57 protein-coding genes and 1 pseudogene (1 of these 58 running past the window's edge) are annotated in these 57671 nt (G+C 40.1%); 44 read left to right on the plus strand and 14 right to left on the minus strand.

Annotated features, from left to right (window positions below):
* Positions 1-235: 235 nt before the first annotated feature.
* From R8O70_RS21590 to R8O70_RS21660, 14 genes are all read left to right on the plus strand, one after another.
* Complete coding sequence (locus R8O70_RS21590; RefSeq protein WP_318184354.1) at positions 236-1888, plus strand: TIGR04141 family sporadically distributed protein; 1653 nt, start codon at positions 236-238, stop codon at positions 1886-1888.
* Positions 1889-2033: 145 nt separating this feature from the next.
* Positions 2034-2540: a hypothetical protein gene (locus R8O70_RS21595; protein WP_258623989.1), complete on the plus strand. Its 507-nt coding sequence runs from the start codon at positions 2034-2036 to the stop codon at positions 2538-2540.
* 298 nt (positions 2541-2838) lie between these two features.
* Entirely contained in the window at positions 2839-3165 is a 327-nt protein-coding gene (locus tag R8O70_RS21600; RefSeq protein WP_258645355.1) for a hypothetical protein, read from the plus strand.
* Positions 3166-3334: 169 nt separating this feature from the next.
* On the plus strand, positions 3335-3925 hold the full coding sequence (locus tag R8O70_RS21605) for a cold shock and DUF1294 domain-containing protein (protein WP_258623983.1): 591 nt from the start codon (positions 3335-3337) through the stop codon (positions 3923-3925).
* A gap of 160 nt (positions 3926-4085) precedes the next feature.
* Positions 4086-4598: a hypothetical protein gene (locus R8O70_RS21610; RefSeq protein ID WP_258623980.1), complete on the plus strand. Its 513-nt coding sequence runs from the start codon at positions 4086-4088 to the stop codon at positions 4596-4598.
* Between the two features lie 143 nt (positions 4599-4741).
* Positions 4742-5395: a hypothetical protein gene (locus R8O70_RS21615; protein ID WP_050939727.1), complete on the plus strand. Its 654-nt coding sequence runs from the start codon at positions 4742-4744 to the stop codon at positions 5393-5395.
* A 153-nt stretch (positions 5396-5548) separates the two neighbouring features.
* Positions 5549-6565, plus strand: a complete 1017-nt coding sequence (locus R8O70_RS21625) for a DUF4238 domain-containing protein (RefSeq protein ID WP_234499569.1) — start codon at positions 5549-5551, stop codon at positions 6563-6565.
* 155 nt (positions 6566-6720) lie between these two features.
* Positions 6721-7167: a DUF3291 domain-containing protein gene (locus R8O70_RS21630; RefSeq protein ID WP_053350281.1), complete on the plus strand. Its 447-nt coding sequence runs from the start codon at positions 6721-6723 to the stop codon at positions 7165-7167.
* Positions 7168-7317: 150 nt separating this feature from the next.
* Complete coding sequence (locus R8O70_RS21635; RefSeq protein WP_053350285.1) at positions 7318-7743, plus strand: hypothetical protein; 426 nt, start codon at positions 7318-7320, stop codon at positions 7741-7743.
* Between the two features lie 136 nt (positions 7744-7879).
* Positions 7880-8278 (plus strand): DUF6232 family protein, encoded by a 399-nt coding sequence (locus tag R8O70_RS21640; RefSeq protein WP_025539256.1) that lies wholly within the window; start codon positions 7880-7882, stop codon positions 8276-8278.
* Between the two features lie 393 nt (positions 8279-8671).
* Positions 8672-9892 (plus strand): site-specific integrase, encoded by a 1221-nt coding sequence (locus R8O70_RS21645; RefSeq protein WP_318184356.1) that lies wholly within the window; start codon positions 8672-8674, stop codon positions 9890-9892.
* Entirely contained in the window at positions 9885-12131 is a 2247-nt protein-coding gene (locus R8O70_RS21650) for a hypothetical protein (RefSeq protein WP_318184357.1), read from the plus strand. The genes R8O70_RS21645 and R8O70_RS21650 overlap by 8 nt, the downstream gene beginning before the upstream one ends.
* A gap of 11 nt (positions 12132-12142) precedes the next feature.
* A complete protein-coding gene (locus tag R8O70_RS21655; RefSeq protein ID WP_318184358.1) occupies positions 12143-14950 on the plus strand; it encodes a hypothetical protein in 2808 nt (935 codons plus the stop codon).
* The gene (locus R8O70_RS21660; protein ID WP_171345840.1) at positions 14937-15479 is read left to right on the plus strand and encodes a hypothetical protein; all 543 of its coding nucleotides are present in this window, start codon (positions 14937-14939) and stop codon (positions 15477-15479) included. Before R8O70_RS21655 ends, R8O70_RS21660 begins: the two co-directional genes overlap by 14 nt.
* Before the next feature lie 315 nt (positions 15480-15794).
* Here the strand turns inward: R8O70_RS21660 and hxpB are convergent, their stop codons facing one another.
* The 4 genes from hxpB to dalD all read right to left on the minus strand — a co-directional run bounded on the left by hxpB (position 15795) and on the right by dalD (position 20748).
* Positions 15795-16466, minus strand: coding sequence for a hexitol phosphatase HxpB (gene hxpB, locus R8O70_RS21665; protein WP_176319261.1), 672 nt, complete (start codon positions 16464-16466; stop codon positions 15795-15797).
* A gap of 61 nt (positions 16467-16527) precedes the next feature.
* Positions 16528-17802: an MFS transporter gene (locus tag R8O70_RS21670; protein WP_318184359.1), complete on the minus strand. Its 1275-nt coding sequence runs from the start codon at positions 17800-17802 to the stop codon at positions 16528-16530.
* 108 nt (positions 17803-17910) lie between these two features.
* Positions 17911-19371, minus strand: a complete 1461-nt coding sequence (gene xylB / locus R8O70_RS21675) for a xylulokinase (protein ID WP_318184360.1) — start codon at positions 19369-19371, stop codon at positions 17911-17913.
* Positions 19372-19380: 9 nt separating this feature from the next.
* A complete protein-coding gene (gene dalD / locus R8O70_RS21680) occupies positions 19381-20748 on the minus strand; it encodes a D-arabinitol 4-dehydrogenase (RefSeq protein WP_176319258.1) in 1368 nt (455 codons plus the stop codon).
* 233 nt (positions 20749-20981) lie between these two features.
* Between dalD and R8O70_RS21685 the strand changes: the two genes are divergently transcribed.
* On the plus strand, positions 20982-21923 hold the full coding sequence (locus R8O70_RS21685; protein WP_318184361.1) for a sugar-binding transcriptional regulator: 942 nt from the start codon (positions 20982-20984) through the stop codon (positions 21921-21923).
* Between the two features lie 344 nt (positions 21924-22267).
* Here the strand turns inward: R8O70_RS21685 and R8O70_RS21690 are convergent.
* Positions 22268-22864: pseudogene (locus R8O70_RS21690) on the minus strand (tyrosine-type recombinase/integrase).
* Between the two features lie 154 nt (positions 22865-23018).
* Positions 23019-25379, minus strand: a complete 2361-nt coding sequence (locus tag R8O70_RS21695) for a hypothetical protein (RefSeq protein WP_318184362.1) — start codon at positions 25377-25379, stop codon at positions 23019-23021.
* Between the two features lie 325 nt (positions 25380-25704).
* On the opposite strand from R8O70_RS21695, the gene R8O70_RS21700 reads away from it, so the two are divergent.
* A complete protein-coding gene (locus R8O70_RS21700; protein ID WP_054577219.1) occupies positions 25705-26616 on the plus strand; it encodes an alpha/beta hydrolase in 912 nt (303 codons plus the stop codon).
* Between the two features lie 320 nt (positions 26617-26936).
* On the opposite strand, the gene R8O70_RS21705 is transcribed toward R8O70_RS21700, so the two are convergent.
* The 5 genes from R8O70_RS21705 to R8O70_RS21725 form a co-directional block, all read right to left on the minus strand.
* Positions 26937-27569 (minus strand): hypothetical protein, encoded by a 633-nt coding sequence (locus R8O70_RS21705; RefSeq protein WP_258496232.1) that lies wholly within the window; start codon positions 27567-27569, stop codon positions 26937-26939.
* Positions 27569-28468 carry a nucleotidyltransferase gene (locus R8O70_RS21710; protein ID WP_318184363.1) on the minus strand — a complete coding sequence of 300 codons (900 nt, stop codon included), beginning with the start codon at positions 28466-28468 and terminating at the stop codon, positions 27569-27571. The genes R8O70_RS21705 and R8O70_RS21710 overlap by 1 nt, the downstream gene beginning before the upstream one ends.
* Before the next feature lie 60 nt (positions 28469-28528).
* Entirely contained in the window at positions 28529-29365 is an 837-nt protein-coding gene (locus tag R8O70_RS21715) for a hypothetical protein (RefSeq protein WP_139126532.1), read from the minus strand.
* Between the two features lie 327 nt (positions 29366-29692).
* On the minus strand, positions 29693-29944 hold the full coding sequence (locus R8O70_RS21720) for a hypothetical protein (RefSeq protein WP_053349801.1): 252 nt from the start codon (positions 29942-29944) through the stop codon (positions 29693-29695).
* A gap of 131 nt (positions 29945-30075) precedes the next feature.
* Positions 30076-30672, minus strand: a complete 597-nt coding sequence (locus R8O70_RS21725; protein WP_318184364.1) for a tyrosine-type recombinase/integrase — start codon at positions 30670-30672, stop codon at positions 30076-30078.
* 406 nt (positions 30673-31078) lie between these two features.
* Between R8O70_RS21725 and R8O70_RS21730 the strand changes: the two genes are divergently transcribed.
* The 5 genes from R8O70_RS21730 (at position 31079) to R8O70_RS21750 (ending at position 36104) form a co-directional block, all read left to right on the plus strand.
* Positions 31079-32077, plus strand: a complete 999-nt coding sequence (locus R8O70_RS21730; RefSeq protein WP_318184365.1) for a nucleotidyltransferase — start codon at positions 31079-31081, stop codon at positions 32075-32077.
* Positions 32074-33780, plus strand: a complete 1707-nt coding sequence (locus R8O70_RS21735; RefSeq protein WP_318184366.1) for a ThiF family adenylyltransferase — start codon at positions 32074-32076, stop codon at positions 33778-33780. The genes R8O70_RS21730 and R8O70_RS21735 overlap by 4 nt, the downstream gene beginning before the upstream one ends.
* Positions 33770-34270 (plus strand): Mov34/MPN/PAD-1 family protein, encoded by a 501-nt coding sequence (locus R8O70_RS21740; RefSeq protein ID WP_318184367.1) that lies wholly within the window; start codon positions 33770-33772, stop codon positions 34268-34270. Before R8O70_RS21735 ends, R8O70_RS21740 begins: the two co-directional genes overlap by 11 nt.
* A gap of 9 nt (positions 34271-34279) precedes the next feature.
* Entirely contained in the window at positions 34280-35362 is a 1083-nt protein-coding gene (locus tag R8O70_RS21745; RefSeq protein WP_318184368.1) for an SAVED domain-containing protein, read from the plus strand.
* 565 nt (positions 35363-35927) lie between these two features.
* Entirely contained in the window at positions 35928-36104 is a 177-nt protein-coding gene (locus R8O70_RS21750; protein WP_318184370.1) for a hypothetical protein, read from the plus strand.
* A 62-nt stretch (positions 36105-36166) separates the two neighbouring features.
* Here R8O70_RS21750 and R8O70_RS21755 read toward each other — a convergent pair whose 3' ends face one another.
* Entirely contained in the window at positions 36167-36412 is a 246-nt protein-coding gene (locus tag R8O70_RS21755) for a DUF1040 family protein (protein WP_025767079.1), read from the minus strand.
* Between the two features lie 701 nt (positions 36413-37113).
* A complete protein-coding gene (locus R8O70_RS21760; RefSeq protein WP_318184371.1) occupies positions 37114-39027 on the minus strand; it encodes a tetratricopeptide repeat protein in 1914 nt (637 codons plus the stop codon).
* Positions 39028-39615: 588 nt separating this feature from the next.
* Between R8O70_RS21760 and dinB the strand changes: the two genes are divergently transcribed.
* The 16 genes from dinB (at position 39616) to R8O70_RS21845 (ending at position 51568) form a co-directional block, all read left to right on the plus strand.
* The gene (dinB, locus tag R8O70_RS21765) at positions 39616-40677 is read left to right on the plus strand and encodes a DNA polymerase IV (RefSeq protein WP_285357421.1); all 1062 of its coding nucleotides are present in this window, start codon (positions 39616-39618) and stop codon (positions 40675-40677) included.
* 288 nt (positions 40678-40965) lie between these two features.
* Positions 40966-41391, plus strand: a complete 426-nt coding sequence (locus R8O70_RS21770) for a CatB-related O-acetyltransferase (protein WP_318184372.1) — start codon at positions 40966-40968, stop codon at positions 41389-41391.
* Between the two features lie 171 nt (positions 41392-41562).
* Entirely contained in the window at positions 41563-42327 is a 765-nt protein-coding gene (locus R8O70_RS21775) for a hypothetical protein (RefSeq protein WP_258623675.1), read from the plus strand.
* Positions 42328-42487: 160 nt separating this feature from the next.
* Positions 42488-42982: a GNAT family N-acetyltransferase gene (locus R8O70_RS21780; RefSeq protein ID WP_258623676.1), complete on the plus strand. Its 495-nt coding sequence runs from the start codon at positions 42488-42490 to the stop codon at positions 42980-42982.
* Positions 42983-43682: 700 nt separating this feature from the next.
* Complete coding sequence (locus R8O70_RS21785) at positions 43683-44126, plus strand: hypothetical protein (protein ID WP_318184373.1); 444 nt, start codon at positions 43683-43685, stop codon at positions 44124-44126.
* A gap of 244 nt (positions 44127-44370) precedes the next feature.
* The gene (locus tag R8O70_RS21790; protein ID WP_031781252.1) at positions 44371-44706 is read left to right on the plus strand and encodes an energy transducer TonB; all 336 of its coding nucleotides are present in this window, start codon (positions 44371-44373) and stop codon (positions 44704-44706) included.
* Between the two features lie 740 nt (positions 44707-45446).
* Positions 45447-45998: a class IV adenylate cyclase gene (cyaB, locus tag R8O70_RS21795; RefSeq protein ID WP_047124098.1), complete on the plus strand. Its 552-nt coding sequence runs from the start codon at positions 45447-45449 to the stop codon at positions 45996-45998.
* 168 nt (positions 45999-46166) lie between these two features.
* Positions 46167-46445, plus strand: a complete 279-nt coding sequence (locus tag R8O70_RS21800) for a hypothetical protein (RefSeq protein ID WP_031780882.1) — start codon at positions 46167-46169, stop codon at positions 46443-46445.
* Positions 46446-46584: 139 nt separating this feature from the next.
* Entirely contained in the window at positions 46585-46986 is a 402-nt protein-coding gene (locus R8O70_RS21805) for an HIT family protein (RefSeq protein WP_318184374.1), read from the plus strand.
* 159 nt (positions 46987-47145) lie between these two features.
* Complete coding sequence (locus R8O70_RS21810) at positions 47146-47865, plus strand: hypothetical protein (protein WP_258645322.1); 720 nt, start codon at positions 47146-47148, stop codon at positions 47863-47865.
* A gap of 135 nt (positions 47866-48000) precedes the next feature.
* Positions 48001-48408, plus strand: a complete 408-nt coding sequence (locus R8O70_RS21815) for a hypothetical protein (protein WP_318184375.1) — start codon at positions 48001-48003, stop codon at positions 48406-48408.
* A 195-nt stretch (positions 48409-48603) separates the two neighbouring features.
* Positions 48604-48942 carry a hypothetical protein gene (locus tag R8O70_RS21820; RefSeq protein ID WP_258644861.1) on the plus strand — a complete coding sequence of 113 codons (339 nt, stop codon included), beginning with the start codon at positions 48604-48606 and terminating at the stop codon, positions 48940-48942.
* A 209-nt stretch (positions 48943-49151) separates the two neighbouring features.
* Positions 49152-49433 (plus strand): hypothetical protein, encoded by a 282-nt coding sequence (locus R8O70_RS21825; protein WP_258644862.1) that lies wholly within the window; start codon positions 49152-49154, stop codon positions 49431-49433.
* A 224-nt stretch (positions 49434-49657) separates the two neighbouring features.
* A complete protein-coding gene (locus tag R8O70_RS21835; RefSeq protein ID WP_050937238.1) occupies positions 49658-50062 on the plus strand; it encodes a hypothetical protein in 405 nt (134 codons plus the stop codon).
* Between the two features lie 135 nt (positions 50063-50197).
* On the plus strand, positions 50198-50560 hold the full coding sequence (locus R8O70_RS21840) for a hypothetical protein (protein ID WP_050937243.1): 363 nt from the start codon (positions 50198-50200) through the stop codon (positions 50558-50560).
* A gap of 147 nt (positions 50561-50707) precedes the next feature.
* Complete coding sequence (locus R8O70_RS21845; protein WP_258644580.1) at positions 50708-51568, plus strand: DUF5677 domain-containing protein; 861 nt, start codon at positions 50708-50710, stop codon at positions 51566-51568.
* Positions 51569-51746: 178 nt separating this feature from the next.
* On the opposite strand, the gene R8O70_RS21850 is transcribed toward R8O70_RS21845, so the two are convergent.
* Entirely contained in the window at positions 51747-51929 is a 183-nt protein-coding gene (locus tag R8O70_RS21850) for a hypothetical protein (protein WP_069486267.1), read from the minus strand.
* Positions 51930-52233: 304 nt separating this feature from the next.
* On the opposite strand from R8O70_RS21850, the gene R8O70_RS21855 reads away from it, so the two are divergent.
* From R8O70_RS21855 to R8O70_RS21900, 7 genes are all read left to right on the plus strand, one after another.
* Positions 52234-52491, plus strand: a complete 258-nt coding sequence (locus R8O70_RS21855; RefSeq protein ID WP_005377012.1) for a type II toxin-antitoxin system Phd/YefM family antitoxin — start codon at positions 52234-52236, stop codon at positions 52489-52491.
* Positions 52479-52781 carry a type II toxin-antitoxin system RelE/ParE family toxin gene (locus tag R8O70_RS21860; RefSeq protein WP_005377013.1) on the plus strand — a complete coding sequence of 101 codons (303 nt, stop codon included), beginning with the start codon at positions 52479-52481 and terminating at the stop codon, positions 52779-52781. The genes R8O70_RS21855 and R8O70_RS21860 overlap by 13 nt, the downstream gene beginning before the upstream one ends.
* Positions 52782-52948: 167 nt before the next feature.
* Positions 52949-53410 (plus strand): GIY-YIG nuclease family protein, encoded by a 462-nt coding sequence (locus tag R8O70_RS21865; protein ID WP_025796455.1) that lies wholly within the window; start codon positions 52949-52951, stop codon positions 53408-53410.
* A 105-nt stretch (positions 53411-53515) separates the two neighbouring features.
* Entirely contained in the window at positions 53516-54415 is a 900-nt protein-coding gene (locus R8O70_RS21870; RefSeq protein WP_258644579.1) for a hypothetical protein, read from the plus strand.
* A gap of 541 nt (positions 54416-54956) precedes the next feature.
* Entirely contained in the window at positions 54957-55475 is a 519-nt protein-coding gene (locus R8O70_RS21880; RefSeq protein WP_258644577.1) for a GNAT family N-acetyltransferase, read from the plus strand.
* A gap of 116 nt (positions 55476-55591) precedes the next feature.
* A complete protein-coding gene (locus tag R8O70_RS21885) occupies positions 55592-56101 on the plus strand; it encodes a hypothetical protein (protein ID WP_017822011.1) in 510 nt (169 codons plus the stop codon).
* 1241 nt (positions 56102-57342) lie between these two features.
* On the plus strand, positions 57343-57671 hold the 5' portion of the coding sequence (locus R8O70_RS21900) for a hypothetical protein (protein WP_193240148.1). The gene runs 181 nt beyond the window's last position; 329 of the gene's 510 nt are visible here — the first part of the coding sequence; it begins with the start codon at positions 57343-57345; its stop codon lies off the right edge, out of view.

A 57671-nucleotide genomic window follows, 5' to 3' on the forward strand; every position in this document is an offset into this window, starting at 1 on the left:
CTATGCGTTGGTTTCGGGGTTTACGGTGGTATGCAGAGGTTTCAATGTTGCGTTACTCACACCTTAACGCGGCGTTATGCAGCCTCTCCAAATCAGATTATTATCAATAATAGATAATAAAATTAAGCAGTTATTCACAATCTTATCAACTCTATGGTCATTTACACTGAAAGCGAGTGTCATTTATAGTCGCTTTGAAATAATCTGTTTCAAGTTCAACTTTCTAAGGTTTCCCATGCCTGATACTGCTAAATACCAACACTTGAACGTGTTCTTAGTTCATGAAGATCATAAAGCTTCACCATTTCATAAGCTATTAAAAGCTAATGCCGACTACGAAACTTATGAGCTAAAACCCTCTTTAGATATATCCGGCGTTTTGTACGTTAAGACTCCGAAGGTTAGCCCTCCTAGTTGGGCTAAGTTTGCTGAATCTTTAACCACAACGTCTATTGATGAACTACAAAATAGGTCTAGCTCTGCGGTTCTTATGATCAAAGCAAGTGAAGCAACGATGGCGATCACTTTTGGTTATGGTAGACACTTACTAGACATGGAGTGTTTTGTTACAGACTTTGGTATTAAAACCGCTCTTAATACGTTAAATCACGATACGCTTCGCAGTATTGATGTTGTTACGCTTGATGAGCAAGGCGTTCAGAAAAAGTCTCAAGCTTCACGTTCGACTAGTGTCGATGTGTTTGGTATCGATATCTCTAAGGACTTACTAAGAGGTGTTACAGGCTCGCCTAAAGAAAATATTGGGCTATTTAATATATCCGGGAGTGGAACCACATTTTCTTTTGGCAAAGAAATTGAGATCAAAGACATGCCGTCTTTGGTAAATAAAATTTTTAATCATTATAAAAGCTCAGACTATAAAGACTCCTTTGCTTGGGTAGACAATATTAGGTGCTTGGAAGAGAAAAAAGATATTGATCCTTTGAACCAAAAGTTGCTCGATGAGTTAAAGAAACCTAGTCCAAACGTTGTAATTTCGATACCAGAAATGTTGGACTGGGACCTGATTAGTGGCTTTAGCTTTACTCGAAGTAAAGGTAATGTTAAGCCAACTATTGAAAGTAGTGACTATTTCACAAATTTAGACGCTGGAAACCTTTCTATCGACTCTCTAAAAAGAGACCGTTTGTTTGTCTTTGATTCGAAAGAAGAGGATACAGAATATAAGGTCTATGATTGTGTTTATTTTGAAATAAAAGATTCGAAGAAAACATATATATTGTTTTCTGGTGTATGGTACGAAATCGCAGATAGCTTTGTAGATAGTATTGATAAGAGTCTTTCAAAGATTAAAGTGACATCTCTTGATTTTCCCAAAGTTTATACTTGGGAAGAGACCCCTACAAAAGGAAAAAATAAAGGTAAAGTTGTTGAAAAAATTGAGACGGAGGGCGACTACAATGAGCGTGCTGCAAGTGAAAAAGGTTACTTTGTCTTAGATAAGAAATTGGTGAAAAGCGGCAGAACCACTACCTCGATTGAACTATGTGACTTACTAACGAAAGACAGTCAATTTATTCACGTAAAACACCGGAAAGGAGGTTCCGCAGGTTTAAGTCATTTATTTGCTCAAGGGAATGTAGCTGCAGAAATAATGTTAGGGGATCGAGAGTTCAGAAAGGCTGCCCGTTCAGTTATCCGTTATAAAGTTTCTCCAGAGATTGTTGAAACAGTGCCTTTGGAAAAGTTAGAAAGTACAGCTGTTGAGGTTGTTTTTTTAATCCTAGGAGAAGACTCAATAGGCTTGAAAGAAAATTTACCATTCTTTAGTAAGGTAAATCTCACTAAAACTTTCGAGAATCTAACTCAGAAAGGCTTTAAGGTCACCGTGGCTGGAGTAGATAAAGAGGCTAAGCCAACCTCGTAGCTGCATAACAATCTGTTTAAGAGTGATTCGCAACGCGTGGCATTTTTGCTATGCGCTGTGTTTGGTGTTTAAGGTGGTATGCAGTGGTTTCGGTATTGCGTTGCTCACACCTTAACAGGGCGTTATGTTTAATCAGGAATTCCGAGTGATATTTGAAGAAAGTAATTCTAACTACTTGGCTGAAAAGCTATGTATCAACGTTAGCGAATTTGAAGAAGACTTAAAAAGGCGGTTTGGTTCACAAGCTACTTGTTTTAATGTTTTAGTTAGTTTTTTGCTTCAAGATCAAGCGAGAAGCAGACTCCCCAACCTTGATGTGATGAATCAAAGCTTCGAAGGTTCCGATATGAAAGAAAGAGCGTTCAATCATATTAAAGCTTCATTTACTGTTGATGAAGCACTCGAAGATTATCTTTATAAAATCATGTGTTATTTCTTTTGGTATTTTTGTGGCGGTTTAGTTGAACTCTTCAAACATCGTCAAGCTGAAAATCGAGGACCACGGATTTACTTAACACAAAGAATAGTGAGTGATGAAGTGATAGATTCAAATTTACCCGCTGTAGTTACTGCATATCGAGGTATGAGTACAAGTGAATCTCAATCAGGGTCATTTGGTATGTCTTGGACTTTGAGCAAAAAGAAAGCATAAGAGTTTGCCTTTACTACGTACAATGACGAGCCTAGAGGTGTTGTTGTAAGCACTACTATTGAGCGAGACAATATCTTATATTTTGACCCATCTGATAACGAAGACGAGGTTGTAGTGGCAAATAATTCTTTGGTGCAAGGTATTGTCGTAGCAACTTAAACATAACAAACTGTTCAAGAGTGATTCGCAACGCGTGGCATTTTCACTATGCGTTGCGTTTAGCATTTAAGGTGGTATGCGGCGGCTTAGGTATTGCGTTGCTCACACCTTAACGGGGCGTTATGTTTTTTGGGAGAAAATGATGGAATTCAAGCTAGAAATCTATGCACCTGAAACAGAAGTTGTAGCTATCCGTGATGCACTTAAATCAGTTGGCGCAGGTGTTGTGGGTGACTATGACAGCGTTATTTCTATCGTAAACATTTCCGGGTTTTGGAGACCAAAGGAAGCCTCGGAACCTGTTACTGGCGAAAAGGGTGAAATTAATTTTGGTGAAGAAGTCAGAATTGACGTTAGATGCCAAGAGTCTTTAGTTCAAGCAGCACTTGATGCTATTCGAAGCATTCACCCTTACGAAGAACCAGTGATCAATATTTTACCTCTATACAACCATAAGTTTGCCTAGCTATGTCAGCACAAACATAGCAAACTGTTCAAGAGGGATTCGCAACGCGTGGCATTTTAACTGTGCGTTGGTTTAAGTGATTAAGGTGGTATGCGTCGGCCTCGGTATTGCGTTGCTCACCCCTTAGCAGGGCGTTAGCCCACAAGAGAGAAATAAAAAGTAGAGTTCGATGATCAAAGGTAAAGTTGTAGAGTGGAATGACTCAAAAGGTTATGGATTCATTTCGGCATTAAATGGTGAATTAAGAGTTTTTCTCCATATATCAACGGTTCAGAGTAAAGGTCGACGTCCTAAGGTCGATGATGAAGTTAAATTTGAAGTTAACGAAGACAAAAAAGGGCGTTACAACGCCACAAATGTAAAAATTCTAGGTTCCGGCTCGGTACCTTCAACAATCATGTTTAGCATCGTTTACTTAGTTTTAGCGAGTACAGCTGTGTTCATATTAGGTGGTGAGAAGCTGTTCATTGCAGCTTATATCCTGATGTCCATTGTAACCTACGTAATGTACGCAATAGATAAAAATGCCGCTCAAACCGGCAAATGGCGGACACCAGAAAATACGCTTCATCTTTTATCGTTACTCGGTGGTTGGATGGGGGCATTATGTGCTCAAAGTCAACTTCGTCATAAGTCGAAAAAACAGCCATTTAAATCGATTTTGTGGCTGACGATATTCGTAAATATTGGAGCATTTGTTTGGACATTCACTCCATCAGGTTCGGTGTTCGTTCAGAACTTTATTAGCAATTGGTTCTAGCACTAGCTGTGAGATGTGGGCTAACAAACTGTTCAAGAGTGATTCGCAACGCGTGGCATTTTTACTATACGTTGCGTTTAGTGTTTAAGGTGGTATGCGGTGACTTCGGCATTGCGTTGCTCACACCTTAACAGGGCGTTATAGCGCAGGAGTGTATGCAGTGAAAAAACTTTATGAAGCAATAGATGGATATGCTGATGCTTATTTAAAGCTTTGGAAAACTGTTCAACTGGAGTCCAATCATTTTCCATGTGGCGCGATAAGTAGTGGGTTAATCGCCGAATTTTATGCAAAGAAGTATTTAGAGCAGAAATATCCGAATGCTCAAATTGCATTTGGTGGTGCAAACGAAAAATCTTGGGACATTAAAGTTACTGAACAGGGGAAAGACATTCTTGTACAAGTAAAGTCGACATCGGATTACAGCAAGTCACGTAAACTCTCACCACTAAAAAAAGGTTTTGACCAGTTAATTGTCATAACATTAGCGTGTGATTTTTTCCCTTCTCAGGCTTTTCTGTTCGAAGACCCAAAAGTACTACTTAAAAACGGATATTTCCCATCGTTGACCGTACCAAATCCGAGCATTCCGAAACAAAAAGGGTCTGACGTTTTTGCAGATGCAGTTAATATTCACGAAGAGTTTTTTGAGCACTTATCAAATGCGCTATAACAAAGCGTTTAAGAGTGATTCACAACGCTTGGCATTTTTAGTTTGAATCAGCTTTAGTGTTTACGGCACAATGATTTAGGTTAGGTGGCGGCATTGTTCACACCTTAACGCGGCGTTAGCTGTCTTAACTAGGAGTATATATAATGATTGATGGTGTGCAGGAGACTCCTTTGTGGGTAGTTAGCATGTCTACAATTCTGGCTTTCTTACCGCTTATAAAACTTTTGCATCACATATTGCACTCTAATCGGTCTTACAAAGTCCAAAGTTTAGAAGCTCTTTCTAAAGTGTTAAGTGGCACTGAGAACATTAGCAACAGACTCGTTGCTGAGCAGTTGTTTATTAATCAATTCAAGGTACGTGTTGACTATGAAACCATAGTAGCTTTGCTTGCTTTCGAAGCACCAACAAAAGCAATAAACCTCTACCGAAACTCAAACAAGTATTTGAAAACAACTAAAGGTCGATTGGTCTACGAAGATAAATATCAATGCTCAAAGAAAAGGCGTTTAGAAAAGTATATAAGACCAATTCGAAATCATATTTTATATTGGTTCTTCGCAATGATAGCTGGTTTTATTGGTTTGTACGTATATCGCTCGTTTAACATAGATACAATATTTCACACCAATTATGTACTTTTTAATGGGGCAGTTTGGGCGCTCTGTTCGTTAGGTAGCCTTATTTGCGTAATAATAGCGGTAAGATGTCTTACTGATACTACAAGCATTAAAGATGCAGAGGCTTTGATGAGTCTAAGCAATCGATATAAAAGCACACCCAAATGGCTTTACTAAAATACAGCTAACAAACTGTTTAAGAGTGATTCGCAACGCGTAGCATTTTTACTATGCGTTGGTTTTGGTGTTTAAGGTAGTATGCAGAGACTTCGGTATAGCGTTGCTCACACCTTAACAGGGCGTTATAAGTTATAGGAAGTAGTAAAGCAGATGTCAAAAGAACCAGTATCTCATCATTATTTGCCACAGTTTTATCTTAAGTCGTTTGCTTTTGAGTTCTCAAAAAAGAAAAAGTTGTATCGTGTGTACTCCTACGATAAGGAGTTTCAGCGTGTTGTAATACCCAAAACAACTAAGGAGATATGTTGCGAAAAGCACAGAAATACTTTGGATATGCTTGGTGAAAAAGACTTTTTTATTGAAAAGTCTTTTTCAGAGCTAGAATCAATAATGTCGGAGTTCTTTAAAGTTACTACGGGTTATTGTAAAGAATTAGAGAAAATAAATAAAAGAAAGCTAGAGGTTTGGGATAGCGATAAATTTAGAGAGACAAGGTACTTACGTAGTTTAAATAAGTTAATGGATGAGCCTTATTATTTTAGGCTGTTTAACTACTTTATTACAGTTTTCTATTGGCGATTGACTATACATGACGAATATTTTGAACTAAACACTACAGAAAACTACTTGTCTGAATCTATTAATTCTTTATTGCAAAAGTCTAACCAGATTGAAATTATAGACTTTAATTCTTTCCCTGAGCTTTTGAATGAAATAAAGTATGACCTTTATCTTCCATTTGCATTTGGCGAACAAAAAAATGTCATGAAAGTCTATAAGAATCTCATTTTTCCAATGTCCGGTGTTTACATTAATCAAAAAGAACACTTCAAGTTATGCCAAGTTTACCTTCCAGAACAAAGAATTGTCAGTTCTGATGCTCCATTTATTACGAATGACCGTGGGGTAAGCTTAGAACAAGAATTTATTTTTACTTGGTCACCTAACTTAGCTTATATTAATGTAAATAACCAAGCAAAGTTGAAGATTACCAATGTAATCGATTGGGCATTTAAGTTATCAGTACTTAATTACTTACAAGCAAAAAGGTTTGTATTTAGCAACGATAAACTAACATTAGAAAATGTGATCAACTATGCGAATATGAGATATGGAAACCAAGGGGTTAGTGACTTAAAGAAAGAGTTATTGGCTTTGGTGCAGTAACTTATAACAAAGCATTTAAGAGTGATTCCCAACGCATGGCATTTTTCATTCTATCGTTGGGTTTAGTGTTTACGGTGTTATGGTTGGGTTTCGTGGTAGCGTTGCTCACACCTTAATGCGGCGTTATACGCTTATTGACCAAGGAGGGTCATGAAATGAAATTAGCACAGTTAAATATTGCGCTTGCCAAATATTCTTTGGATGCGCCTGAAATTAAAGAATTTGTAGACAATTTAGACCTGGTTAATGGCATAGCTGAAGAAAGTGAAGGTTTTATCTGGCGTTTAAAAGACGACTCTGGTGATGCTACAAGCATTAAGTTGTTTGATGATCCAAACATGATTGTAAATATGTCAGTTTGGGAAAATATTGACTCACTTAAAAATTTTATGTTTCGCACTGGCCATAGAGATTTCATGCGCCGCAAAAGCGAATGGTTTCATCGATTGGCAGAAGATACTTATGTTTTATGGTGGGTTGAAGACGGCCATATACCAACGCCACAAGAAGCGTTGTCCCGCCTTCAACATTTGCGAGACCATGGAGATACGCCATTTGCTTTCACATTTAAAACGAACTTTACTGAAACAGATCTTGTGTGAACTACGCGTATAACAAACTGTTTAAGAGTGATTCGCAACGCGTGGCATTTTTACGATGCGTTGTGTTTAGTGATTAAGGTGGTATGCGGTAGCTTCAGTATTACGTTGCTCACACCTTAACAGGGCGTTAGCTTTCTTTGGGAGAATGAAATGAGCCAATATTTGATCGAACCAGAAGTTCCAGGAAGCTTGGGTGAAAATACGCTGGTAAATTTCGATTTGCATCCACCGATAATAGAAAAGCTACATTTTCAGTTTGATGGTTGGTTAGGTGATGATTTATTGACTTCATTTCCATGCTTTTTAGTCTCTGAGCGTTTAGTAATGGCCTTACGCTCATCGCAGTTGTCAGGATACAATCTGGAAGTGGCTGAAATATCTACTTCTGACGTATTTGAAGAACTATATCCAGAGTGTACGTTACCTCGTTTTTCGTGGTTCCAAGTCTCTGGAACTATAGATCAAGACGATTTTAGCGTGACAGATACAGGGCTACTCTTAGTTTCTGAAAGGGCAATGGTTTTGTTACAAAGGTATCAACTAAAAAATGCTGAAGTCGTAGAGTACGAAAGCTAACAAAGCATTTAAGAGTGATTCCCAACGCTTGGCATTTTTCATTCCTTCGTGGGTTTTGTGTTTACGGTGGTATGGTTAGGTTTGGTGGTAGCGTTGCTCACACCTTAACAGGGCGTTATACGAATAGAGGGAAATTATGTACAAAAGTAATGATTTTAACTTGGATTCAAAAGAGTTCAGGTTTAAGAAAGACTCATATCCTTTGTCTAAGATAAACAATGTTAGGGTTAAAAAGTTAAGTTTTCTTGATAATTTAGGTCAAGTTTTATTCTGGGTATGTGTTTTTTCAGGGGCAGTTTGGTTAGTTATTCCAAGGTTGGAAGAGGTGCCACAATGGCTACTAGTTTTAGTTCTTAGTCTGACGGTTGTAGGTTTGGTTTTTGCTCTTTTTCGTTGTTCTAAATATGCACTTCAAGTCGAGTTTCGTCACATAGATGAAACGGGCGTTCAATGGGTTAATGTCGCCAAGTCATACTCAAAGTCAGATTGTGAGTTATTTGAACAGCAAGTGTTGGCACTGAAGAAATTCGTATAACAAATTGTTCAAGAGTGATTCGGCACGCGTGGCATTTTTACTATGCGTTAGCTTTAGTGGTTAAGGTGTTATACGGAACCTTCGGTATTGCGTGCCTCACACCTTAACAAGGCGTTAGCTGAATACATTGACCTACAGCGTGTGGAATAATAGAGGCAAATTAGAACGAGAATAACTCTATGAAATCAGACAATCTTTTTCCTATCAAAGACTTCAAAAATACAGTCTTTTTGAAACCTCTAATCGCCGAAAGCGAAGTGACTAATGTTCATGCTGGTGATTTTAGCTATTAAACTAGCAGGTGTTAATTGTTGGGGAAAGTTGTAATTGAATTAATGCCTACTACACTTCAACCAAAAGGTTGCAATGTTGCAATTTTGGGGTTGAAAGTGTATGCAGCGTATTCATGATAAATCACATAATGGTCATTGGATTTATCTTTACGATAATGATGTTCCTATTCTTCTACCTTGTTTATATTGTCGATACACTTATGTGACTGGTCTTTCGGTTGTTCATGAAAAAAAACGTATTGAAGGCAAAGGCGATTTCGAGTTCTTACTCAAAGAGGATGAGATTGGAGGTGATGCTCAATATGTACGTGGGCATCAACTTGGCCTGTTCTTAGAATGGATAGAAGATTATAACCACCCTTCAGTTACCCTTGCGTGGCATACCGCACTTCCTGCCGAGTTCATTAATGAATATATAAATGAATACCTCATTGTAGAAATGCAAAAAAGCGAAGTCGTTGTGAACAAAGCCATCACTTCCCTTTGTAGCTATTACCACTGGTTGACTTACTTTTTCGATACAAACTTTAAAAAGATATTTATTTTCTCAGAATACAGAGCATTAGCTAGAGGAAATAATAAGTCTAATCTCATTGTCAAATACCTTCTTCCTGCGACAAGGGAGCTCCTTTATCGACATACAGACAGTTTGCTAGAGGAAATTGTTCTTCGAAATGGTGGGGAGTTAGGATGCAGGACTTCTGAGAACCGAGGGTTTTATTTGGCTGATTTTAAAGCTGACGGCAAAATCCGTCTGGGTTTAAAGAGCTTATTTAAGCAATTGAAAGAATCACCTGAAAAGGAAGAGTTTGAGTACCACCTCTCTTCTTTGGATGCGAAATACGGCTCTGCCCGAACACTCTATATTCCTCGTACTCACCTAGAATTGATGGAGCGTTACTGCAATACGGAGCGCCCAGAGTCAGCGTCGAATCATTTGCTTGTTTCTAACTCTAGCAATTACACGAAAGGAGAAGAGGTTAGCAGAAGGTACGGAAGTGCTACTTTTTCTAAGACACTGAAGAAGCTGTTAAAGGTAATGAGTGAAAACCCAGAGGCTTATTCAGGTTATCAAACGTTAGATGAGGGCAATGTTTACCATCATTTAAGGCATTCGTTTGGAACAGATATTTTCCACGATTTATGTGTTACTGCTAAAAAAAATTACGAGTCAATCACAACGGAATCAAGAGTTTATATTGAAACCGCTCGGTGTCTTGGCCATAAGGTAGATGGTAAGCACGCTAACCAAACAACAAAAATCTACATTCATGCTTGTGGAGAGCGAGAAGCTCTATTAATGGAGGTGGTTAATGGATAAAGCACTTTCAAGTTCTGAGATAGAAGAGCGACTAAAGCATGACTTTAAAAAAGAACAACCAGTTACTGCATTTGAATTACCTTTTACAGCTACTTCAATAATAGTGCCTAAAACGGAACAATATGCTTCGCACATACTATTATTCGATGATATTAACACGTCTGATAAGGTAATTATATATAAAGCAATGATTGCTGTTTATAATTATGTGTTCTTTGATAAAAGTGCAGCTGTAACAGCTAAAGATGTTTTCTCATCAGCAGTAAAACCCTTCATTTCATGGTTAAACTCTTACAAAATTAATAATCGTTACGAAATTTTAAAGCGTTATGAATCTGATCGTATGGATGAGCTTGATAATCATGGTGGTTATAGCCCACTAAGAGCCCTCAATTGTATTATTGGATATGCAATTGAATCGGAAGCCCTTAGTAAAGAGTTGAGTAGCGAAGATTATACATTTCTTATTGAACTAAGAAAGACGAAACCTGCACCTAACTTAAACAAATCACAAAAATCCATAGCGAGTTATTTCGGTTCGTTAGACTGGTTGAGAAGAGAAGATATTGGCATTGGGGGTGAGTTATATTCGGCTTTAGCTTCACCGAAGTTAGCCATCAATTCATTAAGTTTGACAGCTGCAACTTTGATTATTGAACTTAAAGAGTATAAAAATGAACTTCAAACATTGATCAAGAGTATCGAACCTCAGTTAGCACCTTTGTTAGATTTGAATTTGAAAACTCTTTCACGGAGTAAAAAACAATGTCTAATTGGGGAGGTGGTTTATTTAATTGTGTGTGCTTATCATCGACTAGATAAACCATCATATACTCTTCAATCCGCTCTAGGAGTTTTACTATTGTCGAATGCATCTAGTCAAAGTAGCTACTTCAATCTATTAAATGTATTAAAGAGTCAGACTGAATGCGATAGTTTATTTTTAAATAAAAAATTTAACACGAACAAAGTTAATTCTGAATCTTGTAGAGATAATTTCACCGCTATGAGAGGTGGAACTCTTTTCTCAATTGATGTAGTTAAAAACTTATTGCGTAATGAAGTATCAAAAGCTGTCACAAAAATAGAAGAAGTTATGTTTGCGTGGTTAATGGCAGGGTTAACGGTACAGCCGACAGATATACCTAAACTTACTCATTCTGACTTCAGGTTAGTGAAAGTTGGTGGTCGAGTGACGCATATCGAATGTGAATACTTTAAAGGGAGGTCAAAGCTTTTTCACGCTACACGCTCCCTTTCAACTCGAACGCGAGAAGGAAAGGCATTATTGGTTGTAATGGGGCAACGAGAAGAAAGCCTACCTTTTTATACTAAGGTGGAGCTTTTTATAAGTAATGGTATTAACTCACTTTTAGGGAATTTAAATTTACTGCTTCAATCAAGTAGTATTTCTATGGTGTTAAAAACTGTACACTCAAAGCAAAATATACCTTGTCTAATGCCCCTAACACTTTGCTCTCTGATATCGAATGGGATTCATACTAATAATTGTGTTGAAAACGCTAATAAAGTGGCATTAGAAGACAGACAAAAATTGGTAAGGCAATCACAATCTCCTTGTCAGTCAAATTTGTTTGGTTTTCAATTAATAAAAAATAGCGCAGTTCATGCCTTTAGCGATCCTTATACTCTAGAGTACCTCATTAACCGTAACTCTCATTCAAACCAGACAGAGAAAGTTAACTACCTGACTGAAGATAATGAAGCGTGGATTAATAACTCAGGAAGAATTACTCGTGAGGTAATGTTTGATTTAATTCAGAATGTCTTTAATTTGGGTTTTGAGCGTGATGATGCAGAACAATTAAAACGGTTTAACAGCGAATTTATGGCGGTGACAGAAAGTATCTCTTATAGGCATGAAGAAATGAACTCAAGACTTCGTATGATAACTGGACAGGAAAAAGGAAAAGTGAATGAAGTAGGAGTTCTCTCATTGAATGATAAAAATGAAAGCGAACCTTTATCTCCTATTTATGTAGTTGATAGCTCAATCACAGTTCTAAAGATGTATAACTACCTCCATGAATTTAAAAAAAATTACAAAAAGATACTTGCGAATAATCCAGATTTTTTGTTTAAGACTGTTATACCAACCGTTGAATGGATCGAGGGTACGCTCAAAAAGATGAGTAAACCATCACTACGAAAGGGTAGAGACCAATTTGATTTAATGATTAAGAATGGTGTAGTGATTAGCGTCTTTAATTCTATGTAGTTGGAGGTTATATGACATTAAGTGTACTAAATTATCCAATTGATAATTTTTGGCATGAGAAAAATCTAAAATTAAAGGCGAATCCGTTCTTTATAAATGAAAGAGGTGATTTTTACTCTGATGTTTGGAGTTTTAGAATAAAACAATATGGCAATATAACAACGATTGATTTTTCATGGTTTGATTCACCTGTATATAGCTTAAGTTCAATTGCAACTTATATCAAAGATAATTGTGAGTATTTGTTAAGCAGTAAAGCATATGCGAAGTTGGCCTGTCTGGAAATGTTGACGCCATCTAATATTGCGTATGTCCAACCGACCTACCAAATGATGCTTCATTTATTTGCCTTTTTTAAAGAGAATAATGTTTCTATCCTAAATATATCACTAATGGAACCTTTCTGGACATCATTCATGGGACGAACGATAAGCCAACATGGTTTAGTGAATCGTGTATCAACACCTTCATATCGTGCCTCTATCAGACGAGTGTCTTTTCATAAAATAAGAAATTCACTAAAAGCATTAGGTGTGGTGGGGGTGATTGAACCTAAACTCACGCCTAAAATAGTTGAAAAAAGTTTAGATGATGTATGCCAAACGCAGTATAGCATTACGCTAGCTGAGTATAAAAAAGGAGGTAGCTTTAACTTTCTTGGCTTAGAGCTTGGACAATATTATGTCGATTACTTAAATTGTGTTTATCAGCAGAATTTTCTTTATGTCTTAGTGTGTAAAAAAACCTTTGAACATTGCATTAATAAGTACTCTATCGGAAGTTTTGAATCAAAAACGAATAATCGTCTATTTAATGTAATGCTTTCTTCTGTGTTTGGCGGCGAGGATTATGCGCCTAATTCTCATACTAGAGGTATCAATCATATAGCACTTAAAGTTAATGCTGAAAATATCCTGTTTAATGAATATCTGAAGCATTTTGAAGCAGTGATGTCGTTAAAAGATAGTAATATTGAAGCTTTGGTCTACGAACTAGGTTTATCTACTCGAAGCGATGCAATGGAATTAATTCGAGTCCTGATGTTACAAAAGCATTTAGGGTTGGATGGGCATAAGACACCAGATGAGGTATGGCAAGGCTATTTATTGTCACTGGATAAGACTTTCTTAGGAAGTGAGTCCCTGAATGAAACTTTGGTGGAAGATCTGTATAAAAAAATGCAATTAATCATCGACAAGAAGAAATTAGAAAAAACTCAGTTTTTAGTAGATATTCAAAAGTGGGCAATAGAGCAAATCCCCTATTCGGAGAATAAAACGTATGACAAATTTAAAACGGCACTCGACATTAAACTATATGCAATGACAAGTTTAGTGGTTGCGTGGACTGGTTATCGAAGATCAGAATTTGGATTTCCATTGAGTGCTATACGCACAGAACCTAATCTAGATATTTTAGATAATGCTCATGTACCATTTCGTTTTAAATTAAAATGGCTTGTTCCTAAAACGAGTGGGTCAACTAAAATTAATCGAGAAATCACATCGCAGTGCTATCAAATTGCGGCACAGTTGAATGATGTGTTTGGGAGTTCAAGTAATGAACCTTGCTTGTTTAGGTTTGCAAATAATAATTTTAAAAAAGAAAAGTTAAACAATTATGATGTTTGTATTAGTAATAGAGTTATCGCTAATTGGGAAGGGTTTGTAGATTCTTATTCACCCTTTAATGACGTAGTTTTGTTAGACAGATTAATTCAAAAAGAGATTTGTCAGTTAACGAACACAGAACAAGAAAAGCTTAAGAAATTATCTTTGATGTATGAGGTCGGTAGCGCGCGTTATGAGAACTTATTAACTTGTGCCAAAGAGGTGAAAAAAGATTGGCTTCGTCTATCAAATTCCTCATTCAATGGAGCTAGAGCGCAAGAGCGTTTTAAATCTTCTTTAATTCAATATACGAAAGATAATGAAGTCGATAACATTGAACATCAGCAAATAATAGATAATTATCTTTCTGATGAAACTAAAAAGCTATTGACGAGTAATTCGATAGACTTAAATGATAGAAAAACAGTTATGGATATAACCTCTGAAATATTAAAGGAGGTTCGCTATCCATCTGCTCATGCTTTTCGTCACATTTGGGCTGAAGCGGTATTAACGCGCTATCAGGGTGATGTAGGGGCAGTAATTCGCCACCAATTTGCTCATTTAGACAATTCATTCTTCATGGCGTACTTGAGAGACAAAGACGCACGGGGGCTGATGGCATCGGCAAAACAACGCTATTTAAATACCATTGTTGAAACGCTGATTATCGAATCAAACCACATTGGTGAGCGGTATATCGGCGGGATAGCCCAGTTTGTCAAAAAGGCTGTCCACTTAACACAGGTTAGAGATGAGAACGAGCTCACTGAGAGTGAACGGCGTGCATTAAGCGAGGCGATTGCTGGGAGGATCATTGATATTCAACCGAGTCGATTTGCTACGTGTATTCCTCGTGATGGTGGCGAGAGCCGTGCCAAGTGCGCCCAAATGGGAAGCTTAAATCCACAGGATGCAAAACTCGAATTTTGTCTAAATTGTATGAATGCTTATATTTCGGAGGGGAATATCCGGGGAATTTGGCAAACAGTTCAACCAATGGTTAAAGAGGCAATGCAACCAAATGGGATCGGCTTTTTACTGGAATCTCATCTTCCTGCTTTAACATCGAGTTGGAAACGGATCAAAGATCTTCGTAATAGTAAGAATGGGGAAAGCGTAGACAAAATATTGTCAGCGATAGAGGACGCGGTTGATTCCATTAAGCGAAAAATGGCAGCGGAGGCAAAACAGTATGGCTACGAATGATCTGGATGATTTGATTTCCGATGACTTCCTTGATGCGTTGGGTGATGATACAACGGTTGAGCAGAGCGCCCCTGCATCATGGGTGGTTCATAATAAAGACCATACCACTTATAAAACTTACCATGCGATTCTTGAACTGAAGGTACAGGCAGAGAAGGCAATTGATAATTTTGGTGAAGTCGAAACAAATAAAACACCGAAATTCTACCAGTTGAAGAAATCACAGGTGGCTAGAAAAGTGGGCATATCAGCACAAAGTATTTTTAATACATCCTCTTTCAGCCCTCATATTCGAGTGTTCTTCGATGATATTAATGATGAGCTTCTAAAGCGGCATCAAACCCAACAGAAGAAGCAATTAAAACGAAAAAACACGGGGATTAGGAGAAAGAAAAAGGAAGAGTTGGTGGTCAGGCACCAAAGCATTGAGAAGAGATACAACGACCTCAAGGCACTCAAAACAGCAGAGGTGCTTAACCTTTCAATTGAGATGATGCCTATAGATCTAAAGGCGAAACTGGGTTTGTGAATCAAATCAGGAACTACAGGGGCTAATATGGCAAGAACGCCTACAGCAACAAAAAGATAGCGATATTCCTATTACAAAATGAAGCCACGTAGTCGTACAGACTGTCCCTTGTGCATGCAGCCTGTCATCACAGGCGACCAGTGGTTACAGTAACTCGCTATTGGACAATTTCGAGTTACTCATTTATTAATTTAACAATGAACGAATTAATTGAAGTATGGCAAGTCTCGCTTAGATAACTGTCCAGTCATACTGGTACAAATCATTCAGAACTAGGGAGTTAGTCTGACTTTGTCTGATTAATATTCAAGCTTATCAACTGGGCAGTACCAAACAAGTATGGGAGTTTCGGTAGCTTTGCAATAAACAATCTAGATTGACATAACGTTTATCTGCTTTAGTAAATTTGCTATGCTGACAATATGGAGAAACTAAGCAAGTCATCATATTTGCGCTTTTAGCAGCAGTCAGACCGACAAAACTGTCTTCTATCACCAAGCAATCAGCAACATCAACCTTAAGTCTGTGAGCCGCAGTCAGATAAACATCAGGGCTCGGTTTACCATGCTCTTCATCTTCTGCGCTGCAAATCACACTAAATTTATCCCACAGTTTAAGACGATCAAAGACAGCTTTGATCACCACGTGGTTCGATGAGGTTGCGAGTGCCAGCTTTAAGCCCTGCTGTGAGAAAAAACTTAACGCGTCATAGACACCCTTCATTGCTTCACCAGTGGTGGAAATTCGGTTACACAGCTTAGTCAGAATAAGACTTTCCAACTCTTTTTCTGGCATGGACAGTGAGTACATCTCACACCAAGTACGCGCAATTTCATCAACACGCTTCCCCATTGTCAATTGCTCACAGTCCTGACGGGTGACGGTCACGCCAACACTAGCCAACGATTCAATCTGTGCTTCCTGCCACAAAGGTTCAGAGTCAATAATTACACCGTCCATGTCAAAAATAACTGCTTTTTTATTCATACTTACCTCAAAAAATAGAAAAAGTAAGGCAACCAAAAGCGTTGCCATACTCTAAACCGTCTTACGCAACAGTAACTTTACTCGATTCAACGCCTCTCGCTTCGAAACCAGGTTGCTCCACTTTAATTAAATAGGTGAAGAAAAACGCCAACACATACAAGGCAGTATAGGCAATCACCACGCCTATCGTACTGAAATACGGCAGCAAGACTACTGCAATTGCTGGCGCAAGAAAGTTGGATAGCCCCGCGGACAAGTTATAGACAGAAATCGCTGCACCTTTGTGATTTGGCTCTAGTGCAGGAAACACTGCAGCCATTGGTACAAACGCGGCCACGAAAATGCCCAGAGAAATGGCAGGGATCAGTGCCATATAGAAGTTGTTTCCAAAGTGCTGAGGGATGTAATAAAACGCTAGGCTAGAAAGCGCCATTCCAATGCAGCCGAACCAGCGCACAACCTTCATCCACCCAAGTTTCTCACCCATGATGCCCCAGAAGACGTTAGAGAAAATGGTGGTAAAGAAGAACACCGCCCATACCTGAAGCCAGTCGGATGTTGTAAATCCTAAATCATCAACAAACATCATCGGCATAATGACGGCAAAACCAAATAGCGACAGGGTGTTGATAATGCGTACGAAGCTGGAGTAAAGCACATTTTTATTGGTATAGAGTAGCGTGACGGCGCGGCTCAGCTCGGTCAGTTTCTGTTTATTAGTCAAGTTATGCATGTGGGTTGGTGTTTTAACATGACGCAGGGTAATCATGGCGATCAGTCCGCCTGCTGCACAAAAAGCTAACGATAACCACAAGGTGCCATATTCGCCGATCCAAGGGATAGTGAAGCTTGGGATGTAACTACCCGCTACGCCGATACCAATGGAGTATACCGTCCAAAACCAGCCAAGCGCTGAACTTACACCATCACTACGAACGTTGTGCACGATTACCACGATAAAGGAATAAAGAAATAGTGGATAAGCCACCCCGCGGATTCCATAAAATAAAAGAATTAACGCGTAGTTTGACTGGCTTAACCCTAACGTTAAGAACAATACATGGAAGACACACCATAGCAGCAAGCCAATTTTCATGGTTTTCTGCGGAGTAATGATTTCCGCTACCACGCCAGACACCCAAGCGGCCAGAGCTGCGGCCAAACCATAAAGTGTAAACGCAAAGGATGATTGAGCAGGGGTAAAACCTAACTCGGTGATGTAGTGCGACAGGAATGCCAGTTCAAAGCCATCTCCCGTCATAAAGATAGCAATGGCGATATATCCCCATATCAGATTTAGTGGCAATCCAAGCCACTGTTTGCTTACATTTTCCATATATTCCTCGTTTTGTAGGGTAAAGGAATTCCACGCCCCTTTTTCAGGGGCGCAGTCCTTGTTTTTATTTGTGGTTCTCTTTCTAAGATCTGGCTGTTAGAGCCAATGCTATGACCGCAAAGCTAAGTCGTTTTGGTAAAGCGCACGGAAATGCTCATAACGCTTACTCAACACAGGCTCACGCTCTGCACATGGTTGATAGACCCGGAAGATTTCCGGCTTTTTACACACATCTTCGATGGCTTTGCCAGAGGCGAGGCAAGCCAGTCGAGCCGCACCAAGTGCCCCACCTGTTTCCCCACCTTTGTGAGTGACAATAGGTAGACAGAGCGTATCGGCCAACAGTTGCGCCCAAAACACACTACGTGCACCACCACCGACGAGAGAACATTGCTCGATTTGTGTGCCACTTTCCTGCAATACACGTAGTCCGTCGGCAATCCCAAAGCTCACGCCTTCAATAACCGCATAGCCCAGTAGAGCGCGATTGGTGGAATGAGTCATTCCGTGGAACATCCCCACCGCCTGAGGGTCATTGTGTGGTGTACGCTCACCGGACAGGTAAGGTAAGAAAAGTGGCGCTTTGGCTTTCTCCTCCTCACTCAACTGCGCGATGCCTTCCAGTAATTCAACCTCTGTCACACCAACAATGCGACAGAACCATTGCAGGCAACTAGCCGCACTGAGCATGACACTCATTTGGTGCCAACGCTGAGGCAATACGTGACAAAAAGCATGCACCGCAGACTCAGGGGCTGGGCGGTACTGCTCATTAACAACAAACAGCACACCAGAAGTGCCAAGAGAAATAAACGCATCTCCCGGATTCACGGCGCCAACACCAATTGCGCTGACGGCGTTATCACCACCGCCGCCGGCAACAATCACAGAAGAGCTCAGTCCCCACTTATGTGCCACCTCCGCTGACAAAGCAGCCGAAACTTCACAACCTTCTACCAGCGCTGGCATCTGCGCTCGGCTGAGTTGGCATTTATCTAGCAAAGAATCCGACCAGTCGCGCTTCGCCACATCCAACCATAACGTGCCCGCAGAATCTGACATGTCCGAGATTTTGCACCCGGTCATTTTCATACGTAGAAAGTCTTTGGGTAACAGAATTGTGTTGATACAAGCAAAATGGCTCGGCTCGTGCTTACGAACCCAAAGCAACTTAGGCGCGGTGAAACCCGGCATCGCTAGGTTGCCAGCGATATCATGCAAATCTGGTGCAATAGCTTCCAGCTCAACGCACTCTTGATGACTTCGGGTGTCATTCCACAAAATAGCCGGACGGATCACCTCATCTTGCTCATCTAATAGCACCGCTCCATGCATTTGACCGGAAAGGCCTATCGCTTTGATCGCCCCCCAATGTTCAGCGCACTTTTCTCGCAGCGCACCAATCAGATAGTTGGTCGCTTCCCACCACTCCTGTGGTGCCTGCTCCGACCAATGTGGATGAGGGCGCTGAATTGTCAGCGGTGCACTGTGCGTTGCAACTGTTTCGCCCTGTTCATCAATCACCAGGGCTTTAACTTCCGAGGTGCCAAGATCAATACCTAAATACATGACAGCCCCTTATTGAATCATTGAGTAAGTAGCAGCAATTTTCTCGCGCAGCAGAACTTCAAACTCCGCATGCTCAGCAAGTTCACCAAACAAAGCTCTATTTTGCGCGTACACCGCAATTGGATCAGCAGATTCAAACATCTCATGAACTGCACTCGCATCTAGAATGCCGTCTTGATATTCATATGGCAGTAGGCCTTTATGCCATTGCAACATAAATACAAAGAACAGCGCTGGCAGCATCGCGGTCGCCTGAGGAGCCACACCGCGCTGATAACATTCAATCATGGTTGGTGTGATCATCGCGGGAATTTTGGAGAATCCGTCGGCCGCAACACGTTGGTTGGTGTCTTTAATATAAGGGTTGGTGAATCGCTCAAGCACCACATCACGGTATGTCGGCAGGTCGATACCGTTTTCGCCCAAACTAGGAATCACATCCTGACTCACGTAGTCGTGTGCAATTTGATAAATGTAATCGGTAAGGGTACTTTCGTGAATAAATGACTGACTAACCAAAGTACCAGCCCATGCGATACAGCTGTGCGATGCATTGAGGATACGGATTTTCGCCTCTTCGTAAGGAATGACAGAATCCACCATTTCCACACCAACATTTTCTAACGCTGGGCGTGCATCTTTAAAGTTATCTTCAATCACCCACTGGATAAAGGTTTCACCCATCACTGGCGCTTTATCATCAATACCAGTTTTAGCTTTGATTCGTGCGGGAAGATCAGCTGCAGGACGAGGAACAATGCGATCCACCATAGTATTTGGACATGTGGTGTTTGCTTTTACCCACTGCAGCACCTCTTGTTTTCCGGCCAGAGTGAGGAACTCCATCAAACCATCACGGAAGCGCTCACCGTTGTGGCGTACGTTGTCGCAGTTTAGCAATGTCACCGGACCTGTGTTGTCGGCAATACGGCGCTCCAAAATTTTCGTCACCGTCCCGTAAATGGTTTGATGAGCACCATTTAGATCGGCATTTAATACCGCATTATCTACGTCTAATGTGTGGTCGGTTTTCAGATAATAACCACCTTCTGTGACGGTAAACGCGATAACCTTCGTCTTCGCTTTTGCCCCTTCGTTAACCAAAGGCGCCAAGTCTTCTTGCCAGGGTAGCAGTGTCTGAATTGACTTGATCACTTCGTAGTCACGTTCGCCTGCTGGGCTGACCGTTTCCAGTACATACTCGCCATTTTGAGATCTTAGCGCTTCAACGGTCGCTTCCACATCATTGCGAATGTTGCCTGCTGCGATGTGCCAGCTGTTATCGTCCGATTCGAGCAATTTATGTAGATACCAAGCTTGATGCGCACGATGAAATGAGCCTAGACCGATGTGAAGCCACGTGTATTGGTTTTTCATAATAGTTCCTTGTTTTTGTTTAATGATGCCACTCTAGTCGATCAAAAGGGAAAATAAAGAGCCAAAGATCACAAATGAACAAAAGACCAGTAAATGGCTTTTTGTTCATTTGTGGGAAATTGATTGCTATTGCATTCATTAAATATTCGCGAGAAGATACAAGCTCTTGACGCGCCAAAGAAAGAAACAATGACTTCACTCGTGTCATAAGGTATCGAAAATAAGGAATTAACGTGGCTAGAGATGACACTTACAAAACTGACCAGATGGTTCGTGCTGCTTGGATGTACTACATCTCTGGCCGTAACCAACGCGATATTGCTGCTGAGCTAGGATTGTCACGCCCAGTGGTTCAACGTTTGATCGCCGCAGCGAAAGAAGAAGGGATTGTATCGGTCGGTCTACACCATCCGATTTCAACCTGTTTAGATTACGCAGAACTGCTCAAAGAAAAGTATCAGTTAGTGGAATGCAACATCGTACCCACCACCAATAGTGATGAAACGCTGGATAACGTCTCGTTTGGTTGTTTTCAATTGATGTCCAAATACACCAAAGACCAGCAGGAGCAAGTAATTGGTATCGGCTCTGGCTTGACGTTAAAAAAGGCGATCAACCGTATTGATTTCGAATCACCAAACAGCAAATGTGTAGCGCTGATCAGTGCTATGGGTGTAGATGGGCAATGTAATTACTATGACGATGTGCCGCTGATTTTAGCGCGTAAAATTAGGGCTAACTATTACCAATTGCCCGTTCCGCGTTACGCCACTTCGAGCGAGGAACTCAAGCTCTGGAAGAGCATGCGCGTATTTCAAGAAGTTGCGTGTGTTGCTGACAGCGCGAGTGTGGTGTTTACTGGCATTGGTTCACTGAGTAAAGCTAGCCCTATCATCAAAGATGGTTTCATTTCATCCGACAAGGCTGATGAGCTCAATCAGCAAGGTGCGGTTGGTGAAATTTTGGGCCGCTTTATCAACGCCGAAGGCGAAGTGGTTGATTGCACGATCAACACCTTCATCACCAGCTACGACATGCGCAACAACGATTGCCCTCGCATTGGTGCCGCGTTTGGCGAAGACAAACGTTCTGCGATTCTAGCGGCGTTAAAAGGGCACTGGATAAATGGATTGGTCACCGATGAGACAACTGCTAGATGGTTATTAACCCAATGACAATATTACCAATAAGCAACTAAAACCCTTTAAATCTGCGCTATTAGCTCTATTGAGAGTTCATCAACTAGTAATAGGAGCTACCCTTAATCTTTAACCTGCGTGCTTACCTTGATTACTAATACTAGTCTTCATGTATCGTGAGTGAATCAAATGGTGTTCATAGTAAGGTAAACAAAGATTTGTGCTTCATCAATTTAGCATTGAGCAGCAATTTCTTATACAGCCCCTTATAACACCTTTGTAGTGGCAATTACTTACCGACTAGATCTGCTGTGCATTTACTCTAACACGTTTCGGGGCACAGGCTTTTCAGAAGAAAAGCCTGTAACAGCTCCTGCCTGTCAGCAGTCTGTTTTCTCAGATAGCCTCAGAGCGTCTTCTAGCTCAACGCCAAGGTATCGAATTGTGTTATCTAGCTTCGAATGTCCAAGTAAGATCTGTACGGCCCTGATGTTTTTCGTTCTGGCACAGATTAAAGTGGCTTTAGTACGGCGCATGGAATGAGTGCCGTAATAATCAGCATTCAATCCCTGTTTTTCAGCCCAGTTTTTGATAATAGAACGGTAGAATGAGTAGCTGATAGGTTGCCCAGATCGTCGGCTGCTCGGGAATAGAAAACTGCTTGCCTCTAGGGATGCTGCAAAAGCCCACCTGCTAATACTTTGCTGCGTTCTTGGAGTAATCTCATAGTGGACATCGGTGCCCGTTTTTTGCTGGATGCACTGAACCCTCTCATAGATAACTCCTTGCGAAGAAATATCGTAAACATGTAGCTTTAGCAAATCACTCGCTCGTAACTTGCTATCTATCGCTAGGTTCAGTAGTGCAAGCTGCATTAGATCGTTTTCAATCTACAGCCTAGTTCTAATCCGCCAGATCTCTTCAAGCTTAAATGGCCTTTTGATGCCGCTGCATTTACCAGAAGATAACTTTCTCATGATGACCTCCTCCTAGTGTTTTTGGTCAACATAAAGTTTGGCAACCACTTTAAGTAAGGTCAGGAAAAGCAGCAACGTCCCTGGACAGAAATCGTTTGGTGATATTCATCTACATGATTCAAGTCAGATTAGAAAAAGTATCCAGATAGGTAGGCTAGTAATAAATATGGACCTGAGCTTGAATCTCCACGCTGCCATTCTCATCTTTAAAGTCGAACTCGAAGGCGTCTCGCAGGTGTTCATGTAAGGATCCAGTCCCTTCTATTGTTGGTGAGTAAATAGTGGCTATGGGTTGTGTAGCTTCCATGTCGAAGGGGAAGTAGGAGTTTAATCCAGTGTCAGTGTCAGTGTAAACAAGGTGCTTATTTACTTTATTTAAATCTGTCCTTGGTTTGTCTTTTGCCCATGCCTCCCAATCGTGTTTCGTTATGATGATTAATTTGTCATCGTTACAATCTGACAGGCTTAATGTCTCAAGAGCTAGCCCATTGTCCTCTATTTGTTTGAAAGCAAGGTGGTTATGGATTCTCTCTATGACTCCTCTGGAGTTAAACGAGTAATGCACATCGTTATTGTCTAGAAACTTCGCTCTGCTCTCTGTTGGCATGTCGAATACGATGGGGTCTTGCTTGGATTGGGTAAGGGATACGTGTTCTAGTAGAGGTATTCGTCTTGAACGATTTTCTGGATAAGCAGCTACAGCATCCATGTATCTGTTCTTTAATTCTTTGCTAAGAGGTTGAGTGGCGATGATGTTTTCTAGTTGAGCGGACAAGTATTTTTCGATTTCATCGATGATAATTAGAGACGATTTATGAAACTCGCTTTCCTCATGCATGATGCTGAAGTGCTTACAAAAGGCTTGAGAATACTCTTTGGATTTAACGTAGTATTGTATGTATGGGATAGCTGACTGAATTTTTCTGACATTTCTTATTGTGCGCTCTGTTAGTGTTATGGTGGCGGTTATTTCATCCACCCCTTTACGCAATGATTTGCTTAAGTTTTGAACTCTCCAGCGGTAGAGAATGTACATGATTAAGATAGGGACGGCTCTTTGGTAAGAGTTTGAGAGTTCTTCCGAGTTTAAAGAGCTAAATCCGTGGCTTTTTCCAAGCTGTTCCAGAATGTGACTCAATGAACAGGGCAGAACATCAAAACCAAGTCTAACCGCTTTCGAGTGTGCAGGGCTAAAACTTTCAAAGCAACTAATGATGTGCCCCCACAAGTTATCTTTAGCGAGGGTTGTTATTGCGTATTGAGCGGTGCTTCTGGAAGCTATTCCCCCTTTTGATTTAATTATTTCGAAAATCATTTCTTGTTTGAACTCAATAGCTGTTGATTTAATTTGTTCGTACTGAGCTATCGATGTCGAAGTTTTTATGGCTGCAATTTTGGCTTTGTCTACAAGTGAAATTAGTTGTTTTACATAAGCCTCTGGATCTTTGGTTATTTGTTCCTCATGCGATGCAATTAGTTGACTAATTTCACTATACAAGTCAGCGCAGTATGAGCCAAACAGGGTTAACAGGTTGTGTAAGTCACTAGTGAAGTAGCTTTCATAGCCAACAAAATTACGATAGTGCTCGAGGATGTCAGGCACTAAGTTTGGTTTTTCCCTTGCGGCGAAGTCTATAAAATTTCGAATGATTTTATCGATAAAGTTAACTGTTTGCGGACTCTTCAAATCCCACATGTTTACGCTGATTAGAAAGTCTGCTTTCATTAGCCAATAGTTGCCCGAACTGAGTTCCTTGATGCTTTCTTCGTAAAATTCATCGCTGTACTGTTCAAAGACATCGTGATTTTTTACTTTCCTATCGAAAAACAAAATCAAGTGTTGTGCGTAATTTCGTTGTAGGGAAACGTAAGTCTTTCTGTTGTTGGTACTTCTTGCTGATGTTAATACTACTGCGAGGCCATCAATTAACTTCTTAATTGTTTCGTCGTGAATGGAACTAGTGTGACTGAGGTACGCTTTCTCGATAACTCCAAACAACCTGTTTTCGATGGATTCTTCAGTGAATGAAGTAGTGTTCTCGATGTTGTAACAAGCAATCTGAATCAAAAGCTCAATTTCTCTTGCGTGATTAGCGTGATTAGCGTGATTTGATTCTGGTTCTGAGAGTTTATCAATCAGGTAGTCTGTTACTAAGTCATCTGACCGAGTGGCTTGGAGAATCGTTTTTATGAACCGGAACTCTTTAATCAGCAACGCCGCAGTGACAAGTGCAAAAACTAATTCAAAGAATAAAACCAATCTCTTAGCAAAAACTAGTTCGCTTGAGAATGCGACACAAACGGAAAAAAACATTAGCGCGACTAAAGTCAGGATAAGTTCTCGGAATAAATAGTGAACTTTAAAGCCCATTATTCCTTCGATTGAATCCATGTAATACGCAGAGCCGTAGCGACTTTTGACTCGGTTTAAGACCTCAAGCGCAATTGGCATTGTAAACGCTGAAAAAGCAGTGAGAATTGCCATTAAATGGGTTGTAATGCTTAGCTTGTCCATTGATTGCTCCGCGTGAGTCGTTCTTGTTTAAACCATTATCATTATGAGACGGCAAAGAGTAGCTGGGTCAGGTTATCCCTTCTCATTAATTAGTTATTCTATATCAAGCCTAACCAATGAGTTTTGCTCAAACCTCGATACGTAGCTCAAAAAGGGGCAGAGTCGTGTTTGCCGAGATTGGCTTCAGAACGTCCTTGGACAACAACGCTGGTTAAGCTTTAGGTCACCACTCCATTCAGAATCTTAAAGGCAAAATGAACTTTACCGATTCGCGGTGCTCAAAAGGTGAAAATTTTAACTTTTATATTAATTTTAAGGGATTGAAATGGGCCTGATTCGGATAATTCTAGTAATACCGCTACTTATTGTTGGCGTCGCCAAAGCGTCTTCTACTATCCATAGTATCGAGCGGCAAGATGGCTCATCGTTAATTTATTACCTCACCAAAACGGCGGAAAATCCGAGTAATACCTTGTTGGTTATCATGCAAGGCTCTGATTGCAATAGCGTCTCCCACAGCACGACGATTAATGACCTATTTTCTCAAACGGCGCCAGAGGCTGATTTACTCACGGTAGAGAAATACGGGCTAAACCAAGCGATCAGGTGGAATCCCGATGGCGATAGCCCTGATTGCCCGACAGCGTACATTCAAAAGGATTCACCGACACAGCGCACGGCAGACTACCGACAAGTGATCGAAAGACTCGAGAGTAATTATGAGCACATTATTGTGCTTGGCGGGAGTGAAGGGGCCGTAGTTGCCGCCATGGTCGCGTCACAAGTTCCATCGGTTGATAGCTTAGTGTCTTTGAACGCTGGTGGGCGCTTCTTCGTTGATGATGTTCTCTATAATATGGAGCAAACTATGCCATCGGAAGCCTTGATAGAAGCAAAAAATGGTTTCTTGGGTTTTCAGCAAGCCGTGGTAAGCGCTGAAACAATGGACATCAATATGAGCTCCCATGGTTTTGCTTGGTGGAAAGAGATGCTGACGTTAGACCAAAGGACGATACTTGAACGGGTCAGTGCCGACATTCTCATTTTGCAGTCGGAGCGAGACATTAACGTTTCACCTGATCAGGCGAAACGACAAGCAGAGCAACTGATGCAGTCGCGTTCGAACGTGTCGTTTGTGTTACTCGCTGGTTTGGATCACGCTTTTCAAAACCAGCGAGGAGAAAGTGAGATACCAGCCGTTATCAAACAGATTCGAGCATGGTTAGAACGAACTTAGTTAGCACAGGAAGAAAAAGAAATGGAAAAGCAATGGGGTAAGGTCTTGCGTTTTGCCACACATTACTTTTGCATATCAAAACTAGCTGACTATCGGAAACGTAACCGAAGTGCAACAAGCTTTGGTGCGAGTTGAACTAGCCAGAGGTAGCTAGCTCGAAGCTGGACAGGAATCAGTTAGACCTTATGCTCTAAAGCGTCAACTTCGGATAACTTCAGATTAGGAAAATGAAGCAGACGACTTTGTTGTCCGAGAGCCTTGGAAGCAGACACAGCCAAAAGAACGCTATTGCCAGTTGACCGGATAATAGCCCATATCTGTTAGTTGCCGATTTCACGCTCTGCTTGCTCGTATGTGCTATATAATTTTTCCACACGACTAACTAATTTCATTCCACCTTTGGTTGCTCTATCTGTCCAATAATGCCCTTCTAGTTCTTCGACTGGAGAACCATGAATTTCTAGGGCGAAAGAGCCATGATGCATTTCACTTCTTACACCTTGTAACTCAATTTTGGGTTCATTTCGATAAACGCCAACTAGCTTGAACAGATCTTCATCTTCTTGCTGTTCTATACTGTGAGCCACCAACACGGATCTAGATTCCTTTGTCATCAACCTCAAACTAAGAGATGTTAACGATTGCCTGATGACTGCATATCCATAGATTGGCGCAACGCTTTCACCAGTATTAGGGTCTATCCAGCTACTTTTCAGCTCAACTTTCCACGTCCCCCTCAAATCCGGTCTTTTAACATACCAACCTTTAAATATTTTCCATGACCACATGTATTTGTTAAACAAGGTTACAAACAGAGTTATTACACCAACTACTGTACCAAATGGCTTTACAAAGTCCGCACTGAGTACAGGCATACCTTGAACCCAGAGAGCAAGTAACCAAACCGCGATCGTGAGACAAATAAATGATGAAATATGAAGTCTAGTTGGCATTACTCGAAACCTATGTAGTCCCATGCATCGCTTAAGAACTGATGCGCTCCCTGCCTCGTCCAAGGCTGTGCGCCTCGAAATAAGTACTTAAGCTCACTAACTTCACCCCATTCAGAACATTTTTCATCATTAATTGTATTGTTAAAAGTTTCAGCAAGAACTGCACGAACCATTTGGTTATATGTTGAATAGTTGAAGCAGGAGTTTGAAGCATTAAAAACTAAGCATTCGATCAAAAAGCTGGGAGCGTCTTTGGCTGACTTGATACCATTCTCGGCCATTTCATTGGATAGCGTTTTAAGAATCCGAACAACGCGCTTGTATCTTCTGGATGTAGCGTCGTTCTTTGATACGCCATTAGCATAATGTTGCTCCGGCCAATTTCGTACGATAAATGGTTTGCCATAATCAGGCCGCATTTCTACTCCTGATAAGTACCTAGTGGTAGACATATACCTTCTATGTTCAAAGAACGCTGCTACGTCTGACTCTACCCGATAAGTGTTTTCCTTAATGTCGAAAGACTTACTACCTCTAGATACGGAAGCTCTACCAAATCGAGCAACTAGAGCTTCTTCAAGCTCATTTTTAAAAGTCAAATAAGTGTAAGTGCCATCGCTAAAGCTTTTATTCAACTCTGCTTTGACGTTATCGTCAGGATATTCTGGGAAAAAGGCATCATAACAAATGACACCGATATCAACGTCACTATCTTTTCTTACATTTACCCGATTTCTGTAAGAACCTTGAGTAATTACTTTTATATTTCGACTTTGAAGCTTAGAGCTATTTTGAATTGCCTGCCTGATTTGGCGTTCTGCGTTTTCAGCTCGATCCTGCTCAGTTTTACTTGGCCCTTGCGCCCATCTTGAAAAAATTGACTCCCAATCTCTACTCATTCTTGTTCCTTTAGTGAAGCATTTTAGCAACTAATGCTTGGTTCAGGTGCGCCGTAGGCGTCACCTGGAACCACTTGTTAAATTCCAGCCATCTGGACCAGGCATTGACATACCTACATTTATGCCCGGAAGAAAACCGCCAATCAATCCAACTTCTGTAAATAGGTCAAACCCAACGATACTTGCTCCAACTCCCTCTGAGGGCGATATAAAATACATCCTTGTATCAATGGAAGAAGAAATACAAAATTGTAGATAGCCACCAATAGTAGCTGCATGCTCATCGCGAAGGATATTTGTAAGCGTGATAAAAGGTGCTCTCCACCAGTTTAAGCTGTTTACTTCAAACTGGGATTTCTTCTCTTCGATTAGATCAGATATTTCTTGTTTTCTATCACCAATGATCAAGAACGAACCATTTGATATATTTGCTTCTTCTATATTTAGCTCGGTCGGGTTTGTTGGTGAGTTTGATAGTTTGTATGCCTTAAGTGATGATGATTGTTTGCAATATCCAAATATTGAAAATTCACACCTAGCATTTGCTGGGTATGATTGCCCCAAGCTCATGATGTAACGCTCCCCAATCCTTTTTGCTAGTTCAGAAATTTGCAACAAGGTTGGTATGCGCTGTTCAAAGGGGTAGTCAGGTGCATCTGTGAAAGAAACTTCATTGAGATTACCAAGAAAGGCACTCAACATCTCTTTGACATTAGTACCGATCAGTGTGCTACCAGAAAATCCAAAACCTAAGCTTAACAACCTGATTGGTCTAACTTTAAAATAATCATCCTTTCTAAATGCATTTACATCGATTTTAAATAACTTAGGGCAGTTGTCCGTCATGACGCTGCCATTACTGCCAGTAACTCGAGAATCACTTACAGCCCAAATCACATCGGACTCTTCTTGATTTCTCCAACAAATTATTGAAGTGATGATGAACTCCTTTGGAATTTAACAATTGACTCGCTCCCAAACAGGGGCTTCAAACACTCCATTTGGTTTTTCATATATCTAATGAAAACTGAGCCATAACGTAACCCAGTGTTTTTGCTAGGATATCATGTAATACTTCAAATGCGAGAATGAGAAATACGACAATAAATGGTATTTCTACGCAGCTCACGATTGGTATTAGGAAATCTATGGAAAGCTCTCGGTGTGGGAGTGAGTGGATTTACTTTCGCCAACAAGAAAAGGGGCAAAAATGCGTTGCAGTTATTAAATGGGGAAGTGTTTTTCCTCGTATTCTTCAACCAATGCAGCGAGCCTTTCAAGCTCGTCTCCTTCAGGAGTGCCGGGTTCGGCTACATCAAGCAGTGATTTAATTCGCTTCAACGCGGCCATGTAATCACTTTCAGAAATTTCAAGGCCCAACTCATCCAATGTTACTTCAGCTAGTTCATCACTATGCGCAGTGTGGGGCGTCATCCCCTTGACCAGTTCTTTTTCAGATAACCGTTTTTTGCTCACAACTCGTCTTCCATTCAAGATAAGATTAGATAATTTATAGCATACTGAGTTATTAACTACAGGGTAAGGTTTGTCCTGAAACACGGGATGGGGCACAGGCTTTTCAGGAGGAAAGCCTGTATCAGCAAGCCTCAGCAGTCTGTTTGCTCTGAGAGCCTCAGAGCGTCTTCCAGTTCCACTCCAAGGTAACGAATAGTATTATCTAGCTTCGAGTGCCCCAGTAAAATCTGTACCGCTCTGATGTTTTTTGTTTTGGCATAGATCAAGGTTGCTTTAGTACGGCGCATGGAATGAGTGCCATAGTAGTCCGCATTCAATCCAAGTTTTACTGCCCAGTTCCTGATAATCGATCGATAGAATGAGTGGCTGATAGGTTGTCCTTTTCGGCGACCATTTGGAAACAAAAAACTGCTTGCCTCTAAGGATGCCGAGTAGATCCATCGGCTAATACTTTGTTGCGTTCTCGGGGTAATCTCGTAGTGGACGTCGGTGCCAGTTTTTTGCTGGATGCATTGAACCCTTTCATAGATTACACCTTGCGAAGAAACATCATATACATGCAGCCTTAGTAAATCACTTGCCCTTAATTTGCTATCAATGGCTAAGTTCAATAGTGCAAGCTGCATTAGGTTGCTTTCAAGATCTAGCCTAGTTCTAATTCGCCAAATTTCTTCCAACTTGAATGGTCGTTTAATGCCGCTGCATTTTCCTGAAGATAACTTTCTCATGTTGACCTCCTCTTCGATATTATTGGTCAACATAAAGTCTGGCTATAAACTGAAACTGTTCCAGCCTGATAGCCATCGATCACGCAGTCGTTCAGGGTGCTCAGAATCATCCGTGGACAAAAACGTGTCAGTAACTTTGCTAAATTAGCAATCAATGAATTATTTTAGGTATGACAAACTCGTTTAATGAAGTGTTTAGTCTAAGTGGTGCGGGTCACTTGGATGTGTGTTAGATAATTTAGACTTATCATACTTAACGGATTGAAAGTGATACTGTTCGCTCTGACAAGTTAAGACTATTGATAGATGAAGCATTAGTTAAATCATAATCTTATGAGTTGGATTTACCCACAAAGCCCCCATATAATTAATGGCTAATACTAAGTGATTTATTGTGGAGGTTGCAGTGGCTGATATTCAGAAAGCATTTATAGATTATCATGATCAAATAAGACTAGGCACATATGATGAAAATCAGACGTTGCGCGATAAGCGAGACCTACTGATAAATGAGCTTAAAGAGTCTTTAAGTGACGAGAAGATCCCTAATACCGAAAAGAAACTGACCTTTTCTAAGATCGATCAAGGCTCTTACTCCATGCATACAGGAGTCAAACCTCTTGATGATGACTATGATATCGATGTTGGGATGATCTTTGACATCAATACTGATGACTATGATTCAAAAGAGTTGAAGAAACTTGTTCGAGATAAACTCAATAAACAAAATAATAGAGACGTTTCATATAACCGTCCTTGTGTTAGCGTCAACTATGCCGCTGGCTACCATGTTGATATACCTGTATATGCCAAAAATGGCGGAAATATACATATTGCATGGGGCAAAGAAACGTCTTCAGAACACGTCTGGTATGAGTCAGATCCAGAAGGTTTGAAGCAATGGGTCAAGGACGTTTCTAACAATTGTGAGCAACGAGCACAATTCAGGCGCTGTGTACGATACCTTAAGCGCTGGAAAAATAACAAGTTCACCTCTAACGGCAATACTGCCCCCCCTTCAATTGGCTTGACAATCCAAGCACGTAATTCTTTTGTTTTCAAAAAAGAAGATGACCTATCCTGTCTTGTTGGGATGGCAAAAGGCATTCGTGACAGCTTTACATCATCGTTTAGTATTGATGATATGACGTTATATCAAGTTGTAGATGTAGCACTTCCAGTTGCTCCATACAAAAATGTTTACTACAAGATGACTAAAAAGCAACTTGATAACTTCTACAGAAAAATTGATGAACTAGTCGAAGCGTTAGAGGCTGCTCAAGTAGAAGAAAGTCTGTCCGAATGCAGCAAAATTTTAAACAAGGTATTTGGAGACTTCCCTGAAATAAGCGACGCTGTTCAATCAAACAAGCAGCCTTACTTACCTACAGGTATGAGTGCATGACCCCAGAAAGAATAGCTGGCCTGATTGAAAACATTTCATTCAAGCAGCTTATTTCGAAACAGCAAGTCGATGAGAGAACCTTTGACTTTGAACTACAAGGGCGCTCCATTAGATGGAACGTCCGTCTGTACTTTTCCCTAACATTCCCTTTTAGTCTGCCTCATGCAAAACTTCTCAATGAAGAATATGTAGGCGAAATACCACATGTAAATTCGAAAGGAACTATATGTGTTGAAGAGGGAGATTCAGTCCTAGTTGATTACCATTCACCAAGTGAGATCATCGAAACGTTCTTGTGTCAAACTTTAAGAATTCTGGATCGATCTTCTTTGCGGGTATTCAAAGATGAATTGCATGATGAAGTAGAAGGTTTTATACATGGCGCAGATACTATCAACTCCTTCTACAGAGCATGTAGCCTACCAGAAAAGTTGGTTTTGCGTATAGCACCATCAAGCAACCTATTAGCTCCATACGATGTAAATCCTATCGCATTAGCCAAAAGCGCAAGTGATATCCCTTACGGGTTCAGTAACACCCAAGAACTAAATCAACACCAATTAATTAATATAGTTCACATTCCTCTAGGTGCTCCAGTTGTACCGTCTACAACAAACGAATCTGCGCCCCGTTTCATCTCAGAGTTAAAACAGCAGATATCAGAAGAGAACACAAAAATACTTATAGAGCTGTTGAGGAAAAGCCCCAAGAAACAACGCCAATTTTTTGTTTTGTTAAGTATGCCAAGAAGCTCTGGTGAGAGAAGTGAGTTTGTCTGTCAATTTAAATCTAAAGCTCCAGCGCTACACCCAATTCTCACTGACAGTACAGATTGGCAACTGAAGTTTTTCCTTTTAAATAGGCATAACAAAGAATACCTACTCGAAAGAGGCGGAGCCAGTTTAAGCATAAACAACAAGACAGTAGCGGTAGTTGGGTGTGGTTCTGTAGGTAGTGAAGTAGCTATGTTAATAGCCAAATCAGGTGTAGGAGCTATTAAACTGATCGATGGTGACTCATTTGATGCTGAAAATATCTACCGACATAGTCTCGGAGGACGGTATCTAAATTTCAAGCCTTCAGCCAAAGATAGAATAGTACGAAAGTTCTCTAAGGTAAGTGCACTAAAAAGTGAGATTAAGACAAATATCCCCCATATTCACGTTGATACTTTCCAGTATCCATTGTCTGATCATAACGTAAAAAGCGTTATGAGAGGTGTAGATATTGTTATTGTCGCTATTGGAGATCCATCCATCAGTCTCTTGCTCAACCGTAGTTTAAAAGAGCATCAATTCAACAATGTTATTTTCTGCTGGAATGAACCCGATGGTTACGGGGGGCATTCTTTCGCCTCAAATCTAGATCAAGTTTGCCTTGAGTGTATTTTATACAAAGGAAGTGATCCTAGGAACTCTATACATTTAGTTGAGTTTGGACAACCTATATCCAAAAACTTAACAGGTTGTGCAGGTGTCTTCACGCCATTCTCTTACTTAGATTCAACTAAAACCGCCTCAATAGCAGCTCAGCAAGCTATTACATTCTTAACATCGGGCAATATGGAGCCAAAAGTAACATCATGGAAAGGTATTGATAAAGGCTCCTTACAAACAACCAATAGATTTGAAAGCATGGCATTGATGGAAGAAATTAGTTTAACAAAAAACGGTGAGTGTAGGTGTTGTTACAGTGGTAACTGAGAATTGGTTAATTGAGTCAGAAGATTATGGGAATTTTGTAATTGACTCAGAAGTAATAAATATCCTCATCAGCTACCGACAACTAGGTAAGCATGATTTTGAGGCTGGAGGGGCACTTATTGGTTGCATACGCACAGGCAATATAATGGAGGCAAATGACTTAACTTTACCTCAACCAAGTGATAAACGAACTAGGTACTCATTTTATCGATCTAATGCTCATAATAAGATTCTAAATGACAAATGGAAAGCTAGTAACGGAAGCGCCTACTTGGTTGGCCTTTGGCATACGCATCCTGAATCAACACCTAAGTACTCAAATAAGGACAAGCAAGATTGGCATAGAGTCTTAAAGCAAGGGCAATATGAAGGCCAATGCCTAATGTTTCTTATCGTTGGGCAACAAAATATTCGACTTTGGGTCGCTGACAACAAGAATTTCAAAACGTTATTAATAGGAGAGTATTCTCTTGAAAAGTATAGAGCATAAAGGACACCTATGATTAATTCTATAAAGTATTATTTTAATAAAGTTTTTAACTGGTATTTTAAACCTAAGACTTTAGAAAACCGACTTTGGAAGTTGGCTTTATTTCTTCTATCTACAGGGATCGGTAGTGGACTATATAGTGCAATTAACGTGACTTGGAAGTACTCTGAATCAGAGAGTATAAGTGCAGGGTATTCGACTCAAGATTCAGTAACCGCTATTATTACATATTCGGCTTTTTTAATCGGTGTTTTATCAGCTTTTTGGGCATCATATTTAGGTTTTAAACGTGAGCGAAGAAATCCAAATATATTCCTTGAGCATATAGGTCTTAGGTATCCAAAAAACCAAAGCCTAACCGAAGCATCAAAAAAGAAAACAGGCCTAGGAAGTAGTCTATTTATTGACATATCAAATTATTATAATCAGGGACTGTTAGTTTCAAATAAACAGGCTTTAGACTATTCTCTTGCTTGTTTTAAAAATACGTTCACGAATTTGATGCGAAATGCCGATACAACCAATGTTACATTACACTATGGCGGCACACCCTCTGTTCCTATTGGTTTCGTACTAGGGCACTCGATAGGCAATATTTCTAAAATTTCTTTATGGGATTTTAATCGTGATAAATCAGAGTGGTATGCCCTTGAAGATGTCCCACCAGACTCGAACATTCCAATTATTAATTGGGAAGATTATAGAAAAACCGATGAGGTTTGTTTACTTATGGGAATTTCTTTTGAGGTTACCCACCAACAAGTTGGTAGTTTATTAAACGGAAGAGGTATTGTGTCCGTTAGTATGCCTGAAGTTAAGTACGACAGTATGTCTAGTCTTGCTAAAGTAGAGGGGTTTCAGCAGAAGTTTAGAGAGATTTTAAAAAAATTTAATACTGATGGAGTTAAACGAGTTCATATATTCTGTGCCGCACAGTCATCATTTAATTTCGCTATGGGGCGACAGGTTGAGCGAAACCACCCAGAGTGTATAGTTTATGAATACGTTAATAACTCAGGTAATATTACTCATTACCCATGGGGCGTTTTATTCAATGTTCGGGGACAAGAACCTTCTATTATAGAAACATAGCAATTAGTAAAAATGGAATTCGGTAAGTTACGATATGGCAAACCGAATGAATAAAGTGTGAATGAGTTTTCGCTCTAAATCAGTTTGGGGCATTAGTTAGTTCTATTGCCGAAGCGACGAGATCAGAAGCGGGTTGGAGCAGAGGTGATTTACGAAACAACCTGTTTCGCAATTGTGCAAGACCCTCTTGCATAATTGGTTACTAGAGTTTGTCCAACAACCTGTTGGACAATTGGGAAACAGCTTGTTTCACAAATAAATCTCATGACGGCTTCTTGCGCTCTAAACACATCTTGGGGCAAAGAAGATTTACGAAAGACGATGCATGTACTACTGCATCAATAACTTTCACGCTGAATTAACAAAAAATCCAATTGCCGAACCTAAACTTAAGTGATGTAGATGAGCTTTGACAAAAAATGGTATATCACGGACTTTAAACTAATGGAGACACTTCCTATTGAACCTGTTTAGATGAGTGTAGACACGTAACAATGTCAAAGCTATATTTACTTATCATCGTCATCGGATGAAATCCGCGGCTCGCCATCTAATGATATATGACATGAAACAAGAAACTAAAAAAATTCACCTTTCCGACCAACAGCGTCGTGAAACAGTTACTCGCTTGATGAGTCGAGTTATTGTCAGTGAGCATCGTGCCCCCAAGATCAAGAAAGTCCGCCGTAATGTTATACAACAGATGTGCGTTGCATTTACTAAGGCAGTTCACGCTGAATAGCAATCACTAGTAATTCTTTCACAGCCTTCAAAGGTGTTTTGTTATCTAGCCAAAAACTAGCACTATTGTTGCGTTAGCTTCCTCTCTAGAAATTGAATGAAAATGTCATCTTCTATGTAAAACAGATCATAACCAACATGCTGAATACCCTCTTGCGAGATTTCCGTAATTTGCCCTTTACCATCGTTCTCGAGTGAAAACTCTCGTTGAAGGTTATATATCAACTGATTGAACCGAAGGTCAGTATTGTTGCTCCAAAGTTCCTTCAAAAGTGAAAGCGTAGTTTCTATTCTTTTAGGGTCGCGCATTGATGTGCTCCTTGTGGTCTAACGTCAAAATACATATTTGAATTAATTTTTATGATGTTAATTATCAGCGCCAAGGGGCAACACGTCTAGCGGACATACATCTTAATTGAGGTGTTCCCCAAAGTATTACTGTTTAAAACCAATACCAAAATTTAACTCTAGTTTTGGTATTTCACACTTTTCTGGTCGTGTATTTGAGCTCAAATACCAAAAGTAACGTTGAATTTAGTATATATACCAAAAATATGCATAAATTTTGGTATCGCATGTAGAAAATGCAGGATGCAATCTCCCTTCAACCAATTTGTATCAATTTTGTTTGTGCAGGAACCTGTTAGCACCTAAAGAGTTGGAGGCGCTTTAGTCTAGAGGACGTGCCCCATAGATAAAAAGACAATATAAACCTGATTGATTGAAGCGATATCTTTACTTAGTTATTACTTGGTCTTTTCCACAAATAAGAGCAAACTCATCGCGCAAGTTGCGTCACACAACCTGCGTGATGAGCTTTTTAGCTCGGAGAAGGAATCAAGAAAGGTTTGCCATTAATGCACAGCACACTCTTGGACATTTTCGATTTACGACTGAAATTCAGTAACGCCACCTTAAACGGCAAATTGTAGCTGGCTAAGATAGAGAGCGAAGCGAACATAACCAGCTGCAATTTGTCCGTTTAAAGGTCTTGTTAACAGTGAATATGCTCAACTACAATCCAGTCCTACTACATTAAAACTTTCTTCCTGTTTCGATTCCTCATGGGTAATTACTAGCAGGAACCATCCATCAAAACAATCAATGAAAGAATGATACCCTTTGTTACCGCCAATATTCGTTTTCCCGTATATGGAATAGTGCTCTAAATCAATCTTTATTTCACAATGGTCGGATCTCCCTTTGACAAAGCCGCTCGCCGGAACAAATAAATCTATAGGCTGACTCAGCCTAATAGCATTAACTGCATTTTTGTAAGAATTTAGATCAGCATAAGATTTCATGACCAGAGGAAGCTCGATTTCTTGCGTATTCATAACACCAATAGCAATTCGATCTTTATTTGGCTTGGGAACATAGACTTCAAGACCATCATAATTTACCAAGTATGAAGACCCGTTTATATTTTCTATTGAAATTGCTAACGATTTTTCCCAACCGATATCAATAATCCTTAAAGACTTGTTTACGTCAAGTCTAGATAGTTCCTTCTGATAATTTAATACCAAAAGCCCAAACCCCAGTGGGTCGCCTTTTTCTATCAGGCATAAAGCTAAGCCTAATTTGGCGACGAGATTATCCGGAGTATTAAGCAAGCACCTTTCAAATAGCTTGGTTGCTTCATCCAACTTCCCATAAAATCGTTTTATTTCACCCTTTTGAGACAATGCTTCTGGAAGTCCAGGCTCTAAAAGCAAGGCTAGGTCAATATGTTTAGCCGCCTCGGAAAATACTCCTTGGTTGAAATAGCAAACACCAAGGTTTAGATGCGGAGAACTTAACTTAGAATTCAGTTCTATTGTTTTCTCAAAGTAACGTATCGCTTCATCAACTTCTCTTAATTTTAGGTAAGCAACACCGACATTATAAATAATGAAAGGATCAGTGTTATCATGGAACTCGGCGCTTTTCAATAGCTCTAAAGCGAAATCATTATCTCCTTTCTCAGAAATTAAAGTCCCCTTTACTGCTAAAGCCATGGCGTAGATAGGATTAATTTTTAAGGCGTTATCACAATAGAATAGAGCGTCATCTACCTTACCTAAAACCTGTAAAATACCAGCGCATTTTACATACAGTTTCTCGGATTTTACGGCTTTAGATAACTCTACATATTCTCTTAAAGCTTCTTCATAATTGTTATCAATGAGTAAGCTTTCCGCCTTACTAACTTTTGAATTAACGCTTAATAGAATTTCATCTTGATCTAATTCCAAATTTTCAAGAAAGTTTAACGATGTAGCTTCATCTTCCTTGAATGTCAGTATTTTTGAGTGTTTCTCAAAAATACTTGTAATGTCAGACTTACTTATATATCCCCTGTCACTGCGGCTTTCATATATAATGAATATCAAATCTTTTAAGCATTCGTCACCATCTAATAAAAGTAACTTCTCAATACCCCATTCAATTATTTCCAGCTTGATTATATCTTTAATTTTATCTTCAGGGAGAACGTCGACACACCATGTGCTAGAAATTTTGCTGACATTTTCTAGTGCAATGCCATTCCGTTTTAGAATATTTCTAAAATCCTCAGTTACTGATATCTTCGAAAGCTTATCCTCGTGAGAGGATTGATTATTTTCATATTGCTTTAAATAAGAGAGGAGTGTTGAGAGGCTTTTGTTTTTGGATGGCCCTAAAATAATTTGATTTTCAGAAGCGTATTTATTAACAATTGGTATCGAGAGCTCTTCATACTTAACCTGGACATTAATTTTTTTTCCATTGTCAAACAACAATGAGAAATCATCATCTGTTTCTATTCCGATAGATTTGAATCCGCTCACACTAAGATGCTTTAGCAAGTAAAATGCCGCGCACAGGTCTTGGTAAGCAAACCCTTTTGAAGAGTTGCTTCCTCCTGTTTTTATTTTGCCAAAGTAATCTTTATTGCTCATACAAAATTCATCCTAATTCTAAACTTGGCGAAAGACTGCTAACAGTCCTTTTTCAACGGACAATGTCCACATTTTGCAGAGATTAAATATAGACATGATGACTGTAATAGCCTGATTAATTGCCCAATATTTCAGATAATGAATACAAATGTGGAACATGTCGTCCTAATAAGATTCATCATGACACTTGAAGAAAAATAGTCAACCAAACACATAGAGTATGTGTGTTAGAGATGGGGGAAATTCCACGGGTTTTAGCATAACCGCAAAACGAAATGGGGCAAAAGCGAGTTACACCTTCACAGCATCTATGACCTATCAACACGTAGGGTAAAGCCTTGGCTCTTAACGGGCTTTTTGCTATCGGTGCGGTATTAATGACTTAGCCACAAACCCTGTGATGGTAAGCATTCTCACTCACCCAGACAGACGTTTTTTGCAGATACATCTCTCGATTGCTGGTTGGATATACAGTATAATAAGAAGGTATATTTGTGGAATTTAGTTTGTTTGTAATGAGCTTTTGGGTAACAGAAAGCTAATGGCGACTTTAGGTATTTAGTTGTCTGTGTTTTGGGTGTAATGCGAATGCAGAGAAAAATCATACACATAGATCTTGATTGTTACTATGCCGCAGTTGAGATGAGAGACCACCCAGAGTTAAGGGATATACCTTTGGCGATAGGTGGTTCTTCGGATCGACGTGGGGTGATTTCAACATGTAACTACATTGCCCGAAAATATGGTGTTCGCTCGGCAATGGCGACCGCTCATGCACTCAAGTTGTGCCCAAACCTAAGGGTTATAGGTGGAGACATGGAGAAGTATAAGGCTGTATCCAAACAGATTCATGCAATCTTTGCTCGTTATACTGATCTTATTGAACCTCTATCACTTGATGAAGCTTACCTTGATGTAACTGACTCACAATTATTCAGAGGGTCGGCAACATTAATCGCGCAGGATATACGTAAGGCAATTGAATCAGAACTAAATCTTACGGCCAGTGCAGGTGTAGCCACTATCAAATTTGTTGCAAAAGTCGCCTCCGATATTAATAAGCCAAATGGTATTTGCGTCGTAACACCAGATGAAATTGAGGGATTTGTTGATGAGTTGGAATTAGGCAAGATTCCAGGTGTAGGGAAGGTAACCCTAGAAAAGTTGAATAATCTTGGTCTGTACAAAGGCATTGATGTCAAAAATTATGATCAACACATGTTACTTAAACAGTTTGGTAAATTTGGTAGTTCCCTATGGGAGAGGTGCCATGGAATTGATCGTCGTGAGGTAACAGCAACAAGAATTAGAAAGTCCCTTGGTGTTGAGCGGACATTTGCTCTAGATATTCGGACTGAATCAGAATGCCTTGAGGCTATTGAATCACTATATGATGAATTAGTGAGACGATTCAGTAAGATTGCTCATGATAAAAGAATAATCCGTCAGGGACTTAAGCTTAAATTCGATGACTTCCAGCAAACAACGGTTGAGCATAAACAAATTAACCTTGATAAAGCTTTTTTCTCTGCTTTATTAAAAGAAGCCTTGGCGCGTGCCAATGGACGAGGAATTCGCTTGATAGGGCTAAGTGTTGGGTTAGAACCTAGGGAGGGGCAAGCCAACACTCAGATGACCCTTAAGTGGTGAAAATGTAAGTGCGAGTGAAGCGTTTACGAGGCATTTACCTTGCGATTTTCGTGATTTTTCTGTAAGTGAATTATGTAAGTGCGTTTTTTAGCTTAACTATCTATTTTAAAAAGTTATTAACTCACTTACCCACTCAGAACTACATTTTTTACCCGATAGTTTTTTTACAGTGACTTTGACGACCCAACAGAGTTCCTGACTAAAAATGTACTATATAACTTTGGTATTTCGGGTAACTCACTTCATATTGGTAAATTTTGTGCGTTTGCTAATGGGGTTCAATTCATCATGCCTGACGCAAACCATGCAACTTCAGGTATCACAACATATCCGTTTGCAGTTTTCGGAGAAAAGTGGTCTGAAGCTCTACCGTTGACAGAGTACCCATTTAAAGCATACAGAGACACAGTAATTGGCAATGATGTTTGGCTTGGTTATGACGTAACAATCATGCCCGGAGTAAACATCGGTCATGGGTCAATTATTGGTGCTAAATCAGTCGTTTCTACAGATATTCCACCGTATAGTATTGCGGTAGGTAACCCTGCGAAAGTCGTTAAAACTCGGTTCAGTGAAGCTGACCAAGAAGTACTTTTGGAGCTAGCATGGTGGGACTGGGAAGTTGAGTTAATCGAGAAAGCAATGCCAATTCTAGTCAAAGGTGACATTCCTAAAGTACTTGAATTTGCGAAACAAAATGGCTTGGCAGTATAAATTCAGCTAACAAAGCATTTAAGAGTGATTCCTAACGCTTGGCACTTCTCATTCCATCGTTGAGTCTTGTGTTTACGGTGGTATGGTCGGGTTTCGTGGTTGCGTTACTCACACCTTAATGCGGCGTTATGTCTCACTTGGTCTAGTCAGTTAAGTAAGGGTTTCTATTTAATGAGTAATAAAAGGCAAAGAGCTACAATCACTCCTGCGGTTTCTAAAGCTTTAGTAGCGAGTGCTGGTGGCAGATGTTGTTTTAGAACAAATGGTCGTAGGTGCAGAAAGCTCTTATCGTCTGGGAAACGAGCAACAGGCAAACAGGCTCATATTATTGGAATAAGAGGTGCTCGCTCTAATATAGAGTTACCTTATACATATAAACAAACAAAAATTGAAGCTATAAATAGCTTTGATAATTTAATGTGGATATGTCAGGAGCATCATGATGAAATTGACGATCCAAATAATGAAGATTTCTATACAGTAGAAAGACTGATTAATATGAAGCTGGAACACGAGCTTGAAGTGGCACATGAGTTTGGTTTCCCTTTAGATGAGAGAGCTAGGGCGGATGCGTGGTTTGTATATTCGTTTTTCAGCTCATTTGATATAGGTACGTTGTACTCCCTAGACTTTGATGATGCGTATGGTGACTCGGATGATAACATTTTGCAGTTTATTTCGACTTTGAGCTTTGTCCTTGATGAATTAAAACCTAGTTTCCCAATATTTAAAAATCGCGCACTAAATCGCAAGTGGGAGTTATTTTCAGAGTGCTTCTTGATAGTCTTTCCGAATGAATTGCTGACTAATAAAAGACCATGTGAGCAAGAAGTGCATGATTATTTGTATAGTCTAGAACGTTTTTTGAAGTTAATTGAAAGCAGGTTTAAATGGGTTAGAAAAATAATGGTAAATAACGAGTCAGAATGGCTTTAATTGACATATGATACATAACAAAGCATTTAAGAGTGATTCCCAACGCTTGGCATTTTCGATGCTAATCGTTGGGTTTTGTGTTTAAGGTGCTATGGTTAGGTTCAGTAGCAGCGTTGCTCACACCTTAATGCGGCGTTATGTGCTTTTGAGGATAGTTGACATGGAAGTAATAGAAGCGAGTCCAGATTTAGCTCCAATCTTAGCAAGTTACGCGAAAGAATGTTTGGAGTCGGGTATCCCTAAATATTCCGGCGTTGAGCAAGATCCTGAAGCTTATTTATCAGGTTTGGTTGAACGTTCTAAGGCAACTTCTGAGCTACCAAACGGTTATTTACCCAGCACAACTTATTATTGCGTATCTGACTCTGAAATCTTAGGCGCTATTCGAGTTCGTAAAGGTACTAATGCCAACGTAGAAAATGCCATTGGGCATGTTGGCCACGAAACTAGACCGTCAGTTCGTGGTAAAGGTGTAGCCTCATTTCTGCTCGCTTGGGTGCGAGACCATATTGTCACTGACTCAGTTATTGTTACTTGTTCAATTGACAATCCAGCGTCCCAAAAGGTCATTGAAAACTGTGGCGGTGAGTATCTTGGAAACTACACAAGTGAAACCGAGGGCACTGTAAGGCGCTACCGTTTAGCACGCACATAACAAAGCGTTCAAGAGGGATTCTCAACGCCTGGCAGTTTTGGTTCAAAGTTTAACTTTTGTGATTATGGCACAATGGTTTAAGTCAGGTGGTGGCGTTGTTCACCCCTTAACGCGGCGTTAGTCGCCAGAAAAAGCTAGCAGTCAAAATCATGTTTCTAAGCTCAAAACTTGGCTACTGGTTGTTTGATTAATAGTTCCATCTTCGACGGTCAAAGCTCAGTTTCATCGGTTCTAAATCAATGCATTGCTATTTTCCAAGCGGTTGTTTCGTTCATTGTTGGTGATAGAGCGGGGCAATCGAAAATCTGTTTTTGGTTGCAACTCCGCTCGGTAAGTTTGTTGGATACAAAAGCCGATTTACTCGCTGAAAAGACGTTTTCTCTGGTGTTGTAAGTTCCACGTGGTTTCATTGAGTAGCTGCTTTGAGACTACGCCTGACTTAAATGCATCAAAGCACATAAAGTTTGTTGTTCGCAAAGTTTAGTTCGGCTTAAAATTGTCGCTCGGTGCCTCGCGACTAACAAACTGCTCAAGAGGGATTCGCAACGCGTGGCATTTTTACTATGCGTTGAATTTAGTGATTAAGGTGGTTTGCGGTGGCTTCGGTATTGCGTTGCTCACCCCTTAGCAGGGCGTTATGCGTATCAGAGGATAAAATAAATTGTTCAAACATATAGCTGTACTACTTTCGATAATTCTTATGACATTCGGTACTTACCTATCTAAGTTCGGAGTTCCTGATGATGCTTCATCTTGGGCAAATTTGGGGTCATTTTCTGGTGGTACAGCTGCTGTTTTAATAGCCCTTTATGGTGTCATATATACGATTTGGCAGCATAGGAGTGGCAAGACTAAATATACAATCGAAGATCATGTGCGATTGATGAGAACCTATAAATCTGCTCATAGCGGTGGTTACACAAACAAGGGGTATGAGTTTTTAAAATGGCTGTGGCCTAATGCTGTTTCACAGCTAACCAGAGATGGAAAGGCAACAGTTGATGACATTTTAAAGAACTCAAACTTAAATGAGATGGCTCAATGGAAGCGCAGTCTTCTTAAAGTTGAACGCAAATTAATAGCACAGTTTGTGAATGAAATGAGTAGAGAAGAACTCAAGTTAGTATGGTTATATTGCTTTTAATAGATGAGCTTCCAAAAGAATACAAAAAATGCAATAGCACCCAAATGGACTGAAGTCCCTTTGTCAGATAGTGAAAGAAGTCTTTTTGACGCGGTAAAAAACGCATAACAAAGCGTTTAAGACGGATTCACAACGCTTGGCAGTTTTGGTTTGAATCGGCTTTAGTGTTTACGGCACAATAGTTTAGGTTGGGTGGTTGCGTTGTTCACCACTTAACGCAGCGTTATGTTGTCAAAGATTAAGTATGAAGATTTTAATATTATTTATAGCGGCATTATTGTCTGGCTGCGCTGGTTTAATTGAAAGTGCTAGTTCCCCAAATTATCGAGAACACAAAGCTCGGGACAGTGTATCGCCTAGGAATCATAAAGGTTCAAGGAAAAACAAATTAGTCGGTACTGTTGTACTCACGTTTAATATTAATAGTCAGGGTGATGTGATTGACATAATGGTTACTGATTCTGTACCTAAAGGAGTATTCGATGCTGAAGCTGTGCGAATATTATCAAAACGGAAGTATGCGCCTTCCGAAAAAGGGGAAACTGGCCCTAAAAAAGCTAAGTTCGAGTTTAAAATTTGACACATAACAAACTGCTTAAGAGGGATTCGCAACGCGTGGCATTTTTGCTATGCGTTGATTTTAGTGCTTAAGGTGGTATGCGGCGGCTTTTGTATTGCGTTGCTCACCCCTTAGCAGGGCGTTAGCACTGGGTTGGGATCAAAGGTCAAACGTCTTGATGTTTATTGGTTTCTTTTCCCAAATTTACACCTGACTAAATGTGCCTCTCACGTCCGCTCCGGTGGCACTATATGCGGAGTGTTCGCTGTGAATTTACCGTTTACGGTTTCTAACTTTTTGGCTATTTCTTTGTTGTGGCTTCTTTGATGTTGTTGATTTTACCATCAAAAATGTAGTTTCATTGTCGCTGTGGTTGAGTTCGGTGATCGTATTCTTTGTTAATTTGAAAGCGGTGGAATGAAGGCGGTTTTGTGTATTTTTCTTCTACCCAACTTGCGTTTTGAAGTTGGTTTCCAGTTTTGTAGTTGTCCGTTTGGTTTCAGCGTTTTAATTCATGAATTTCGTGCTATATTTCAACATCTTGGCGTGTACCAAAGGCTTCAAGGGTAGCGTACTAACAAACAATTCAAGAGGGATTCGTAACGCGTGGCATTTTTACTATGCGTTAATTTTAGTGATTAAGGTGGTTTGCGGTGACATTGGTGTTGCGTTACTCACCCCTTAATTGGGCGTTATGCGTACGAGCATGATTAGCTACTCACTCTTATGGTAAAATTCGCATTTTGTTATAGGATCCCAAGATGAGCGATGAGCATTTTCAAGGTAAATATGAGGTAGAGCTAAAGTACCGCCTTGAGTCGAAGACTAATTTCATGAATGTTTTGAAAAATATACCCCATGAAATAATGGTTGAGGACAATCTAGAATCCGATTGTTATTTTGATACTCCTGATAAATCATTGTATCAGCAGAATAAGAGTGTCTGTATTCGTACTATGAAGCCTTCGGGTATTAAGCTTTGGATTGTAAAAGGCCCTGAGGCAGACCGATGTGAAGCGACTAATATCACTGATGCAGAAAATGCTAAAAGTATGCTTGAAACTATGGGGTACGAAATTACGTTAAAGGCTACCAAAACTCGAAGTATCTATTTCATTGGCAAGTTTCATATCACGGTTGATTCATTAGATGGTATTGGCGACTTTGCTGAGTTCGCTATCATGACAGACGATGAATCAATGCTAATTGCTTATAGGTCGGAACTTGAAGCCCTAGCTAGCAAGTTTGGGTTGACAGGTTCAGCATTGCAGAATAAATCCTATAAACAGATGTTCGAGGAAAAGTACGCATAACAAAGCATTTAAGAGTGATTCGCAACGCTTGGCATTTTCGCTTCGCTCAAGTATAGCCAAACGTCGCTCACACCTTAATGCGGCGTTAGGCGACATGAGATAAACGATAGAGTAGTGATAGTATCTTGGCGTGCATCTAGCTTCCGTTAACGGAAAAGGAGTAGGTTAATGAATAGTAAAGCATTTGATAATTGGCAAAAATCGCGAAAGAAAGGATGTTTAAATTGGCTTTTCAGAACAACTTTCGTCACAGCCATTTTGTACATGATTTTTAATGTTATTTTCCTTTATCCATCTTCTGATGCGGCAAGCATTACGATTTTCTTATCGGATAATGCTCTTAATTACTCCATTTACACGATCGGGATGTTTTTCGCATTTTGGGCTATTTGGCTATACAACGAATCTTCGTATGAGAAAGAAGTTAAACGTAGAAATGTCGCCTAACAAACTGTTCAAGAGGGATTCGCAACGCGTGGCATTTTCACTATGCGTTGATTTTGGTGATTAAGGTGGTATGCGGCAGCTTTTGTATTGCGTCGCTCACCCCTTAACAGGGCGTTAGCATACTTTGATAGGAGTTCTGATGACTACGATAGTCGAACAAATTGTTAATCGTGAAATTGACTCGGTCATCGTCTACGAATCTGACCAAGTTATAGCTTTTGCAGACCATGACCCAATCAACTTTGGACACATTTTAATTTGTCCTAAGACTCAATACCGTACTTTCATCGACCTGCCTGAGTCTGTGTTTTTAGAGATCACCGACGTTGCAAGAGATTTATATAAACGTATAGAAGCTAAGTTCAATCCCGATGGTATCGGCTTTATGCAAAACAATGGAGAGGCACATCATTTCAACGAGCTCGATCACTACCATTTGCATATTTTCCCTAGATTCCATGGCGACCAGTACGGTTGGGTTAGTAGTGAACTTGGAATTCAACCTATGGATAAACTTAGAGAATCACTTAAAGATCTATGAGTATTGAAAAAGTATGCTAACAAATTGTTCAAGAGTGATTCGGCACGCGTGGCATTTTTACTATGCGTCAAGTTTAGTGGTTAAGGTGGTATGCGGAGGCTTCGGCATTGCGTGCCTCACACCTTAACAAGGCGTTATATTTTAAATCGAGATTTGCAGATGATTGAAACAGTAAAATATTCAGACATTGTGGAAACAATTAAAGCAGATGAGAAGCGAGTGACAGGTCGCATGTATTGCTTTGATGGAGTTGATAGTGCGACTGAAGACCTAATGGCAGAGATGAATGCTAAATTGAAAAGGCACACTCTAGTTGCTGTATTGTTCTGCAATCCTAATACGCAGTTTTGCAAAGATGAAATTCTTAATTCTTTGAATTATTTTCATAAAAGATCTAAACATTATATCCATATTTTTTGTTGCGGTTTCGGTGCCTACGAAAAGTCCACTAAATTTAACGATATCCAACAAGTCGTTGATATCGATGGTACACCATGGTTTTACAGTGATACGGCTTTGGTTGATGTGGTTGAAAGCTTTGAAGCTAAGACCAACTGGGTCTATAGCGGTGAAAATGAACTTCTAATTCTAGACGTAATACCTTCCAAAGATGAAAAAGACATTACAGTAAGTAATGCTATTGTTTGTAACCTTGAGCAAATGAAAGCAGATAAAGCGTTCACTTCAGTTCGTTCACTAATTGAAAATTTAATTCGTTACGCGGCAAGCAGTGAATGTGCAGATGCTTGGGAATTTAGTGACAAACAAGGTATCAGTGCAGCAAAAGACAGCCTTAAAGATGCCTTTCTAGGCTTGTTACCAAAGCCGGTTAGTGCAATGTACAAAAAGTCAGAGGGTTTCGCGGTCAAAAAAATATAACAAAGCATTTAAGAGTGATTCTCAACGCTTGGCGTTTTTCATTCCATCGTTGAGTCTAGTGTTTACGGTGGTATGGTTAAGTTTCGTGGTAGCGTTGCTCACACCTTAATGCGGCGTTAGCTGTTTGAGGAAAAAATGAGAAAATTCGATAAGCCGCTATTCTGGCTGTATATAAAAACAAGAGACTCATTGTTGTCATCTTTTAAGGGCTTTCTGGGAATGCTTTTAGTGTTGATCGGGGCAGCAGTAGTTTTAGGTAATGAATCCCCTGAGAATGTCTGGACTTCGGTGGGAATCATTTTATTAGTATCTAGTCTTCCAGTCTCAATGGGCTTGATGATGGTAAAGTTCAAATTTAAGAGCTTTGCTGGATCAATACCTACAGCAGAACTAGCGTACTTCTTACAGCACGATGAAGGTGCAAACTTAGATAAAGCTGTGAGAGGTTTATTTTCGTTATACATATCTTTTATGATTTACCTTTGGTTTACGATGGTAGCTATCGCAGCTCTTGGTATGTTGGGAGCAAAGCTCGTGTTGTAAAACACAGCTAACAAACTGCTCAAGAGGGATTCGCAACGCGTGGCATTTTTACTATGCGTTGAATTTAGTGATTAAGGTGGTTTGCGGCGGCTTAGGTATTGCGTTGCTCACCCCTTAGCAGGGCGTTAGCTGTCGTCAAGTGGATATCACATCTTGTATAATCCAATAAACGGCTAACAGCAAAAGCTTAACTTTATGAAAAAAATTAATTGTATTTTGCTTACATCTTTACTCTTTGGTGCATCTCTATCAGCGGGAGAGTTCTATTGTAGTGATTTTTCGGGTGAGCAAAGATTTAAAGTTCATGGTTTGACAGGTATTGTCGAAGCTTTGTCTCCCAATAATATTCTAGAGAATATAAATGCTGATAAGGTAAGCTCGGTACCATCTGAAGATGCAGTTACAATCAAATCTACGTTTAATTCAGAAGTTCATACCCTCAACATTCACAGCAGCGGAATGAATGATGGTAAATTTTTGTTTAATTTTCATGGCAATGTAAATCTCTACGGAAACTGTACTAAAAGTAATTAAACCCGTATGCCCGTAAAAAGCTAAGAATAATGTTTAAAATCTGCGTGACTAAAAGCCATGTTTAGCACTTCGATATGATACCTTTACAGCAACTTAGGATTCGCAGCTAACAAAGCCTTTAAGTCTGATTCGCAAACGCGTGCCGAACTCGCTATCGCTCAAACATGGCCCACGTTCACTCACAGCTTAAGGCGGCGTTAGGTGAATTAATGGAATATCACTACACAAATAATGATAGATTGATGCAGCTAAACGACTTAAAAGGACGTTTGACGCTTTTAATTGCTCATCTTCAACTAAACCATAACGATGCCAAGATAATTTCAATATACGAGCGTGCTTTGTTTGACGTAGATGAGCTGATTTGCAATGGTTTTAACCAAAATCAATTGTCGAATGTTAGTGATTCAATCCCAGATCTTTTTAATCGGCACAAAGATTGGGTACCTCCCTTAGAAGTTGGCTCTGATGGTAAGTTGTCTGAGCCGTAATGGTTTTTAGCGCTAGAGAACTATCTTCAACCTGTTCTAAAAAGTGCAAGGAAACTAAAGGAGTTGGGTGCGCGATAATTCACCTAACAAATTGTTCAAGAGGGATTCGCAACGCGTGGCATTTTTACTATGCGTTGGTTTTAGTGTTTAAGGTGGCATGCGGCGGCATCGGTATTGCGTTGCTCACCCCTTAACAAGGCGTTATAAGCCATGAGGAGTATTTTATGTCAGTGGCAGTAGAACTTGTGATCCCTCTTGTGGGGGTTGCAACTTCTGTTATTGCATCGGGGTTATTTGATGTAATAAGCAAAAAGAAACAAAAAGAAGAAACTCTGGAGGACAGAATTAACAAGTTAACCTCTGCCCTAAAAGAGTCTAGTAGCTTAGTTTCTCAAGTAGAAGACGAGATTCGGTCTAGGCAAGCATTGGTAAACGAGTTGAAAGAAGATGCGAAAAGGTATGAAGACTTAGCCTCCTTAAATCAACAGCAAGTTGATGCTGTTGCGCAAGTCCTTCAAGGGGAGTTGAGAAAAGAAGGCAAAGTTTCTTTTTGGAAAGGAGTTGCGGTTAACTTCATTTTCTTCCTTCTTGGTGCTGGAACATCGTGGTATATGTCGGCAGGCTTATAACAAACTGTTTAAGAGGGATTCGCAACGCGTGGCATTTTCACTATGCGTTGATTTTAGTGTTTAAGGTGGTATACGGCGGCCCTGGTATTGCGTTGCTCACCCCTTAACAGGGCGTTAGGGCACAAAGGAAAGGCTATGAGTTTAGAAGTATTAGAGTCTGTTTTGTTAGTAGTAGGTACAGTTGCAGCATGTATTGCTGCCGTGCCGGTGGTCAAGTCTTGGATTCCTACGAAACTAACCAAAGAAGAACGAGCAATTTTAAAGTTGGCATTAAGTAACCCTAATTTTAAAGGAATCTTAGAATACAACTTAGAGCCTGAATCTATAGTTAAAAGCCCATACAAGCATAATGAAACAATAGGTGTCAGCTCGGAAATATTGGAACTTAGAGAAAAGCAGTTGCTCCAAGTCCTAGAGGGTAACTTTGGGCAACCAGCAGGCTCTGTGTGGTTTCAATTAACTGCTAAAGGCTACGCTGCAGCTAAGCGTCTATCTTGAGAATTGTGCCCTAACAAACTGTTCAAGAGGGATTCGCAACGCGTGGCATTTTCACTATGCGTTGATTTTAGTGTTTAAGGCGGTTTGCGGCGGCTTTGGTATTGCGTTGCTCACCCCTTAACAGGGCGTTAGCTTTATGAGGTTGAGATGACATACAGTGATATAGAAAAAGAATATAGCTCATATATGAAAGATGCTTCCTTTCAGCTAGGATACTCCCACATCCCAAAGTTCGTGAATGTTAATGATTACTTGTGTGCAGCGAAAAGCAAAATGATGAAAATGGCTATCGAGAAGATGCCATATCAAGTATTTGCGCTAGACAGAGCTATCGAAGTATTGATAATGCTGACAGAAATGTTTGAAGTACCAAACAAAGATTCGAGGCGGACTGCTCTTTATGCCCAGCTTCGACGCTCAAGTAATACTGTTATCGCTTTTAGAGAGGTTATATCTCTTGGCATTGAAGAGTCTGCTAGAGTACTGACCAGAAACTTATTTGAATCGAATGAAATAGCTTTTGCTGTTCTTGTTAGTGCTGAATTCTCGGAGCGTTACTTCTTAAATGACGATATAGACCAAAAGAAGTTTTGGAAGCAAGAAATCGCGTATGGAAAAATATACCAATATGTATCTAAAGCATATTCATTGGCGGTTTCAGAAGAGGATATAGATCATTATTTGTCTCATCGCAAGGAAGTTAAAAATGTGACTTCCTCTGCTGTGCATTGTGGTGACGCCGGTGGTTTTAGAGGTATCGCTACTCCCGTTTTGGGTGAAGATGACTTAGCATGTATTCGTCCATATGAGGCAATTAGCGCACATGCCCCAAATCATATAGAAGCGGTAATAGACGAAGTATATATGGTTGTAGGCATTTTTATGAATGCCTTACAGATCAAAGAGTATAATCAATCATTTGCTTTGGATTCTGATGACCCTGAGTTTATCCAAGCGTTTCTATGTACAATTGATGCGTTTCAAAAGTTGATTAACAAGTCAAGGTAAGTGTCAGAAAATAAAGCTAACAAAGCATTTAAGAGTGATTCGCAACGCTTGGCAGTTTCGCTTCGCTCAAGTATAGCCAAGCGTCGCTCACACCTTAATGCGGCGTTAGTAGCTAAAGCCAAATCGCAGAACTGGATGTTAGTTACTAGAACTTCGACAGTATTGGAAGCAGTAAAGCTCAAAATTGTTCATTGAGTAATTCTATTAATTCATCTTCGGTATCTGGGATCTTATCGAGTTCAACGTAGCAAGCTGATCCACCGTTTAGCATGTAAGCGTTAGTTGTGCAGTGGTCGTAATGAAACCACTTACCTTGAACGCATACATCGGTGTAACAGCGAGGATCTTGTTTTAAAGTCATTGTTACTTCCTAATATTGTTCAAATGTTGCCACCAAACCTGTAGGTTAGCTTGATTAACAAAGGTAACCAGATCAAATATAGTTGGGTTTAGGTGTGTTTGGAAAGTACGCTACTAACAAGTTGCTTAAGAGGGATTCAGCACGCGTGGCATTTTGGGTATGCGGTAGTTTTAGTGTTGAAGTGCTATGCAGATGCTTGGTCATTGCGTGCTTCACCCCTTAGCAAAGCGTTAGCCGTCATGGAGCTTGCTATACTCAAAGTGATAGAATAGTATCACTTTAGTATTCCTTTGGAGCAGCTCTCATGAAAGTAGAACTAGTTACATCACTCAAACGTCAAGCAACTAAGATCCTCGCGGATCTCCACGATACCAAAGAGCCAGTGTTAATTACTGAGCATGGTAAGCCATCCGCTTATCTCGTTGATGTTGATGACTACGAGTTTATGCAAAATCGTTTAGCTATTCTTGAGGGTATTGCACGAGGTGAGCGTGCGCTAGCTGACGGTAAAGTGATAAGCCATGATGAAGCCAAGGACAAAATGTCAAAATGGCTGAAATAATCTGGACTGAACCAGCGTTATCTGACCTCAACGATATCGCTGAATACATCGCACTTGAAAATATCGTAGCTGCAAAGCAGTTAGTGCAAACGATCTTCTCCAAAGTCGAACGCCTACAAACTTTCCCAGAGTCAGGTCGTATTCCACCCGAGCTAGAACATCTAAGTTATCGTGAAGTTGTCGTTAATCCATGTCGTGTTTTCTATAAACAAGACGGTGACAAAGTGTTTATTCTGTTTGTTATTCGTGCAGAGAGAGATTTGCGTAAGTTCCTGTTGAGTAAGCAGTAACCTTTGGGAATGAGCGGCTAACAAACTGTTTAAGAGTGATTCGCAACGCGTGGCATTTTTTCTATGCGTTGGTTTTAGTGTTTAAGGTGGTATGCGGCGGCTTCGGCATTGCGTTGCTCACACCTTAACAGGGCGTTATGCGTTTTACGTGATTTAGAGGAATAGAAATGAAATTTGAAGGTATTGCTCAACTAAACGAATTCGTTCTATCTATCAATGACTTTATTCACAATGAGGAAAACCATTCAGTTGTCCAATACCCTCGAAATTCTGTTAGTAGCTGGAATGTAAAATCCATAGAAGAAGAGAACGAAGCCCTTCTTAATTCAGTTTCAGGTTCAGCAAATATTTACGCAATTTTTGAGTTAGAAGACAACAATGATAAGCCGACTCTGAAGTACATTGGTAAAACTACTCGAAGACTGGCAAGGCAACGCTTAAGAAATCATTTGATAACTAAGCATGCTAAAACTGGAGCTAAGTTAGAATCTGTAAAAGATCTAGTACGAAGGGGGCATACAATCAAAATAGCATACCTTCCAATTGAACCTGAGTCTTTAAGAAACTACGTTGAAGAAGAACTGATTTTTCTGAACAAAAGCGCAGAATGGAATCGAGAAAACGCATAACAAAGCATTTAAGAGTGATTCGCAACGCTTGGCGCTTTCGCTTCGCTCAAGTATAGCCAAGCGTCGCTCACACCTTAATGCGGCGTTAACTGTACTGGAGGTTCAGTGAAACAAGAAAAACTATTCGAGTTTTATGAGAAGCTGTATTTTCATGAAATGCAAAATAGAGACACTTTGTATACAAGGGTGCAAATCAATTTTGCGTTGATCTTTACAGGTTTCTCGATAGTAAGCTACATGCTAAGAATGCTAGATTTCTCATCTAATAAGGAATTAGCGCTAGTGTTTTCTGCTTTAGCTATATTGAGCGTAACTATATCTTCTAGAGGGGTGTTCTATTTAATAAAAGCATTTTGGGGAACAGAGTATAAAGGTGTTCCTGACCCCGTTGAGACAGATCGTTATCGAGTAGAAGTAGAAAACCATGCAGAATCGATACTTCAATACAATAAAGATTACCCGGAAAACAAACAGCCGGAGGTCAATGTAGAAGCTGTATTATCCAAGTTTCTATTAGAACAAGTCCGCGACTGTGCTACTCACAATACATATGCGAATGAGGTAAGGTTCACTCACGTTCACAATTCAGTTAAATGGCTATTGCTCGCAGCAATACCATTTTTGTCAGCAAGTGTCCTTTTCGTAGCGTTTGATCTTGATGCTTCCTCTCCTAGAAAAGAAACACTAATATATAATCAATCACTAGTTGAAAAGCTTGAGAGCATTAACGGTGAAATTGTAAATGCTAGCTCTGGCTACAGTGAAATATTGGAGGCTCAAAAGTTATGCCAAACAAACCAAAACCTAGCGCTCCACCACCTCCTCCAAGTGCACCAAGTGCTCCTGGACCAAGAAAGATTATTGAAAATGGTCAGCCACCAAAAAGAATGTGAGGGTAATATGCCAGAACAAAAGCCATCAACACCACCGCCGCCGCCTCAAGCCCCTGCGCAGCCAGTTGCTCGCACATTTAAAGACGAGGCTCCACCTAAAACCAACAAATAGTACAGTTAACAATCTGTTTAAGAGTGATTCGCAACGCTTGGCATTTTTGCTATGCGTTGCGTTTCGTGTTTAAGGTGGTATGCAGAAGCTTCGGTATTGCGTTGCTCACACCTTAACAGGGCGTTATGTTTAATCCAGTAAAATCAGTAGTTTGTGTCTTTTCTTTGCACCCAAAGTCATTCTGTTTTGGTCTTTTAGCAAATTGGCATCGTTTGACGCTGTTTTCCGTAAATTTTCCTCAATCTTTAAGTTAGAACTTCAGTTTTTGCATTTTCTGTTTTCAAAGTTTAACTTAGTCAACTTTATGATTTGATTAAGTTTTTTAACTTTTGGTTTTGTTTGCAAATGTAAGTCGGGTTAAACTTCCGTATAGTTAAACGTAAGGTATTGAATCTTAAACATAACAAACAGTTCAAGAGGGATTCAGCACGCGTGGCATTTTTGGTATGCGGTGGTTTCGGTGTTGAAGTGCAATGCAGTAACATCGGTATTGCGTGCTTCACCCCTTAACTGGGCGTTATGTAACAAGGAAAGATCGAGCATGGAAATATTTACGGATAGACTGAAAATGACTCAAATTGCGGACAACGATTGGGAATTATTTGAGTCTTTACATCGTGATCCTGCTGTTATTAACTTATGTTTCGATGAACCATCGGCTTTTGAAATAAAAGAAAGATTTGAATCAAGGCTTCCTATTTGGTCCAAAGCTTCAGAAAATTGGCTATGCCTTACAATGACTGTACGGGAAACTGGTGAAAAAATCGGTGTCACTGGTTTTCACCTTATCGATGGTGTGGCAGACGTTGGGTATTTAATTCTCCCTCAATATCATGGTCTCGGGTTTGGTACAGAGTCATTGAAAGCATTAATCAATTGGGCTTCTAATGAACTAGATATTACGGCATTTAGTGCAGTAGTTACAGAAGGTAACGTTGGTTCAGAGAAGGTGCTTATTAAAAGTGGCTTTTCTCTCAAAACAGTAGCACCAAATGCCTACAAAATTGGCGGTAAACTGTATGCAGATCGTATTTATAGCATCGAAAATATTGTTACATAACAAAGCGTTTAAGGCAGATTCGCAACGCGTGGCAGTTTTGGTTTGAGTCGGCTTAAGTGTTTACGGGGCAAGGTTTAAGTTCAGTGGTAGTGTTGCTCACTACTTAACGCGGCGTTATGTTCTTGGAGGAAATGGTGGGCTATCAAAGGGATAGGGTAACTTTCAGCGTTTTCCATAAACTTGCTTTAACTATTTACAAATGCTTAAAATTTAAGGTTTTAGGCGAAACAGAAAAGCTAGAGTGGCAGCAAATTTTAGTAGCCGATTGTTTGCGTGTTATAGGTTTTTGTAGTTTGGCTTATTGGCTAGCTTCCAAAGTCCAAATGTCGACATCTAGCGATAAGCACAAGTTTTGGTCTACTCATATTTCGGGTATTGCGTTGCAATACGCAGGTGATATGGGTGGTGCTGAAAGAGCATACTTACAAAGCCAAGATTACGGTTGTGTGCTTTCTTTGAGTTTCAGTTTACAACACTTGGGTAAATTAAACGTGGAGCTTGGTAACTATGAACTCGCTGAAAAGCAGTTTATTGAGGCTTTGGCTATTCGAACGAAACTGAAGCGTACAGACTTAATAGATTCGACCAACCGAGCAATACAAGGGTTACAAAAGCTACGAACATAACAAACAGTTCAAGAGGGATTCAGCACGCGTGGCATTTTGGGTATGCGTTGGTTTCGGTGTTGAAGTGCTATGCGGCAACATCGGTATTGCGTGCTTCACCCCTTAACTGGGCGTTAGCACTGGGTTGGGCATCAAAGGTTAAAAGTTTCTGTGTTTATTGGTTTCTTTTCCTAGCTTTACACCTGATCAAATGTGCCTTTCATGTTCGCTCCGGTGGCACTATATGCGAAGTTTTCGCTTTGATTTTACCGTTTACGGTTTCTAACTTTCGGGCGATTTCTCTGGTGTGGTTTCTTTAGCGCTGAGAAATTTGCGGCAAAACCTAGTTTCTCTGAAGCTGCTGTTAAAGCCTGAAGCTCGAATCCTTTGCTAATTTGAATGCGGTGAAAAAGGGCAGTTAAGCATGCTTTTCTTCTAGCTAACTTACGTCTTGAAGTTTGTTTCAGTTTGGCAGCTGTCCGTTTGGTTTTGGTGTTTTAAGCCATAAGTTTCGTGCTATATTTCAATGCGTTGGTTCGTTTCAAAGGCTTTAAGGGCAGCGTGCTAACAAACAATTCAAGAGGGATTCGTAACGCGTGGCATTTTTGCTATGCGTTAATTTTAGTGGTTAAGGTGGTATGCGGAAGCATCGGTGTTGCGTTACTCACCCCTTAATTGGGCGTTAGCACTGGGTTGGCATCAGAGGTCAAAAGCCTTGGTGTTTATTGGCTTCTTTTCTTAGCTTTACACTTGAACAAGTGTGCCTTTCATGTTCGCTCCGGTGGCACTATATGAGTTATTTTCGCTCTTGTTTCAGCGTTTACGGTTTCTAACTTTTGGGCTATTTCTCTGGTGTGGTTTCTTTAGTGCTGAGATATTTTCGTCCAAGCTAGGTATCTTTGACGCTGCTGTTCAAGTCCGAAGCCCGAATCCTTTGCTAATTTGAAAGCGGTGAAAAAGGGCAGTAAAGCATGTTTTTCTTCTAGCCAACTTACGTCTTGAAGTTAGCTTTAAGTTTGGCAGCTTTCCGTTTAGCTTCAGTGTTTTAGCCGGAATTTTCGTGCTATATTTCAATATCTTGGCGTATATCAAAGGTTTTAAGGGCAGCGTGCTAACAAACAGTTCAAGTGGGATTCAGCACGCGTGGCATTTTTGGTATGCGTTGGTTTCGGTGTTGAAGTGCCATGCAGTAGCATCGGTATTGCGTGCTTCACCCCTTAACTGGGCGTTAGGGCTCATCATTAGTAATAAGTTTAGGAAGTATGTGGGAATATTTTTACATATTTTGTAGTCTAGCTTCGCTGTGTGCGTTTGTTGGATATATTTATGATTGCTTTAAACAAATTGAAAAAATAAAGGCATATGGATTGGTTGGTTTACTAGTAGTTCTAACCGCATTATTTTGGGGGTGGTTCTTCTTTTTTCCAGAAAACTCTGTAAAGCAAGCAATAGAAGACAAGAGAACATTCACTGTTAAACACTATAGGTCACCGAGTGATGTTGCCGAAATATCAAGAATAGATAGTGACTTTACAACTGGAACTAGTAGTAGTGAGCAGGTAATAATGTTTGAATCATCATTCGCTGAACC

This window comes from Vibrio sp. 779(2023) (genome assembly GCF_033344285.1).
Lineage (GTDB): Bacteria > Pseudomonadota > Gammaproteobacteria > Enterobacterales > Vibrionaceae > Vibrio > Vibrio alginolyticus.

Bases quoted from the DNA above. Each gene is read 5' to 3' on its own strand.
- R8O70_RS21790 (WP_031781252.1), top strand. From the start codon at position 44,371: ATGAAGATTTTAATATTATTTATAGCGGCATTATTGTCTGGCTGCGCT.
- R8O70_RS21710 (WP_318184363.1), bottom strand. From the start codon at position 28,468: ATGAGTAGAGATTGGGAGTCAATTTTTTCAAGATGGGCGCAAGGGCCA.
- R8O70_RS21845 (WP_258644580.1), top strand. From the start codon at position 50,708: ATGACATACAGTGATATAGAAAAAGAATATAGCTCATATATGAAAGAT.
- R8O70_RS21750 (WP_318184370.1), top strand. From the start codon at position 35,928: ATGAAACAAGAAACTAAAAAAATTCACCTTTCCGACCAACAGCGTCGT.
- R8O70_RS21880 (WP_258644577.1), top strand. From the start codon at position 54,957: ATGGAAATATTTACGGATAGACTGAAAATGACTCAAATTGCGGACAAC.
- R8O70_RS21865 (WP_025796455.1), top strand. From the start codon at position 52,949: ATGAAATTTGAAGGTATTGCTCAACTAAACGAATTCGTTCTATCTATC.
- R8O70_RS21855 (WP_005377012.1), top strand. From the start codon at position 52,234: ATGAAAGTAGAACTAGTTACATCACTCAAACGTCAAGCAACTAAGATC.
- R8O70_RS21760 (WP_318184371.1), bottom strand. From the start codon at position 39,027: ATGAGCAATAAAGATTACTTTGGCAAAATAAAAACAGGAGGAAGCAAC.
- R8O70_RS21810 (WP_258645322.1), top strand. From the start codon at position 47,146: ATGATTGAAACAGTAAAATATTCAGACATTGTGGAAACAATTAAAGCA.
- R8O70_RS21835 (WP_050937238.1), top strand. From the start codon at position 49,658: ATGTCAGTGGCAGTAGAACTTGTGATCCCTCTTGTGGGGGTTGCAACT.
- R8O70_RS21820 (WP_258644861.1), top strand. From the start codon at position 48,604: ATGAAAAAAATTAATTGTATTTTGCTTACATCTTTACTCTTTGGTGCA.
- hxpB (WP_176319261.1), bottom strand. From the start codon at position 16,466: ATGAATAAAAAAGCAGTTATTTTTGACATGGACGGTGTAATTATTGAC.
- R8O70_RS21640 (WP_025539256.1), top strand. From the start codon at position 7,880: ATGTACAAAAGTAATGATTTTAACTTGGATTCAAAAGAGTTCAGGTTT.
- R8O70_RS21660 (WP_171345840.1), top strand. From the start codon at position 14,937: ATGGCTACGAATGATCTGGATGATTTGATTTCCGATGACTTCCTTGAT.
- R8O70_RS21745 (WP_318184368.1), top strand. From the start codon at position 34,280: ATGATTAATTCTATAAAGTATTATTTTAATAAAGTTTTTAACTGGTAT.
- R8O70_RS21635 (WP_053350285.1), top strand. From the start codon at position 7,318: ATGAGCCAATATTTGATCGAACCAGAAGTTCCAGGAAGCTTGGGTGAA.
- R8O70_RS21625 (WP_234499569.1), top strand. From the start codon at position 5,549: ATGTCAAAAGAACCAGTATCTCATCATTATTTGCCACAGTTTTATCTT.
- R8O70_RS21695 (WP_318184362.1), bottom strand. From the start codon at position 25,379: ATGGACAAGCTAAGCATTACAACCCATTTAATGGCAATTCTCACTGCT.
- R8O70_RS21630 (WP_053350281.1), top strand. From the start codon at position 6,721: ATGAAATTAGCACAGTTAAATATTGCGCTTGCCAAATATTCTTTGGAT.
- R8O70_RS21885 (WP_017822011.1), top strand. From the start codon at position 55,592: ATGTTCTTGGAGGAAATGGTGGGCTATCAAAGGGATAGGGTAACTTTC.
- R8O70_RS21670 (WP_318184359.1), bottom strand. From the start codon at position 17,802: ATGGAAAATGTAAGCAAACAGTGGCTTGGATTGCCACTAAATCTGATA.
- R8O70_RS21800 (WP_031780882.1), top strand. From the start codon at position 46,167: ATGAATAGTAAAGCATTTGATAATTGGCAAAAATCGCGAAAGAAAGGA.
- R8O70_RS21725 (WP_318184364.1), bottom strand. From the start codon at position 30,672: ATGAGAAAGTTATCTTCAGGAAAATGCAGCGGCATTAAACGACCATTC.
- R8O70_RS21655 (WP_318184358.1), top strand. From the start codon at position 12,143: ATGACATTAAGTGTACTAAATTATCCAATTGATAATTTTTGGCATGAG.
- R8O70_RS21780 (WP_258623676.1), top strand. From the start codon at position 42,488: ATGGAAGTAATAGAAGCGAGTCCAGATTTAGCTCCAATCTTAGCAAGT.
- R8O70_RS21615 (WP_050939727.1), top strand. From the start codon at position 4,742: ATGATTGATGGTGTGCAGGAGACTCCTTTGTGGGTAGTTAGCATGTCT.
- R8O70_RS21815 (WP_318184375.1), top strand. From the start codon at position 48,001: ATGAGAAAATTCGATAAGCCGCTATTCTGGCTGTATATAAAAACAAGA.
- R8O70_RS21735 (WP_318184366.1), top strand. From the start codon at position 32,074: ATGACCCCAGAAAGAATAGCTGGCCTGATTGAAAACATTTCATTCAAG.
- R8O70_RS21605 (WP_258623983.1), top strand. From the start codon at position 3,335: ATGATCAAAGGTAAAGTTGTAGAGTGGAATGACTCAAAAGGTTATGGA.
- R8O70_RS21770 (WP_318184372.1), top strand. From the start codon at position 40,966: ATGCCTGACGCAAACCATGCAACTTCAGGTATCACAACATATCCGTTT.
- R8O70_RS21785 (WP_318184373.1), top strand. From the start codon at position 43,683: ATGACATTCGGTACTTACCTATCTAAGTTCGGAGTTCCTGATGATGCT.
- R8O70_RS21650 (WP_318184357.1), top strand. From the start codon at position 9,885: ATGGATAAAGCACTTTCAAGTTCTGAGATAGAAGAGCGACTAAAGCAT.
- cyaB (WP_047124098.1), top strand. From the start codon at position 45,447: ATGAGCGATGAGCATTTTCAAGGTAAATATGAGGTAGAGCTAAAGTAC.
- R8O70_RS21805 (WP_318184374.1), top strand. From the start codon at position 46,585: ATGACTACGATAGTCGAACAAATTGTTAATCGTGAAATTGACTCGGTC.
- R8O70_RS21600 (WP_258645355.1), top strand. From the start codon at position 2,839: ATGATGGAATTCAAGCTAGAAATCTATGCACCTGAAACAGAAGTTGTA.
- R8O70_RS21590 (WP_318184354.1), top strand. From the start codon at position 236: ATGCCTGATACTGCTAAATACCAACACTTGAACGTGTTCTTAGTTCAT.
- R8O70_RS21700 (WP_054577219.1), top strand. From the start codon at position 25,705: ATGGGCCTGATTCGGATAATTCTAGTAATACCGCTACTTATTGTTGGC.
- R8O70_RS21860 (WP_005377013.1), top strand. From the start codon at position 52,479: ATGGCTGAAATAATCTGGACTGAACCAGCGTTATCTGACCTCAACGAT.
- R8O70_RS21840 (WP_050937243.1), top strand. From the start codon at position 50,198: ATGAGTTTAGAAGTATTAGAGTCTGTTTTGTTAGTAGTAGGTACAGTT.
- R8O70_RS21755 (WP_025767079.1), bottom strand. From the start codon at position 36,412: ATGCGCGACCCTAAAAGAATAGAAACTACGCTTTCACTTTTGAAGGAA.
- R8O70_RS21850 (WP_069486267.1), bottom strand. From the start codon at position 51,929: ATGACTTTAAAACAAGATCCTCGCTGTTACACCGATGTATGCGTTCAA.
- xylB (WP_318184360.1), bottom strand. From the start codon at position 19,371: ATGTATTTAGGTATTGATCTTGGCACCTCGGAAGTTAAAGCCCTGGTG.
- R8O70_RS21645 (WP_318184356.1), top strand. From the start codon at position 8,672: ATGCAGCGTATTCATGATAAATCACATAATGGTCATTGGATTTATCTT.
- R8O70_RS21825 (WP_258644862.1), top strand. From the start codon at position 49,152: ATGGAATATCACTACACAAATAATGATAGATTGATGCAGCTAAACGAC.
- dalD (WP_176319258.1), bottom strand. From the start codon at position 20,748: ATGAAAAACCAATACACGTGGCTTCACATCGGTCTAGGCTCATTTCAT.
- R8O70_RS21775 (WP_258623675.1), top strand. From the start codon at position 41,563: ATGAGTAATAAAAGGCAAAGAGCTACAATCACTCCTGCGGTTTCTAAA.
- R8O70_RS21705 (WP_258496232.1), bottom strand. From the start codon at position 27,569: ATGCCAACTAGACTTCATATTTCATCATTTATTTGTCTCACGATCGCG.
- dinB (WP_285357421.1), top strand. From the start codon at position 39,616: ATGCAGAGAAAAATCATACACATAGATCTTGATTGTTACTATGCCGCA.